Source organism: Synechocystis salina LEGE 00031 (assembly GCF_015207985.1).
In the GTDB taxonomy this organism is placed as follows: domain Bacteria; phylum Cyanobacteriota; class Cyanobacteriia; order Cyanobacteriales; family Microcystaceae; genus Synechocystis; species Synechocystis salina.
Genome location: NZ_JADEVV010000023.1, coordinates 1 through 57671, shown reverse-complemented (window position 1 = coordinate 57671; position 57671 = coordinate 1). Strand labels below are relative to the sequence as shown.

The following is a 57671-nucleotide window of genomic DNA, read 5'->3' as shown; positions in this document are numbered from 1 at the left end:
TTTCACTGTGCCCAAGGAAGGGGGCATTGTTCGTTTTCCCGTTAGCTTGCCGGATAATGCCATGGAGGACGATTTTTATAACGTTACTTTGACCCTAATTTGTGATGCTAATAACACCCAAGACAATCTCACAGTGGAGTTGACGGTGAACTACACTCCCCTGGACCAGCCCCCTACCAATGCCGATTCCTCCCTAGCAGAGGCAGCCTTTTATGCCGAACAGGGTCTATGGTTAGATGCCCTCAATGCCCTAGCGGCGATCGCCAAGGAGGAACCCCAGGAATGGCAGGAATTTCTAGAATCGGGGGGATTTGCGGCCTGGGCGGAAGCTCCGGTGGTGGAATGTTGCCAAATGGTCAATACGTCCGCCTTGGCTAACTGACCCCAGGGGAAAATCAAAGGAAATACCAGAGAATATTAATGGGTTGGACCATACCGTCAGCTTGGAAAAAGTTTCTTTGGCAGTCTCGGGGGATTTGGATTGCGACCCCCACGGTGACGGCCCTGGTAATTTTGTTCCGCTTCACCGGCATTTTACAGGTGTTGGAATGGCAGAGCTACGATGCGGGGGTAAGGCTTTTACCAAGGCACGAAGATGATCGCATTGTCATTGTGGGCATTGATGAACAGGACGTTACCTACCTCAACACTCCGATCATTGACGACCAATTGCTAGCAAAAATCCTCACCAAGCTGAAGCAACAACAACCAGCGGCGATCGGGCTGGACCTCTATCGAGACTTGCCCCTGCCACCGGGTACAGAAGAGTTGGCAGAGGTATTCACCAGCACTCCCAATTTAGTAGGCATTGAAAAAGTAGCGGGCAAACCAGGCATTGAAACCGTCAATCCCCCCCCGTTATTAAAGGAAAATAACCAGGTGGGCGCCAATGATTTAATTATCGACGCTGATAACATTGTCCGCCGGGGTTTTATTTATCTAGTAAGAGACGGGGAGCCCCACTACAGCTTTGGGCTACATTTGGCTTTACGCTTCCTTGATAACGTCGGAATTGCGCCGGAGACCATCAGTGAAGGCAGTGACGACTTCCGTTTAAATCAGGTGGTATTTTCCCCTCTCCACGCCGATAGCGGTGGTTATATCCGGGCTGATGACGGGGGCTTTCAATTACTGATTGATTACCAATCTAATTTTCCCCAAGTATCCCTCACCGATGTGTTGACCGATAAATTGCCGCCGGACTGGGGCAAAGGCAAAATCATCCTACTGGGTAAGGTGGGGGAAAGCTTCAAGGACCTATATTTCACCCCCAATAGCAATACGTTTGGGCTATCTCGTGCCATACCAGGGGTGGAGATCCATGGCAATATTATTAGCCAAATCATTAGTGCAGGGCTTGATGGTCAACCGTTGCTCAAAAGTTGGTCTGAGCCGCTGGAATGGCTTTGGGTCGGGCTCTGGTCTTTCCTGGGGGCGGTGATTACCTGGCAGTTGCGCTATGCCACTCGGCGTTCCGGAGGGCAGTGGCTGCCGATCGCCGCCATTGTGGGTAGTTTAGGGGCGTTACTGGCCATTACCTATGGGGCCTTGGTGATGGGATGGTGGCTGCCGTTTATTCCACCGATGTTGGGCTTATTGGGGTCAGGAGTATTTATTGTCACCTGGATGGCCCGGGCGGGGGTGCAGGTGCGCAACACCTTTGGCCGTTACCTAACCGATCAGGTGGTGGCCACCCTACTGGAAAACCCCGAAGGTCTCAAAATGGGTGGCGATCGCCGTCCAATCACCATCCTCACCTCAGATCTAAGGGGATTTACTAGCACTTCCGAAGGCCTCAACCCCGAGGAAGTGGTTAAGGTGCTCAACATCTACTTTGGCAAAATGGCTGATGTCATTACCAACCATGGCGGCACCATTGACGAATTCATGGGTGATGGTATTCTCGTTTTGTTCGGAGCTCCCACTTCCCAGGATGGTGATGCTCTGCGGGCGGTGGCCTGTGGGGTGGAAATGCAACTGGCCCTACGGGAAGTCAATCAACAGGTGACAGGGCTGGGCTTACAGCCGCTGGAAATGGGCATTGGCATCAATACCGGCGAAGTGGTGGTGGGAAACATCGGCTCTGAAAAGCGCACCAAGTATGGCGTGGTGGGGGCCCAGGTCAACCTCACCTATCGCATTGAGTCCTACACCACCGGGGGACAAATTTTTATTTCCGCCACTACCCTAGAGGCCGCTGGCGATCAAGTCCAAGTCAACGGCCACAGAACGGTGCAACCCAAAGGAGTTAAAGACCCAGTGGTCATTTGGGACGTGGCGGGCGTGGGAGACCCCTATAATCTTTCCCTTGCTGTAGAAGAACAAAAATATCTACCCATTCCAGAACCATTATCATTAGAATACGTCTGCTTGGAAGGAAAACACATTACCGACGCAGTAATTCCCGGTACATTGCGGGAAATCTCCGCTAAAGGTGGGTTTATCCAGATTTCTCCAGATCAAAACTGTCCAGACAGTCTAACCAATATTAAAATTAACCTGAGGGAGCCAGGGGTGCCATCGACGGCACTCTACGCCAAAGTATTAGACTCAGTTCCGGGGGAGAGCCACGGTTTTTACGTCCACTTTTCTGCAATGCCCACCGACATCGCCCAGCGTTTTCGTCAACTTTATCAAAGAGCACTGGCCCAGCCCACCGCCATTGCGGCCGCTCAGGGGGGCTAGATCGTGGCTGCTAACCTAACCTTTCTTGGCTCCGGTTCTGCCTTCACGGTGGGGGCGGATAATTTTCAATCCAATGCCATTCTCACCCTCGATAACGGCAGAAAATTCCTGATTGACTGTGGCACCGACATTCGTTTTTCCCTCCATGCCCTTGGTCTTAACCACCGGGATATCACAGACATTTACGTTAGCCATCTCCACTCAGACCACGTGGGGGGGTTGGAGTACGTCGGCTTTACCACTATGTTTGATCCCACCTGTGGTAAACCAAATTTATATTTGAGCCAGGACATTGCGGCGGATTTATGGGAAAGATCCCTCGCTGGAGGTATGGAAGCCATTGAAGGGGGTATGACCAAAGTTGATAATTATTTTCAAATCCATGCTTTAGGGCCAGGGGAAACGTTTACCTGGGAGAAGATCACTTTTCAGTTGATCAAGCTCAACCATGTGGATACGGGGGCAATGTTAATGCCTGCCTATGGTCTTTTTTTCACGGTCAATCACTCCCAAGTTTTCTTCAGCAACGACACTAAATTTAGCTACGATCGCCTGCAGGACTATTTCCATCGGGCCGATGTTATTTTCCATGATTGCGAAATTTCTCCCTATCCCAGCCCTGTCCACGCCCATTACAACGAGCTGCGGAAACTACCCGCCGCCATCAAAGCAAAAATGTGGCTCTATGGCTACCAGCCGGGCCCCTTACCTCCAGCAGTGGAAGATGGTTTTCTCGGCTTTGTGAAGCGGGGTCAAAGGTTTGATCTAGTTTGACACCTCCAGCACCGGAGGAAAATTCTAGAGTCCGTTTTGGGGAGCTTTAGCTTAAGTGAAGGGAAAAACCCACGCTATCATCTTTGATGCAGCACGGGTACGTCACGGTTAATTGCCCAAGGAAAGGTGAAGAAAACAAGGTGAAAGCAAGGTGGTTGCCATAGGGGAACCTCACAGTCTTCCCCCCGCCCCTTACCAAGGGATTCGTAAACCGATTCTGCACACTAAGTCAGCTTGAAATAGTTCGCCGTGACCTTAGACCATCGGGTTTTGGCCTGCGGCCTCCACTGCCTGGGTAACAGTGACTAAGCACCCTACAAATATGGGGTAAACTTTACCATGAACCCTTCCCAATCCCATCTTTGCCCATGCTCGGCGGTCAATATTATCTCATTGCATTTATTTTGGCGGTGATTGTGGTTTGGTTCACGACACCGTTAATCAATCATTGGGGGCGACGGGCCGGCTATGTAGACCAGCCCAGTGCTCGAAAAATGCATCATCGACCCATGGTCCGCCTGGGGGGAGTATCCATTTTCCTCGGTAGCTTGGTGGCTCTGTTGGTGGTGTGGAACCTTGGGGCCTTCGGTGCCATGAGTACGAAGGGAGAATGGGAAGTCTGGGGCGTAGTGCTGGGGGGTTTAGCTTTTTTTGGGATTGGTTTATTTGATGACCTGTTCGATCTGAGTCCTTTTTCCCGTCTATTAGCCCAGGTGGCGATCGCCTCGGTGGTGTGGAATATGGGGGTGAGAATTGATTTTTTTACCCTACCTTTCCTGGGAAACTTGGTGTACCTAGACATTTTAAGTTTGCCCATCACGGTGATTTGGTTAGTGGGTTTGGCCAACGCCATTAACTGGATTGATGGTTTGGATGGTTTAGCGGCGGGGGTCTGTGGCATTGCAGCGGTGGTGCTGTTTGTGCTCTGCTTATTTATGGAACAGTCGGAGGCGGCCTTAATTGCGGCGGCCATGGCCGGGGGAGCATTGGGATTTTTGCGCTACAACTTCAATCCGGCCCAGATTTTTATGGGGGATGGGGGAGCTTACTTTATGGGCTTTACCCTGGGGGCCGTAGCGGTGATTGGCCTGGTTAAAGTAGCAGCCATGGCGACGGTGGCGGTGACAGCGGTTTTATTGCCCTATCTAGTCCTGGCGGTGCCCATTTTGGATATGTCGGTGGTTATTCTCTCCCGGGTCATTAAGGGGAAATCTCCCTTTAAGGCTGATAAGGGTCATCTGCACCACCGCTTGATCAATGCTGGCATTTCCCACCGTCTAACGGTGCTGTTTATCTATGCCCTGACCCTCTGGGCCGGTAGCTTAGCTTTGGGATTTTCCAATATTCCCAGTGGTTGGGGCTTTGCCATTGGTGCCACTCTGCTGTTGATTTATTTGGGTTGGCAGGTGTGGCGCAATAGTCGCAGTGTGGAGGAACAGGATTGATTCATTGCCATGCCCAATATTTTGATTGTGGAAGATGATCAGGAAATAGCCCAGTTAATTAGGGAAACCCTAGAGCGTGAACAGTTTACCTGCGCTGTCGCCAATGACGGGGAAACGGGTCTAAGAATTTTTCAGGAACAGGCCCCGGACCTCATTGTGTTGGATTTGATGTTACCCAAATTGGATGGGCTAGAAGTATGCACCCGCATTCGTCAACAACAGGGGAGTAAAGACCCTTATATTCTGATGTTGACCGCCAAGGGGGAGGAAATAGACCGCATTATTGGCCTCTCCACCGGGGCCGATGATTACTTGGTCAAGCCCTTCAGCCCGAGGGAATTGGTGGCCAGGGTGCGGGCCCTATTGCGGCGGCAATTGCGCCAGGGGCAACCAGTAGGACAAATTTATCGTACAAGCCATTTTCAGGTGGATTTAGACCAACATCAGGCTAGTCGCTATCAAGGCGATCGCCAGGAAGAGTTGGAGTTGACCGGGTTGGAATTTAATTTATTGGCCACGTTTATGAGTTATCCGGGGCGGGTATGGAATCGGGCCCAATTAATTGAAAAGTTGTGGGGCGATGATTTTTTTGGCGATGAACGGGTGGTAGATACCCATATCCGCAGATTGCGTAAGAAAATTGAACCGGACCCCGCTAATCCTAGTTTTATTAAAACGGTGATCGGTTTGGGCTATAAGTTTGAAGATCCTGGCTAATCAAGCAGTATGGTTCCTATGGTTAAACTTGGGCAAGTAGGTTTCCTTTCCCAAAAACTGCCAAGCAGGGCAAGGTTTGCAGTCTTTACTACTCCGTCTTGGCGCAGGGCAATAGATGGAATTTATGGTTCCAGAACTGAAAAAGTCTAGGTAAAATTTGCTTCGCCTAATCCTCATTGAGTCGATCCAGTTGCCCCAAACGTTCTTCGATCGCCGTTAGACCCTGCCAATTAACCAAATCCTTTAACCACGGGGGTGGCAGAGTATTGCCGTAGTCTAGTAGTTGACTGGAGCGCAGAAAACAATGGAAGGCCAGTTCACTAGCTGAGGCCACGCCCCCATCTTGAGTTTGCAGACGGGCAGCCCCACTTAGGTAATGACCCAAAATGCTCGGACTGTGGTGGCCGATGTAAATTTCCCTGGCTCGCTGGACTTTTTCCACCATGGTCCAGGGGTCCACCATGGCCAACAGTAAAATATGGGGGCTGAACTCATTGACCCAATTTCCACAGGCTTCCAGGTCTTCCACGATCGCCACTAGGCCATAATGGGCCAGGGCCTTTTCCGTATGCACAGAATGTTCCTGCTCCCGACAATAGCGATTCACAGATTGGATGACTTCTTCCCCCAACTCCAGGCGATCGGTTAGTAGCACTGCGCTGGCATTGGGATATTGTTCGGCATGGGCCAACAAATCTAGGGCTAGCCATTGCCCGTTGGCTTCACCGTCCGCTAGCACCATCAAATTTGTCCTGACTAAGGTTTGGTCAATGGTCACCACACCACTCACCAATTGTTTGGCCGCCATTACCTCTGGAGATCCTGCCCCCGTAATGGACTCCACCGGAGCAATATTTTTTGCCCCCCAGGTCAACATGGCGATCGCCGGCACCCCGGCAGCTAGATAAATTTCTTCAATGCCCATTTCCTGGGCCGCCACCAAAATAGTCGGGCTAATGGTTTCCGTCACCAAAACCCGTTCCCCTACCCCCACAGTCTTGGCCAAAATTCCTTGGCGGAGTAAATTGCCCAGGGCATCACCCCTTTTGGTCTCCAGATAAAAACCAGCCCTTCTCACCGGGTAAAACCTCTGCCCCCGCACTGTGCCATCTTCCGGAAAGCTCACTTGGGCCTTGGGCAATTGCGGACGGTAAACCTGCTCTAGGGCATTGCAGGCCTGGCGAATCACCAACAATTTTTCCTGGCTAATACGTTGATAAGCCGCATCTAACTCAGCCCCACTAACCCTGGGGGGAGAATCCTGGCTCACGGTAGCCCAATGTTCCATCGCCGCCACCACCTTTGCCATCACCGGCCAGGGGGAAAGGACGGGACGATGATGTAAACGTCGCAACTCCTGAACAATGTCACCGGACTGGGTGATGAGACGTAACATGGCAAACAATTTGCTCCCAAACAGCCAACCCCAGGCAGAGCGCCCAGTTCTGTTTTAGCTTAACGTTTTTACCCATGAAGTTCCCTGTGTTGAACATTCCCCCTAATCTATTTGCTTAAAGGGATGGGAGCATCTCGCCCAAGGCAAATTATTTTCCCTGGCAAGCCAATTTTGTCTATGGGGTAATTTTTGCCCCCACTAGTATGATTGCTAGCCAGCAATGTAGTGTTTTTTCTTAATTTGTCTGATACTCAACAAACTTCAGTCGCTATCTGATTTCGGTGCCGTTTTGGTGCCCTTGAACAGATTAGGAATAATGGACAGCCCCAAGGCGATCGCCGTTGCTGGAATGACAATAAACAGGATGATATCGGTGAAGAGGGAGAGATTTTCGTTGCTAGTGGCACTTAACACTAAATAGGTGGCATAGGAGAAGTAATAGCCCAAAAAGAGGATTCCCTCCCAACGGGAAATTAGTCTTCCGGTCAGAAAAACCGGCAAACAGATCACCGCCACTGCAAACATCACAGGTAAATCAAATTTAATCACCGCCGGGGCAATGGCCAGCCCCGTGGGGGAAAGGCTAGCTGCAAAACCCAGCACCGCCAGAATGTTAAAAATATTACTGCCGACCACATTACCCACGGCAATGTCCCGCTCCCCCCGATAACTGGCCACCACGGAAGTAGCTAACTCCGGCAGAGATGTGCCCAAGGAAACTAAAGTCAGCCCAATGACCAACTCACTAATGCCCAGAGCCCGGGCAATGTCCACGGAGCTTTCCACTAACCAACGGGAACCAAGGATCAATAGCCCCATGCCTGCCCCAATGTAAGCAGCCTGCCTGATAATTTGCTGGCCAGTTTTGGGCACAGGTTCGCCAAACTCCTGGGCATATTCTTCGGCAATTTCCGGATTTTTTTCCCGCCGACTCTGGAAAATCAAAAAAGTGGTGTAGAGAATTGCCCCCAGGACAAAAATTGATCCATCCAAACGGTTAACTCGACCATCCTGGGCAAAGAACATTAAGAGGGCGGAGACGGCAATTAAAATAGGTACGTCTAAGCGAATCAGTTGTTGGGCCACCACCAGGGGAGTAATGGTGGCACAGACACCCAAAATCAGCAAAATGTTGAAGATATTACTACCCACCACATTACCGATAGAAATATCGGCCTGGCCGGCAAAGACCGCCTGCAAACTCACCACTAACTCCGGAGCACTGGTGCCATAGGCCACAATGGTGAGGCCAATGATCAAAGGGGAAATGCCGAACATTAGGGCAATGCGGGAAGCCCCTTTAACTAATATTTCTGCCCCCACCACCAAAACTCCCAACCCCAGAACCAAGCTTGGGATCGTCATCCAAGTCATCATGTTTTCTCCCGAAAATCCCAGAGTTGCAAAAATTTAGCTAGCTTTTTGGAGGGCACGACGGTAAAGCCGCTGAACCTTGCCGAGAAATTTATCCAGGGATGATTTGGGGGGACCATGGCCAGGATCGGATTCCTGCAGGGAAGCTAGTAACTGGGCTTCTTGGGTTTGAATATCGCCGTCGCTGTAGAGCAGGCCACTCAATGCTTCTAGCAATTCGGAATATTCCTCTTCACTGGGATAATCCCCCAAATATTCATTCACCCAGGCATAGCATTGGGGCGCTTCCACGGATTTTAGTTCTGATAAAAGGGCCTGTAATTCCGGATCATTTTCTACTTCATATTCCGCTGCTAAGCGTCGTAGATATTGCCTTTCTTCCACTTGGATTACCCCATCTAGCCAGGCGGCCCCAATCAGAATTTTGAGTAGTTGTTTAGTTTTAGCGGTTTTCGTCATGGCGCATTACCCCCCAGGGATGGAATGGTACAGTTAACTCAGCTAAAGTTTCCGGTCAAGCAATAAGTCCCATGTATTGTTTTTAGGACATTAACCCCCTAACCAGAATTTTGATTCACTATTCCTATTGTGGGGGGAAGGGCCGATCGCCGTTAGGATTGTTAAGCTTTCTTTAAATTTGCGATGAAAAATCCGTCTTGCTGATGTTGGTGGGGAAGAATAGTCAGCATACCGTCAGTAATAGCTTGGGAATCTCCCGATGGGCTAATCCAGGTAAAGTTTTCCGGCCGCCAATCTTCATGGTCTTGCAAAAATTGTTGAATCTGAGCTTCATTTTCCGCTGGGTTCAAGGTGCAGGTGGAATAAACCAGAGTGCCGCCGGATTTCACCAAAGGGACGATCGCCGTTAACAGAGATTGTTGCAGGGGTAAAAGGGTGGCAATGGTATCTGGATTTTGTCGCCAACGTAGATCCGGATTGCGATGCAGAGTTCCTAGCCCGGAGCAGGGTACATCCAGTAACGCCCGGTCTACCAACTCCATGGGAGGTTTTGTCCCCGGTTGAATCAAATCCCCCTCCCAGGTTTTGATGCTGGTTAGTCCTAATCTTTGTTGGGTAACGGCCAACTTTTGTAAGCGCCAACCATGGCGATCGCCGGCATAAATTTGTCCCCGGTCTCCCATCAACTCAGCTATGTGGGTAGTTTTACCGCCGGGGGCTGCACAAACATCAAAAATAGTTTCCCCCGGTTGGGGATTGAGGATTTGGGCCACCCATTGGGCACTGGCATCCTGCACAGTCCAGAGACCTTCTGCAAAACCTGGCAGTTGGGTGATGGCCCCGGTTTTTCCTGTCAACCTTAATCCCTGGGGTAAACCGGCCATGGCGGTGGCGGTAATATTCATGGACTCCAACATCTGGGCTACTGCTTCCCGACTGGTTTGCAAGGGATTTATACGGATATCCAAAGAGGGGTTGCGATTGAAATAAGCACATAAAGCTTCTGTTTCTTCCTGGCCCCAGGTTTGTACAAATAAATCCATCAACCAATCGGGGAAACTATATTTTTCTCCTAAACTGATTTTTTCCTGGCCTAAAACTCCTTCTCCCCCTTCCTGCCCCCGTTGGTAACGGCGCAACATACCGTTAACAACTTTGCTCAACCCCTTCAAACCATTGGCCTTAGCCAAATCTACACTGGTATTGACCGCCGCCGAAGCTGGAATCTGATCCAGATAACCCAATTGATATAGCCCCAGATGCACAATCCGCCTTAAATCCGGGGGTTGTTTACTAATCGGGCGATCGCCAAGGGATTCTATCAAGCAATCCAAAGTTCTCTGCCGGCGCATCACTCCATAGACCAATTCCGTACATAAACGGCGATCGGGAGGAGACAATGAATGTTTTTGCAAAGCCCGGTCAATGGCCACATCAGTGTAACTATCCCGGCGATCGATTTCCCGCAGAACTAAAAAGGCCAATTGTCGAGCCGAAATCATGGGCAATGCAGTTTCAACCAATTACTGTTGGGGGGCATTGGGGGTAGTGTTACCCATCCCAGGTAAATTGGGGGACTGGGAGTTGGGGGCGGGGTTCATGGTGCCTCCACCGGGAAAACCGGGATTCATGCCGGGGTTGGGGGAAATATTGCCATTGGCATCGGGCATACCGGGCAGGGGAGTATTACTAAAATTAGGGGTGCCTGCACCGGAACCACCAGGATTTAGATTATTGAAATTGGGCATTCCAGGGGTGGGACTATTGGGGAAAGCATTGCCCGGAGTCATGCCCGGCATTCCCAAGTTGGGATCATTAAAACCATTGGGACTCATGCCTGGGGGAGTTTGGCCATCGCCGGGTAAGGTAGCCAGGGCCACCCGATCGCCACCTACGGTGCGGAGAATATCTAGTAACTGCACCACATCGTTATAACTAGCATTGCGGGAAGCATGCAGCACAATCAAACCGCTGGGATTGTATTGGTGGTAATTTTGCAGGGCACTGACCATCTGCTCCTGGCTCACTGGCTGTTTTTCCACATACAGTTGCCCCAGATCATCCAGGCTCACCATAAACATTTCCCGCATCTGCGGGGCCCCGGTGCTGGCCCTGGGCAGGTCCAAACTAATCGCCTGTTGCCGGGATAGCCCCACCGCCCCCAGGATGAAGAAAGTGAGAATACAGAAAATTACATCAATTAAAGGAATAATCTCAATGCGCACTTCCCCCTGGTCATGTTGACTATCTTGCCAGAGGGAAAGGGGCCTGGTGGGATGGTGCAAGGCCTGGAGCCGACGGGTAGACCGGGGAACTTTAGGGGAAGATGCCATGGGGATTTTAGAGAAAGGGGAGAGGGGCAGAACAGGCTTTTATTACAGATTCACAACGGTGGGGGAACTCCGTAACCATACTAACGACTGCAAAATGGGAACCGAAACTAAGTTGTGCAACCTCCATGGGGAAAGGATACAACTCCAGCAAAGAAAACTAGTAGGATTCCTGGGGCATGCTTTCCGCTTCCGAGGTGGGGGTTATGCCTTCGTCGTAGGCCATTTCTTCCTCAAACCAACGTTGACGATAGAGCACCTCCAGTTCACTGCCGGCCTTGCGAAACACCCGCATTTGGTTGAACCATAAACCCTGAAAGAGTCGATAAAAAGCCAAGCTGACGATCGCCACGATTAACCCCGTCGCCGTGGAAATCAAGGACTCCCCAATCCCCAGGGTAACCCCAGCGGTGGAAGCAGTACCCAAATCACTAATTTGGATGGAACTGAGGGACTGGATTAGGCCCAACACCGTTCCTAACAAACCTAACAGGGGCGCAAGGGCAATGATCGCTTCCAGGATTTTGTCCCCCCGCCGCATGAGGGCCAGTTGGTCATCGGCCGCCGACTCCAGGGCCAGGTGAAAAACCTCCGGGTCTGGGTGGGGCAAGCGCAACGGTGCCAACAGATATTTAGCAATGGGGAAACGCCGATTATCCTGGGCTACCCGAATGGCCGTGTCCCAATCCCGGGCCGCCGTGTCCAAAATGCGGGAAGCAGTCTGGGAACTTTTGAGGAGAATTTGCCCCCAAAACCACAACCTTTCGATGATCGTACTGACGGACAACACCGATAAGAGAATCAGGGGCCACATGGCCACGCCGCCCTTTTGAATCAACTCAATGGGATTCACTGCTATTCATTGCCTCCATTGCAAGATTTGCGACTAGGAAATTATTCAACTTTATGGGGGACTAGTCTGGTTAATCAGACCTAATCCCCTGGCGATCGATATTAACCAAAGTTAATCCTAGCGCAAGGAATCCCCCACCTAGAAAGATTGCCTTGCCACCGGAACCCATCAACACATTTCCCCTAGGGCTGTGGGAGCTTGGCCAGCACAATTAGGGAGTCCATCTTGGCAACGGGCCCCTGCTTCAGGAAAAAATTGATTATTGCCAACCGATTCCCAGTCCCCTGTTCCCCAAGTAATGGCCAATTGGTTCAACCTTCGATGTATTGTAAATCGACCAACTTTTGCCAGATCTTGTTGACGCTTTCATCCAGTTCTTCTAGATCGGTGCGGCATTCCACATCGGGATTGCTGGGGGGTTCATAGGGGTCATCAATGCCGGTGAAGCCTTTAATTTCCCCACTGCGGGCTTTGGCATATAAACCCTTAACGTCCCGTTGTTCACAAACGGCCAAGGGCGCATTAACAAACACTTCTAAAAAGTCACCAATGGTCTGTTTCACTTCCTGGCGGATGGCTTCGTAGGGGGAAATGGCAGAAACTAGCACAATAACGCCGTTGCGGGTAAGCAAATGGGAAACAAAACCGATGCGGCGAATGTTGGTATCCCGGTCTTCCTTACTAAAACCCAGACCCTTGGTCAAATTGGTGCGCACCACGTCTCCATCTAGGACTTCTAGACGGTAACCACTATCCCGTAATTTTTTCTCTAACGCCTGGGTGATGGTGGTTTTGCCTGCTCCACTCAGTCCCGTTAACCAGATTGTCACGCCACGTTGTTGCATAGATAGTTTAAGGATTTTTCAGAATTATCGATATTGCCGAGGAATTGGCTCCAAATTGGCAGGGCAATGCGCCGCCCTTGAGCTTAGCTTTTTCGTTCCCCGTTGACAATGGCGGATTTTCCTCAACCTTTACTCAGAACTAATTGTTTTGCTTAACCTTTTCATAGCCTAATCATAAGTTTTTCTTAATTTGTCTGTGAAAAACTGTAGCGGGGACTAGTGGAAGCTCGCCGCTGATGGGGAATTTTGCTGTCCGTCGGCGATCGCCAACCCAAGTCCAAAATTTTCCTCCATTTTTCCTGATTGAGAAATTCCCGAAGCAATTATGACCATTAACAACGGCGTTAGTTTGATAAGCAAAATTGGTGGCTTTGCCAGCAGTAATGGGGCAGAAATTCCGGCCTTTGACCCCAGCACTAAGCGCCTATTTGTGGTGGCGGGCTCCGTGATCGAAATTTTAGATTTAACCAATCCCATCAACCCCACTAAACTGGGGGATTTGGCGCTGGATTTCGATGGCCTACCCCCCGGTTTTAGCCCTGCACCCAACAGTGTGGCGGTGGGTAAAGCCGGTACTCCCAGCGCAGGGATTGTGGCCGTATCCTTGGCCATTCGGGATGATTTGAACAATCAGGAAGCGGGTCAAATACAGTTTTTCGATACAGCCACTGGTAATTTCCTGGGCAAAGTGCTGGTGGGCTTTTTACCCGATATGGTCACCTTTAGCCCCGATGGCACCAAGGTTTTAACTGCCAATGAAGGGGAACCAAACGAAGGCTACACGGTGGATCCTGTGGGTTCAGTGAGCATTGTGGATATCAGTAACGGGTTTGTCAATTTAGTTGCCCAGACTGCCACTTTTGATAGTTTTAATGCCCAAAAAGCCGACTTACTGGCCGCTGGGGTGAGACTTTTTGGTCAGATTTTTGATGAAAATGGTAATTTTGTCCGGAATAGCACCGTAGCGGAAGATCTGGAGCCAGAATATATTGCCTTCAACGGAGACAAAGCCTGGGTCACCCTGCAAGAAAATAACGCCATTGCGGTGGTTGACATTGCCAGTGCCACAGTGGAAGCAATTTTGCCCCTGGGGTTCAAGGACCACAGCTTGCCTGGTAATGGCTTGGATGCGAGCGATCGGGATGGGGGGATCAATATTCAGAATTGGCCCATTTTCGGCATGTATATGCCCGACAGCATTGCTTCCTTTACCGTCGGTGGCCAGACCTACTACATCACTGCCAACGAAGGGGATGCCCGCAACCGCCCTTCTGACGATGATATTTTTCCCTCTCCGTTTGATGGAGAAGGGGATATTTTTCTGGAAGAAGCTCGCGTTAAGGATTTAATTCTAGACCCAACTGCATTTCCCAATGCCGCAGAGTTACAGGCAGATGCCAACCTTGGTCGTCTGACAGTAACCACCAAATTTGGGGACATTGATGGGGACGGGGATTTTGATGAACTCTATGTTTTTGGTGCCCGTTCTTTCTCCATTTGGGATAGCAACGGTAATTTGGTGTACGACAGTGGCGAAGATTTTGAACGGATTGTCGCTGAATCCATACCGGATTTTTTCAATGCCAGCAACAGCAACAATAGTTTCGATAACCGCAGTGATAATAAGGGGCCTGAGCCGGAAGGGGTAACGGTGGGCACCATCGACGGCCGTACCTATGCCTTTGTGGGACTAGAACGCATTGGCGGCGTCATGGTTTATGACGTAACCAACCCCCAGGTCCCCGAGTTTATTCAGTACATTAACCCCCGGGATTTCACTGTTGATCCGGAGTCTAATTTGACCGATTCCGGCCCAGAAGGGTTAATTTTCATCGATGCCGCCGACAGTCCCAACGGCAAGCCGTTGTTGGTGGTGAGCAATGAAGTGAGTCAAACCACTGCCATTTTTGAGGTTAATGTCCCTACCCCCCAGCCCTTCAAGTTGCAGTTATTCCATGCCTCTGACCAGGAAGGGGGAGTCCCTGCGTTGGATGATGCGCCCCGGTTCTCCGCTGTGCTCAATGCCCTACTACAACAGGACATTGACAACGATGGTATTGCCGGTTTTACCAATAATCTCATTCTCTCTTCTGGGGATGCCTATATTCCTGGTCTGTTCTTCAGTGCTTCCCAGGATGTATTTGGGGGTGTAGGTCGGGCGGATATTCTGATTCAAAACGAGTTGGGCTTCCAGGCGATCGCCTTTGGCAACCACGAATTTGACCTAGGCACTGCGTTGATCGCCGACTTGATTGGGGGAGACCCGGCGGATAACTTCCCCGGAGCAAACTTTCCCTACCTCAGCAGTAATCTAGACTTCAGCACCGATGGCAATCTAACCCCTTTGCTCACAGCGGATGGCCAGGAAGCCAGTACCATCCCTGGCAAAATTGCTGCCAGCACTGTCATCACTGTCAACGGGGAAAAAATTGGCATTGTGGGGGCCACCACCCCAACCCTGAGGACAATTTCTAGCCCCGGCGATGTGGGGGTTTTGCCCAGTCCCTTTGGTGGCACTCCCACGGCGGCAGAGTTGGATGCCCTCGCTGCCATTATCCAAGCGGATGTGGATGCCTTATTGTTGGCCAATCCGGGGCTGAACAAAGTTGTTTTGCTGGCCCATATGCAACAGATTGCGATTGAGCAGGAATTGGCTTCCCGTCTCAGCCATGTGGACATCATTGTGGCCGGTGGTTCCAATACCCGCTTGGTGGATGAAAACGATCGCCTGCGGGCGGGGGATACGGCCCAGGGAATTTACCCCATCATCAAAACCGGGGCCGATGGTAACCCTGTGGCAGTGGTTAATACCGACGGCAATTATAAATATGTCGGCCGCCTCGTAATTGACTTTGATGCGGAGGGGGTCATTATTCCCGAAAGCTATGACCCTCTGATTAGTGGAGTTTATGCCACCGATGCCCAAGGGGTGGCGGATCTGAATGCAGCGGGCTTGGTGGATCAAGAAATCCAAGCCATTGTGGACCAATTGCGTACAGTCATTGTCGCCAAAGAAAGTAATGTCTTTGGGTTATCCAATGTTTACCTCGAAGGTCTGCGACCCGCAGTCCGCCAACAGGAAACCAATCTGGGTAACCTCACCGCTGATGCCAACCTGGCGATCGCCAAACAACTAGATCCCACCGTGGTTATCTCCCTTAAAAATGGCGGCGGCATCCGGGATGACATTGGTCGAGTTGTGGTCCCCGCCGGGGGAACTGGGATGCCGGAGCGACTGCCCAACGAAGCGGTTATTGATGCCGATGGTAACGTGGTTAAACCCGAAGGAGGGATTTCCGAAACGGACATTGCCAATGCCCTTAGTTTCAACAATGGACTAAGTCTAATTACCGTAACCGCCGCTGAATTATTGGCCCTAGTGGAACACGGCATAGCGGCCAGCGATGGCAGTAACCAACAGGGTCGTTTTCCCCAAGTTAGTGGTTTTGCTTTCAGTTTTGACCTCAACCGGGCCCCCGGCAGTCGGGTTATTTCCCTGGCGATCGAAGATGAAACCGGCAAAGACCTAGATGTGGTGGTTAAAGATGGTCAATTGGTGGGAGATCCCAGCCGAACCTTCCGCATGGTTACCCTGGGCTTCCTCGCTGGCGGTGGCGATGGTTATCCCTTCCCCAGTGGCGAATCTGCTAACTTAGTTAATTTGAACTTAGCTTCCGATGCTCCCCGTACCGGCTTAGCCACCTTTGCGCCCGATGGCTCTGAACAGGATGCCCTGGCCGAATACTTGGCGGCCAACTTCAATACCCCCGCCACTGCTTTCAACCAAGCGGACACCGCCCCGGCATTTGATACCCGCATTCAAAATCTAGCTTTCCGGGAAGATACGGTAATTGATCCCATCGCCAACGAGATTGGGACTGTGGCTAAAGATGGTTTGTTCTTTGTTGAACTGCCCAATGGCATGGAAGTGAGCCTGAAGTACGAAGATCAGCCCTTGGTAGCCGGCACCTTTGGTAATTGGCAAATCCTGGAGGCGGAAACTGTGGACGGAATGAATCAAGTCCTCTGGCAAAATTCTGACACTGACCAATTTGGGCTGTGGAATGCTGATGCCAACTGGAACTGGTTGTCTTCTCAAACCTGGCCCACTAATTCTTTCAAAACCCTTGCAGCGGAAGTTACCTTCCAAATTGACCTTAATGAAGATGGACTGTTAGGCGATCGCCTGACAAATGTGGAAACCAAGGGCAATGTTAGTCTGTTGGAAGGCATCCTGGGTAATTACTACGCCCAAACCGGGGATGGCTTAACAACCCCAATTAAATACCTAGGGGAAGTCTTTGAGAATAACCTGGGCAACTGGCAGGCCCTAGCGGGGGAAACCGTACAGGGTATCAATCAAGTGCTGTGGCAAAACCTCGACACTAACCAAATTGGTATTTGGAACTCTAGTTCCGATTGGAATTGGCTTTCCTCCAGCGTTTTTGCCGCCGGATCTCCCGAGGCGATCGCCCAAGCTAATATTTTCGGTGTAGACCTGAATGGAGCAACTGCAATTTAATCCCTCAGTTTTCCCACAAGTAATATCCCCACTTTCGTTTTGCCGAGGTGGGGATTTTTTTTCGTATTTGTGTGTAGGAAAATTTAGCTGGCTAGACTTTGTTTTTCTCTAATTACTGTTAACCTTTGGGAGAGAAAAACAGGAGGGGAAACCAACTGCGGTTCAAAATGTTATCCGTCAAACTGGGTACCGTCCAATCTAACAACGTAGTCCGGTGACTAGCCACGGCGATCGCCGTAATATCATTGACAAAGGCAGTGTCGAGAATTTCCTGCACAGGGTTACCATGGCGTACTTCTGTGACAATATCCGGCACTAGGGAGCTAAATTCCTGTTTCAGCATGGCCAATTTTTCCTCAGCTTCCTGACGACGATTTTCCATCAGTTCCGGACGACGGATACCATCTTCCAAAATAGAGAGAAAATAACAGGACTGTACTTTGCCAGGAGGGGCCTTTTCTAAGGAAGTTTTTAACCTTTCCACCAGATAGTTACCAGCGGAACTGGCATCATAGGGCACCAGTAAATTTCGCCAGAGATGTTGACAGCGCAAAGCCATTTCTTCCACCGTGTAGGTGGTGATCAATTGCGGCCGTAGGATCATCACCGGCACCTTAGTGGACTTGGCCAAGGAAAGGGTGTGGCTACCGAAAAGCTTTGATTCCAAATTGCTCCGCACCGGCATGCCATTAATAATCACATCAATGGCTTCCCTTTCCACCAACTGGTTCACCAAGTCTAGGTATCGCACGGAGGATACTTCCACCTTCACTTCCACCCCTGCCGGCACCTGACCCACTAGGGATTCCAGATAAATTTTGGCTTCCTTGAGCTTACTTTCATCCACATTGGCCAGGTGCTCATCTTCCCAGACAGAAACGGTGTGGAGAAAAATTAGCTTACTGATGCCACAGAGGGAAAGTTCTTCCACAAAGCCCGCTAGTCGTTGCAGTCCATCGGAAAAATCTGTACAAATGAGGCAATGCTTAAACATAATAAAATCTGCCCTCCGCTGGCATAGTTGCTAGTGTTTGTCGAATTGTGAATCTACTCTAAACCCACCGGCCCTTGGTCGGAGTTGACCTTGGTAATCCTGTGGCCCCCTTCTTTACTGTTATCGACCGCCGCTTCCCCCCATTGGCCATGGGGCACCCAACCGATCGGCACCGGAGGATGTTGGGGCAATGTCAGGGAAAGAATGGCTCCCTTGGGTTGATTATCTTGCACTGTGATGGCACCGCCATGGGCTTCGCTCATCATCTTACAGAATGCCAGACCCAAGCCAATTTGGGCAATGTTGGGCATGATGGTGCCCACCTCGTAGGGCTCAAAAATTTTTAGTTTAAGTTCGTCCCTAATGCCTGGCCCTTGGTCAATGAAGCAGATGGTGATTTTATTCTTGTCCTCCGTGACGATCGCCACCTCTACTTTGCCACCCGTAGGGGAAAACTTAATCGCATTGCTGAGCAAATTGCTGATAATGCGCTGGAAAATGGGGGGGTCTATTTTGGCAACCAGGGGTCTGTCTTCCCATTCCCTTACTAGGGTCAATTGCTTTTGGCTGGCGATCGCCTCGTAATCATCCAGCACAGTTGCAACCAATGCCAACAGGTCCACTTCTTGATAGTCCAGGCGAATTTTGCCATGCTCCTGTTTGGACACCACCAACATATCGTCCACTAAATGCTGAATTTGTTGCCCGGCATGAAGCAGGCGACCGAGCTTTTCCGTGGGCAAGGGAGGATCATAATGGCCCCTCTGCAAAATTTGTATCCCCAAAATCAAATTGGTGAGGGGGTTACGCAAATCATGGACAATCATGTGCACCATCGATTCCCGTTGTTGCAGTAAATTCCCTAGAGCATCGTACTGGTGCTTCAGGCGCAACATGGCCTGGATACGGGCCTGCAATTCCAAACCATTCAAAGGCTTGGAAATAAAATCATCGGCCCCCGCCGCCAAACAATTGGCCAAACTGAGTTTACTGTCTAGGGCCGTAACCATAATTATTGGCAGGGCACGCCACCGAGCCGAAGCACGGACCGCTCGGCAAACCTCAATGCCACTCAGCCCCGGCATCATAACGTCGAGCAACAAGAGGTCTGGCTGAAAGGTGTCCAGACTGTCAATGGCCTGTTGGCCACTGTCGGCGTAGTTAAGCTCATAACCCCGATCCGCTAGGAGGGCATCAATAACATCAAAATTATCGGGATCGTCATCTACCACCAGGAGGGAAGCTGGTCCCATAGAGCGTTCCTGCCAATGCAAGCTTTGCAGAAGAGGATCAATTCCTCTCCTTCCCAGTTTAGCGTGTACTTCCCCCTACTCACTAGAGTGGAACCCAAATATCATCGGCGTACTGCTTTTCCTGATTTTATAAATTGTGGGCAAACGGTGACAAAAGTTGGTGGTGAACAATTCATTCCCTCCTAAGATGCAATCTTAAGAAAAATCTCACTTTTTCCAGGGAGTTGATTTAGTACAGGCAATGAAACTCAAAATTTTTCCCCTTGCCCGTTATGCCCTGGGCGCTATGCTGGCATTTTTATTTGTCGGGGTGGCCCAGGCCCAAACAGAAACCATTTCCATTGCAGAAGTTACCTATGCAGTTAATAATCTATTCTTACTGGCCGCAGCGGTTTTAGTACTGTTCATGCAGGCTGGCTTTGCCATGTTGGAGGCGGGACTGTCTTCCCACAAAAATACAGTTAATGTGCTCTTTAAGAACACTTTTGATGTTTGTGTGGGAGTATTACTTTACTTCCTCTTTGGTTACAGTCTAATGTACGGAGAAACCCCAGTGTTGGGTGGCTTTTTTGGCTGGAGTGGCTTTGGCATTGCCAACACCCCAAACAACGTTGAAGGCCTCAGCCCCCAAGTGGATTGGTTGTTCCAAGCAGCCTTTGCGGCCACGGCGGCCACCATTGTCTCCGGGGCGGTAATGGGGAGGATGTATTTCAAAGCCTACCTAATTTACTCCGCTGTCATTACCGGGTTGGTCTATCCCATCAGTGGCCACTGGAAGTGGGGGGGAGGCTGGCTTGACCAATTGGGATTCCATGATTTTGCCGGTTCCATTCTGGTGCACGCGGTGGGGGGATTTGCTGCCCTGGCCGCCGTGGTGGTAATGGGGCCCCGCATTGGCCGTTTTGAGGGCAACAAAATTAACAGTCTAGGTTACCAGGGGATTACTTCCAGTTCCCTGGGGGTGTTTATTCTCTGGGTGGGCTGGTATGGCTTTAATCCCGGTAGTCAATTGGCCTTTGTGGGGGCTCTAAACACCAATACCACCATGTTAATTGCGGTGAACACCACCCTGTCCGCAGCGGCGGGAGGATTGGCAGCCCTCGCCTTCGACTGGATTACGGAAGCTAAACATAAAGCCAACTTACTGGTGACCCTCAATGGCATTTTGGGCGGTCTGGTGGGCATTACCGCCAGTTGTGACACCGTTAGTAACTGGTCGGCGATCGCCATTGGGGTGGTGGCAGGCGTTTTGTCAGTGCTGGGCACGAAGCTGTTGGACCGTCTACGCATTGACGACGGGGTAGGGGCTTGGCCTGTGCACGGTTTATGCGGCATTTGGGGCGGTATTGCCGTGGGCATTTTTAGCACCAACGTTGAACATAAACTCAGTGCCCAGATCGTTGGCTCCTTGGTGATCCCCTTTTGGGCCTTCATCACCATGTTTTTCCTTTTCTACCTACTAGACCTTTGGGGCATGTTAAGGGTAAAACCGTCCCAGGAAAAAGTGGGGCTCGATATTGTTGAACATGGTCAAACAGAAAAAGGGGTGGAGATCGCCTTTGAAGACTAGCCCTTGATTGACCAAGCATAAAAAGTACAGTTAACCCCCAGAATCCGGAAAGGTTGCCCAACTTTGCTAGGATTTTAGGGGGATTTTTGTGGCGTCGTTCCCCCGAGGTTAAAAGGTTAAATGGAAACGCAATGTCGACCCCAGGTTCGTTGCCTAGATCCCATACAGGGCAGAGAAACACGGGTGACGGTGATGGTACGGGGCAAGGCCATTGTGGCCGTAGAGGATGATTCTTACCCCATACCAACGGATGCGGTGGTGATCCCCGGAGAGAATTTACTCTTGGCCCCCAGTCTGGCAGATCTGTATAGCTACAGCGGTGAGCCTGGCCACGAAGACCGGGAAACCCTCAGCCAATTACTGCAAACGGCGATCGCCGGCGGCTTTAGGGACGTTGCCATTTTGCCCACCATGGATCCCCCCCTGGACCGACCCCAAACTTTGCAGTGGTTGGAGCAACGGTTAAATCAGATGGCAGGGATAAATGCCCATCCTCAGGAGCAGGGGGAAGATGGGGCCACAGTCCAATGCCACTGGTGGGGAAGCGTCACCCAAGGCAACCAAGGTAAACAGTTAACTGAGTGGGGAGAATTAAGCCAAGCCGGAGTCATTGGTTTTAGCGATGGGGGGGCCATTGCAGATTGGCGCCTATTACAGCGGGCTTTGGAATATGGAGCCATGGCCGGTAAACCTTTAGCTCTGGTTCCCCTCCATAGTTCCCTGCGGGGTAATGGGGTGATGCGGGAAGGGCCGTTGGCCATTCAATTGGGGTTGCCACCGGATCCGGTGATGTCCGAAGCGGCGGCGATCGCCAGTTTGCTGGAATTGTTGCCCCATTATCCGACCCCCGTACATCTGATGCGTATTTCCACTGCTCGGGGAGTCGCACTAATTGCCCAAGCCAAAAGTCAGGGGTTAAACTTCACTGCCAGCGTCAATTGGCACCATCTTTTGCTCAGTAACGGGGCGATCGCCCATGGTTTACCGCCCCACACACCCCACTATGATCCTAATTTGCGCTTTGACCCTCCCCTAGGCAACGAAGGCGATCGCTTAGCGCTGATTGACGGGATTAAAAACGGTGTCATTGATGCCATTGCGGTGGACCACCAAGCCTTTACCTATGAAGAAAAAACCCAGACCTTTGCGGAAACTCCCCCCGGGGCGATCGGCTACGAATTGGTTTTGCCCTGTTTGTGGCAAGGGTTAGTGGAAAAGGGTCTCGTAACCTCCACTGAACTGTGGCGGGCCTTGAGCACCAATCCCCGGCAATGCTTGGGCCTATCCTTGGTTAATCCGCCGCGAATTTTGTTTGATCCCGGTCTGCCTTGGACTTTACAGAGGGGGGCTTTGCAAACTTCTGCCTATAACAGTCCTTGGTGGGGTCACAGCCTCAAGGGTAAAGTGGTGGCTTGGGAATTGTAATTTTGGTTAGCCTTGGCACGGTTAGGATGGGCATAACCATTCAGTCCGCAAACCCCAAGTTATATGGATATTCATCGCCTACCCGTCCTGGCAGATAACTATGTTTTCCTACTCCACGATCGCCAGAAGCATCAGGCCGCAGTGGTAGATCCAGCGGTAGCTAAACCTGTATTGGAATACCTACAAAAATTGGGGGCTGATTTAGTCGCCATTTACAACACCCATCATCACTGGGACCATGTGGGGGCCAACCGGGAATTATTAGCCCAATATCCAAACCTGGAAATTTACGGCGGGGCAGGAGACGAAGGGCGCATTCCCGGCCAAACGACTTTTCTCCAAGATGGCGATCGCCTGAAGTTTGCTGGCAGGGAAGCAACAGTCTATTTTGTCCCCGGACACACCAGGGCCCATATTGCCTATTACTTTGCTCCTGGAACCGGGGCAACTACAGGGGATTTATTTTGCGGTGATACCATTTTTGCCGGAGGCTGTGGCCGTTTATTTGAAGGGACTCCGGCCCAGATGGTGCAATCCATTGGCAAATTACGACAATTACCGGATCAAACCCGGCTGTGGTGCGCCCACGAATATACCCTAGGTAATCTCAAATTTGCCCTCACCGTTGACCCCGACAATGGCGACCTCCAGGAACGATTCCAAACAGTGCAAGGCGATCGCCAACGGGGACAGGCCACCGTACCGTCTTGGTTAGGCACAGAAAAAAGCACCAATCCATTTCTGCGGTGGGACGATCCAACTATTCAAGCTCGGATGGGACTGACGGAGCCAGCGCGGGTATTTGGCAAGCTCCGGGGCATGAAGGACAATTTTTAACTAATTTTTAACTTTTGGGCGGTAAATTAAGTCGATTTAGTTTGGTGCATCAATCATGGTAGCCGTAGATATGGGTCAATTGTCCCAACCGATTACCGTAGTCCCAACCAGGCCAGAACCCCCTGGTTAGTGAAATATTCAATCACCAAAATGAGTAGAAATCCCACCATGGCGGCCCGGCCATTCAGCTTTTCTGCATAGTTGTTGAAGCCAAATTTGGGGTCTTCCTGCACGGGGGTTTGGTTCGGTTGTAGTTCTTCACTCATGGAATTTTCTCGGATAATCAACTAGGTTTACAATTCTTTACCTTTCTTTCCCTTTTAGCTTGAGTAAGTTACCCCGTCAATGGGTACGTCAGAGTTGAAAGGGTTATTCAGTTCCGCCTGGGCCTGTAATTCCAGCTCCAGTAACCTTTGGGCTTCTGCGTCCGCCGCGGCCATTTCATCGAGCCATTGCCACACCAGTTGCATCAAGTCATCCAAGCCTCTACGGGTGGCCGCCGAAATGTGCAAACAGGGGGCATCGCTGAATCGTTGTAATTCCGCTTCAATTTCCCTGATCATTTCTTCGTCCAGGGCATCAATTTTATTCAGGGCAATGATTTGGGGTTTTTCCATCAGTCCCCGGCCATAGGCGGCCAACTCCTGTTCTATGACTCGAAAATCGGCGATCGGGTCCCCAGCGGTCACATCCAACACATGGAGCAGTAAACGAGTCCGTTCAATATGGCGCAGAAATTCGTGCCCCAGGCCAATGCCCGCCGCCGCCCCTTCAATTAGCCCTGGAATATCAGCAAAAACGGTGCCATCCCCCGTCGGTTTTCGCACCACCCCCAAATTGGGCACCAGGGTCGTAAAGGGATAATCGGCAATTTTAGGGCGAGCCGCCGATAGGGCAGCAATGAGGGTGGATTTCCCCGCATTGGGCAAACCGATAATGCCCACTTCCGCCAGCAGTTTGAGCTCAAGCCGCAGTTGTCGCTGTTCCCCTTCCAATCCCGGCAGAGCATACTCTGGGGCCCGGTTACGGTTACTAAGGAAATGCTGATTGCCCAAACCACCTTTGCCCCCCGCCGCCACACAAAGCCGTTGCCCAGGGCTGACCAAATCCCCCAGCAGGCAGTCCTGCTCCAAGTCGTAAACCATGGTGCCACAGGGAACTTGCACCACCACATCTTTACCGTTAGCCCCGGTGCAATTGCTGGAGCCGCCCCGTTTGCCGTCATCGGCCTTAAAAATTCTCGCATAGCGAAAATCTAACAAGGTTTGTAGATTGGCATCCGCTTCAAAAATCACCGAGCCGCCCCGTCCCCCATTGCCGCCGGAAGGTCCCCCCGCTGGCACATACTTTTCCCGCCGAAAGGACACCATGCCATCGCCGCCTTTGCCGCCCTGTACTTCTATCTCTGCCTGATCAATAAATTGCATTATTCGGTCCAGTTTCCTCTAGTAAGCAAAATTTAGCACAATCTGCAAAAATCCCATGACTTTAATTGTCCATTAAGTTGTAAATAAATGGCAGTGGAGAGTTGCACAAAAAATCCTCTTAGCTCCACCCCAAACATTATTGATTAGCCTTAATCTTGTTGAAATCGCTCTAGTAACCAATGTCCCACCTCCGCCTGATTGGTCTGACGGCTGCGTTGTAAAACCTCCTCTAAAATTCCCATTTCTAACCCAGGCAAAACTTGAGAAGTTGTAATTTTTTGACTGCCCTGATTGGCTACTGAATAAGCAAATAATTGGGGCTTTTGAACATCTACTATCCAATATTCTCTCACCCCCAAATCCTCATATAAAGACCTCTTTATTCCCAAATCATCCAATAAAGAGGAACGGGAAATTTCCACGACTAAGTTCGGGGCAGGATATTGATCCAGATTAACAATGCCTGTTCCCGACGGAATTGCCCTAGAATTTTCCCCTAAATAATAGGCCACATCCGGTTGACATTCACGCACCCCGCTTTTACGAAAAGTAGTGGTATCTAAACCTGTTGCAGGAATTTGCCTGAGGGCAATGAATAAATTCACTGCAAAAATGATCATTACGTGATCCTGACCATGATCAAAGCTGACAGGGGACATTTCAACCCTCATATGTCCTTGATAATAGTAACTCTTTAGGCACTGATCCTTTAAATCGTCTAATTGCTGAATATATTGATCCCATGTTGCTATAATCCAGTCATTTATCATGGGTCTTGTCAATAAATCATTCATTATTCTTTGTCCTATTGATGATTTTTCTGCACCATGCTAGTTAAATGGCGATAATTGTCCGGCGGAAGTTTCTGAACATCTGAACAAGAGTTAATGGAGTATTATCTCTCCTCCCAAAATGATATAACTCTAAAGGCAATCTCATTTGTCTCTCAACATTTAGCCTTTTTCTTTTCCCTGTTCCCATGAAGCTTTCGGTCATCATCCCAATTTACAACGAAATTCAAACCATTGAAAAGATCCTGAAAAAAATCACCATGGTGTTGCCGGAAGTACCGAAGGAAATTGTCATGGTGGACGATGGTTCTAAGGATGGTACGAGAGCATGGTTGGTGGATACCTTTGGCGATCCGGAACAGCATCCTGTTCTGGCTAACCTCAATTTAGCCGGTCAGTTCCAATGTTTTCCCCTGGCCCCATCGGCGGAAACCAATGGCGATCGCCAGGGGTATAGCTTTGTGATGGCAACGGAGTGGGAAGTGAAAGTGATTTTCCATCGCCAGAACCAGGGTAAGGGAGGCGCTTTGAGAACAGCCTTTGCGGCGGCCACTGGGGATGTGTTGATTATCCAAGATGCGGATTTGGAATACGACCCCGAGGATTGGGAACCCATGTGGAAGTTAGTCGATGGCGGTTGGGCCGATGTGGTGTACGGTTCCCGCTTCTATGGCAATCCCCATCGGGTGCTCTATTTCCATCATTATTTAGGCAATAAATTGATCACCAGTTTGATTGATTTGGTCTGTAATATTAACCTCAGTGACATTGAAGTTTGTTACAAAATGTTTCGGCGGGAAATTTTGGAAGACCTGCGCTTAACCTGTAGTGATTTTGGTTTTGAAGTTGAATTTACAATGAAGGTAACCCGATCGCCAAGGCGATGGCGAATTTATGAAGTGGGGGTGGCCTATTATGGCCGTACCTTTGCCGAAGGAAAGAAAATCAATTGGCGAGATGGGGTTAAGGCTTTGGGTTACATTGCCAAATTTTGGTTAACCAATGCTTAACGTTGCACAACTGCTATTTTTGCCCCCCGGAGGCATATCATGCACAGTAAATTTTGGTTTGAATTTCTCCAGACTTTGCCCACCCTACCAGCCAACGGCGCAACCCTAATTGCCACGGTGGAAACTCGCCCAACTTCTGGAGAATTAATCATTGCCCAGGATCCCAACCAAACGTTCAACAACAATGATTCTGCCCTCGGTGGTTTATCACCTCTGTTGGTCTTTCCGGTGGTGATTATCTCCGTCATCTTTTTGATTTTAGTAACCATCTTTCTCTACACCCGTTTTTACGTCATTGCCCCCAATAACGAAGCTTTGGTCAGAACCGGTGGCGTTTTCAAAAAAGAGCAAATGGTGATTCTCCACGGGGGCTGTATTGTCATTCCCGGTTTCCACGAAATTACCAGGGTGTCCCTGCGGGAAATTTCCATTGACGTGGTGCGGGCGGGGAATTTGGCCGTGCGGACCCAGGACTACATGCGGGCCAATATGCGGGTGACTTTTTACGTCTGCATTACCCCCAACCGCAACGAAATTTTAACGGCGGCGGCCAGGCTCTCGAAAAAGGGACAAATTTCTGAAGCAGATATCAAAGATGCCCTGGAAAAACGGGCTGATGACGCCATCCGGGCGGCGGCGAAAAAGAAAAAACTCGCTGAATTAGATTCGGATAAATTGGGCTTTGCCGATGAGGTGTTGAACTTAATTCAAGGGGATTTACGCAAAGTTGGTTTAACCCTCAATAACATTGCCATTTCCGAAATTGAAGAAAGTGATACCTACGATGAAAATAACTTTTTCGATGCCCAGGGGGTGCGGCTGAGGACGGAAACCATCCAGCGGTCGATTCAACAAAAACGGGAGGTGGAATTGACCACCAGGGTAGCCATTGAACAAGGGGAATTGGAAGCGGAGAAAAAAAGTTTAGCCATCAAGCGGGAGCAGGAAGATGCCAATATTACCCAACAAAAAGAAATTGAACTATTAAAGTTAGCCCAAAGGAAGGAATTAGAATCCCAAGAAGCACAACAGCAAAGGGAAATCCAAGAGGCCAAGGACCGGGAAGAGGCGAAAAAGGAACGGAATAAAATTCTCCAGGAACAGGCAGTGGAGGAAGAACGGATTCAAAAAGAATTGGCCATTCAAAATAGTCAAATTGCTTCGGCGATCGCCCTGGAGGAACGGAATAAGGAATTAAAGGTGGCCCAGGCGTTGCAAAAACAGGAAGCGGAAGTGGCGGAAATCCAACGGCAGAAAACCATTGAAGCTTCCCAACTACAGGCCAAGGCAGAAATTGCCCTAGCGGAACAAAAAACCCAAATTACTGAACAAACAGCGGCGATCGCCATTGCCAATAAACAAAAGGAACGGTTGGAGGCGGAAGCTCTGCGGGCCGAGGCGGAATCCGGCGTCATTACGGCCCAGGAAGTGGAAGCGGCGGAACGCTCCCAAAAATTGGCGGTGATTGTGGCCCAACAGGATGCCCAGCAACATCGCATTGCGGAACAAAACGTGGTGGAAATTGACGTGTTTCGGCGGCGGCGTCAGGCAGAAAGTGCTAGGCAAGCGGCGGAATTGGAAGCGGAATCTATCCGTACCCTGGCCGATGCCAACCGTCACAAAGCCATGGCCGAAGCGGAGGGACAGAGGGCCATCATCGCAGCCCAAAACAGCCTGAGTAATGCCAACCGCAGCGCTGAGTTATTGAAAACCATCTGGCCGGAACTGGTCACCCAACTGCCGGATCTGATCAAGGCATTGGCGCCCCAACCTGGGGTCTTGGGGGAATCCCGCATTTATTCCTTCCCTGGATTGAATGGGGCCAATGGCAATGGCAGTAACACCGGGGACATTAACAAATTACTGCTTTCCACCAGTGGCCTCACCCTGCTCAATGGCCTATTAAACGAGGGCAAACTCAGCACTGTGGTGGACCAAGTGAAATCCCTCCTCCAGGATCCGCCGTCGGTTTCCTCCCCTCCCCCTGCAGACCATGGGGGCAGCGCTGAGACTTCCCCTGGGACGGATTTTTACCCTGAAGGAATTTAATGGGGATCAACGGCGATCGCCAATGACAAGGGGTAGCGGCCCATCACCAAAGCCCCTAATAATAAAGGAAGATGGAATGGCTGGAACTGAACCTTGCTTGCCTTGGTTTTTTCCGGTCTGTCTCTGCAGGCCTCCCCCTCCCCCTGTGCCCATGTTTGACCTAGATTTACTGTTCAACTCGTCCTTTGCCGTTGCCGTCAAAACCCCATTGATGTTGCTAGTGTTAATTGCCCTGGAGGCAGTGCTATCGGCGGATAATGCCATTGCCCTAGCCACCATCGCCCAGGGTTTACCCAATCCGGCCCAGCAACGGCGGGCTTTGAATGCGGGGTTAGTGATTGCCTATGTGCTCAGGATTCTGCTCATTGTCACCGCTTCCTTTGTGTTGCAATATTGGCAGTTTGAGTTGGCTGGGGCCTTATATTTACTCTGGTTGGTGGGCAGTTACTTCCTCTCCCCCGATGAAGGGGACAATCACCACAAGACTTTTGAGTTTAGTTCCTTTTGGCAAGCCATCCCCCTCATTGCCTTCACTGATTTAGCCTTTTCCCTCGATAGCGTCACTACGGCGATCGCCGTGGCGGATCAATTGTGGCTGATCATTGCGGGGGGCACCATTGGGGTCATTGCCCTCCGGTTTTTAGCGGGTTTATTTATCCGTTGGTTAGACATTTTTACCCACCTCAAGGATGCTGGTTTTATCACGGTGGGTTTGGTGGGTCTGCGGCTGCTGCTCAGAGTCATTAACCCCGAGCTAGTGCCACCGGAATTGTTGATGATTACCATGATTGGGCTACTGTTTGCCTGGGGCTTTTCCGAGCGGCGATCCCCGGAGCTAGTGGAAGAAATTAGCCATAGTGGGGAGCCGTAGGCGGCCCAGGAGTAAATTTTAGGGATAATTTATGGATTTGTTAGAATACCAAGCCAAGGAACTATTCCAACAGGTGGGCATTCCCATTTTGCCCTCCCAAACCATTCAAAATACCACTGCCCTCAAACGTCTGCAAATTCCCTATCCCATGGTGCTCAAATCCCAGGTACGGGCGGGGGGTAGGGGTAAGGCCGGCGGGGTCAGGTTTGTGGAAAATACCATTGATGCCATTGCCGCCGCTTCCGCCATTTTCCATTTACCCATTGCGGACGAGTACCCAGAGGTGATTTTGGCCGAGGCCCGCTACGATGCCCAGTCGGAATTATTTTTGGCGATCGTGCTGGACTACCAAAGGCAATGCCCGGTGTTGATGGGTTCCAGTGAAGGGGGCATTGATGTGGACAGCCTGTTGGAGCAAATGCAGAGTGTTTCCCTGCGGACGAATTTTTCCCCCTACTTGGCCCGGCGACTGGCGGTGAAAATGGGCTTAACGGGGCCCCTGGTGACCACGGTGAGCGCCATCATCGAAAAAATGTATGAGTTATTCGTCACCTACGACTTGGATGTAATTGAAATTAATCCCCTGGGCATTAGCGCTGACGGGGAGGTGATGGCCCTGGATGGCAAAATTACCGTTAACGATACGGCGATCAACCGGCATCCGGATTTACTTAATTGGGGCTCGGAGCAATGGACGGGGCATAGTTGGCTACCAGGGGACTTGGCCCAGGGACAAATTGGCCTAATTTGCAACAGTGAAGGGCTGGCCCTGAGTACGTGGGACTTGCTCCAGTCCTTGGGCATTACCGGCGCCTATTTGTTGGATGAAAGTCGCAGTGGCATGGCCCTAGGGAAACAACTGGAACTGGCCTTTGATCACCTCAGCCAGGCCCCCAACCTCAAAGGTATTTTTGTTAATCTGGCCACCAGGGAAGCGGCCACCCCGGCCTTGGCAGAGGATTTGCGGGCTTTTTTGCCCCTGCCCCCCAACCCCTCCAGCGAAGACCGCAGTTTGCGGGGGACGGGTCCTAGTTTGCCCCAGCGCCAACGGGCTCCCCAACGGCAAACCTACACAGGGGAAGTGCTACCGGTGGTGATCCGGTTTAGCCAGGGGGATTTGGGCCATCTCCAGCAGATGTACGACAACAGCCTCGTCTATTGGCATAACGATTTGGAAACGGCGATCGCCAAGATGTTAAGTTTAATTCCCCAGGAAATGGAATTGGTCCAGGGATAACCGGGGGCATCATTCCCCAGGGTTGGTAATGTGTATCTGAGATGGGGAAGCAGTAAAATTTGAGCAAATTCCTGGGCGTTTTCCGCCACCATCCATCCCGTCCGCCCCGCATCTGGACAGATATGCTCCTGCGTTGGCAGGGTTCCGTCATTCCGGCGATCGCCCCCCGGGTGCTGGTGTGTATGGCCTTTTCCCTGGGGGTGACCCTGGTGGATGGTTGGGGATATGAATTTTCCATTCCCCTGCAGGAAAGCATTGTGCCCAGCATTGTTTTGGGACTGCTCTTGGTTTTTCGCACCAACACCGCCTACGAACGCTTTTGGGAAGGCAGGAAAGCCTGGGGCACTTTAGTTAATACCATCCGTAACCTTTCCCGCACCATCTGGGTTTCAGTGGCGGAACCCACTCCCCAAGCCCACCAAGACAAAATTAAAATTCTCCACCTACTGGTGGCCTTTGCTGTAGCCACCAAGTTGCACCTGCGATCTGAACCCCTCAATGAAGAAATCTGGGCCCTGTTGCCCGAATCCGGTTACCGCAAGCTGGAGGATTTGCATAATCCGCCCCTGGAAATTGCCTTTTGGATCAGTAATTATCTGCAACAGGAATACGACCAGAACAATATCAATCCCTATCAGCTCACCGCCATGCTGCGTTTGGTGGATACCATGGTGGATGTGTTGGGTAGTTGCGAGCGCATTTTAAAAACCCCCATTCCCCTGGCCTACGCCATCCATTTGCGCCAGCTAATTTTTCTCTATTGCTTCATCACCCCTTTCCAGATGGTGAACACCCTCCATTGGGCCACCGCTTTTGTGGTGGGCATTATCGCCTTCACTGTCTTCGGCATTGAAGAAATTGGGGTGGAAATTGAAAACCCCTTTGGTCACGATGCCAACGATCTACCTTTGGACCAGATTTGCCAGACCATGCAAGCCAACCTAGAAGATTTAATTCAGTTGCCCCCTTGGCACCAGGTTTCCCATGGGGACTAGTAGGAACTGCTTGGTTCCCCCCCTCTTGCCCAAAAAACTATAACCTAGTTAAGAGGAGTCGCAAGACTGTTTCACCACTTCCCGTTTACGGTTTCCCCATGATTAGCGTTGATTTGACCCTTAAATATTCCCCCATGCCCGTGTCCGTACAGCGGAAGGAAAAGGATGCGGCGGAAACCCTCTATCAGACTATTGTTACTGCCATGCAAGGCGATCGCCCCCAACTGTTGGAACTGACCTGTGAAAAGCAGACCGAGAAAAAGGTGGCCATTATGAGCGATCAGATCAGTGCGGTCATTGTTTCTGAAAAAGATGGTTCTGCTTCGGCGGGGAAAGTACCTGGTTTTGCCGCCTTGGGCCAAATTGTTAATCAAGGTTAATGGAAAATTTCGATGCCATTGTAGTCGGGGCCGGCATTACCGGAGCGGCGATCGCCTATGAATTACAAAACCAAGGGCAACGGGTACTGTTACTCGAAAAGCATCGTCAGCCGGCCAACGCCACGGCCTTGAGCTATGGTGGCATCATCTATTGGGCTGGGGCCACTCCCTTGCAGCGGCAGTTGTGCCATGAAAGTCGGTACCGCTGGACCCATTTGAGCCAGGAACTGGGGGGAGAAACGGAATATCGTGAACTGGAGCTATTGCTCTATCTCCGCCCCGGAGACGATGCCCAGGTCCTAGCCAAGCAGTTTGACCATTGTTTAATTCGGCCCCAACGGGTGGACCGTTTAACGGCGATCGCCATTGAACCCCAACTCAATCCCGATGGCATTGGGGGCGGGTTTGTGGTGCCCCAGGGCCATGTCCACGGCGGCAAAACCGTTAACGCCTATCTGCAAGCCTTTATCCGCCAGGGGGGCATAGTACGCATCGCCACAGTCCAAGCATTAATCACCAAGCAAAACCGTGTGCAGGGGGTCTCCACCGGGGCGGGAAATTTTTTTGCCCCTAAAGTGATTTTGGCGGGGGGAGGCCAAAGCCGTGCTCTGCTACCGGGGCCAGGGCTTAATTTTCCCCTTTATTTCACCCACGCCGCTGTTCTGCAAACCGCCCCCAGCAAGGAAAAGCTCCGTTGTGTGATTATGCCGGCGGATTTACAGCAACGCCCAAATTTGGAAGCCCTAGCTCCAACCTTGGATTGGCATCAGCCCAACGACCATTGCGTCGCCACTGTTTTGGAACCGGGGGCAGTGCAATTTTTCGATGGCAGATTGTTCATCGGTCAAATTAGTCAACTGGTCACCTCCCCCCATTACCGCCCTGACCTCGCCTGGGCCCAACAACAGTTACAAACGGCGATCGCCCCCATTCTGCCCCGCCTGGCCTCCCTGCCGGTCACGGCCCACCATTGCCTAGTGGCCTTTAGTGCCCAAACCCTACCCCTGGTCGGGGAAATGCCCAATTTACCGGGGTTGGTGCTATTCACGGGCTTTACCCATCCCCTGGTCTATGTGCCCCCCCTGGCGCAAAAACTAGCCCACCACCTCACTGGGGGTAGGGAGCCGGTTATTGACCATTTAGCTCCGTTGTTAAACCCCCTGCAAACGGAAAAGTAGGATTTGCGTGGTTTGATCTTCACTAAAGTTATCGTCGCTGATGGCAATCAAACTGCTGCCACCGTCCGGTAACCGGGGCCCCAGGGTGAGCCCTTCCAGATTGTCCAACTCGATGCCTAAATCCTCCAGATCGAGCAATAGTTGTTTGCGCATGGGGTTAATGGTGTTGGTGCCGGGGCGGAAGCTGGCGATGCGGCTGGTGTCGGTGGCATTGGCGTTGACTGTTTGGAAAATTTTGCCCTGGAACCCGTTCAGTCCAAAGGTTCGTTCTAGGGTGAGGAAATAACCTTCCCTGGGTAGGGCTACCATGGCGCTCAGGCCGTGGAGTAGGGTACCCACCGGGGCCGGCTCCAGGGGGTAAAGGTTTTCGCTGACCAAAACGGGGGGGCCCACGGAATTAATCACGTAATGCAACCAGCGTAGGGGAATCTGCGGGGGGGGATTGTCCGGGTCAAAATCCTGGGCTAAAACGCTTTCAGTGGCGGTGAAAAGACGAAAAGGATCGTCTGCTAGGGTGCTGGTGGCCGCAATGGTCAGGGCTTCAAAACCAAAGTTATCCCGGATGCCCTGGGGGGGATCGGTTTGGGGTAAAAATCGACTGGGCAGGGGTAATTGTCCCAACTCCTGGGCCGTTTCCTGGTCAAATTCTGCAATTAAGGGGGGACTTTGGTTAGATAAAACCCCTTCACTGCTGACGAATAAGGTGTGGCGGGGGGACAGGGCAATGCCCTCTGGGTCTAACAATTGCCGGCCGTAGGTTTCGCCCTCGCTGCTCCTGAGCTTGGTCATGGCCACCACTTCTGCTTTGGTAATGCCTATGCCATCTTCCCCATCGGCCACGGTCAGGCGCATGGTGTAAAACCGGGGCGATCGCCGATCATCGGTGATGGCGTAGTAAAGATCCTGTTGGCGATCGTAGCTGAGGTCGGAGATGCCCCCAACAGGTAAGTCTTGTACTGACTGCTTTGGTAGGGCGTAGCTATCTAAAAATTCTAAGGACAGGGGCAAAAATAAGCGGGACTCCGCTTGCACCGCACTGGGGGGAACGCCACAGGCCACCAGGGTAAAGCAAAGGATAGGCAGTGTGAGCTTCAATAAAATTTTGGTCAGCACCTTGATAAACCCTAAATTCCTGCCACCACTGTAGCGAAGAACCGGATTTGTTTCGTGCTCTGGGGGTCAAAAGCAAGCAAACCGGAGGGCAATCTGGTTGCTTGGCAATCATTAACAACTTGCGCCCATGGGTTGAAATTAATCGTTTACAAATACATTTTGGTGAAAACAACCAAAAATAAGGTAGAAAAAATCCGGTAAAAGGGTTCCCGAAGGGGGGCATGCAGCTATTTGATCAAAGGGGTTGTGAGTCAGGGTAGCAATGGGATTTCTTTGTTCTAGACTGGGCAGGTTGTTGGTCACTAACTTTGGCAATAACGGATCGGTACTGATTAACAATTGTATCGAGGGTAAAATTTTCTTCAAAATACCGGCGACCTCGGTGTCCCATGGCCGTTGCTTGCTGGGGATCATTCTTCAGCTCAAGGATGAATTGGGCCAACTCTTCCCCGTCCCCGTTATCAATGGCGGCGCCACATTGGGCCTCGGCAATGATTCCCCGCAAATAGGAATGGGGTGCACAAATGGCGGCGATCGCCGTGCCGGCGGCCAAACAACCATAGAATTTACTTGGCACCACCAGGCCTTCCACCTGGGGCAAAATGGAAACCAAGCTCAGGTCACAGGCGGTGAGGGAAAAGGGCAAAACCTGTTTGGGTTGAAAGGGCAAAAATAAACAATTGGTTAACTGGTGGCATTGTACGAAGTCTCGACAGATGGGAGCCTTGGCCCCGGCACCAATGAAGACAAACCGGACTGCTTCTTGGTTCAAGAGGCGGGCTGCTGCCATCACAGTTTCCAGGTCATGGCACCGTCCCATGTTGCCGGAATACAGGACGGTAAATGTCTGGTCTAGGCCATGGCGTTGGGCAAACCAGTTGTCAGTTTTGGCCCTTGGTTGGATTAACACTCCATCTGCCCAGTTATGAACCACCTCAATTTTCCCGGCCAGGGCTGGTTCCTTGTCGGCAACCACTTTGGCCATACCCTCGCTGAGCACAATAATGGCTTCCGCCTTTTGCCAGGTTAAGTGATTTAACCAACGCCATAATTTGACAATGGCATCCTTTTCCTTGGCCACTCCCAACTTCACCGCCACATCGGGGTAAAGGTCATAAATCAAACAAATGTAAGGTTTTTTGTATAATAAGTGCAAAATGTAGGCCACCACCATTAGGTAGGGGGGCTCCGTAGTAACAAGGATCAAATCCCCTAGTCTTCTTTTTAATCTCAGTTTGATGATGGCGCGTAAACAATACAAAATTCCGGCGATCGCCCGTCCCCGTAATCTTTGCGGCCAAAGGCGAGAAGTCCTAGTTCTACGGATCAGCACCCCTTGGCAGACTTCCTGGGCTGGGGCCAGGTCTTGGTCAAAGGCGTAACCCGGTTGCCCAGCAAAAATTTGTACATCAAGCTCTTTTTTGGACAGTTCGATGGACAGCTCTTCCAACAGTTGCCCCGTGGCCGCATAGTCAGGGGGATAGAATTGGTTCAGAATTGTTAGCTTCATCAATAATTAGACCTTATCCCCAAGGATAGTAACAATTAAAGTTAGTTATTCCCTACGGTAGTTTCACGTAAGTTTCCGTTTTTTGACTGGCTGACAGGGATTGCCGGAGTAAATGGTCATAGCCGCCAAAGATTGGACAGCCACAGATCCCAAAGTTAAAACCGCTCCTTCGTTTACTCGTACTCCAGGGCCAATGGTAGCATTAGCACCGATCCAACAGCCTGTGGCAATGTGGATTGGTCTGGTGATCAGGTCAAAGCTGGGTTTACCCCAATCGTGGTTGCCAGTGCAGAGGTAAACTCCCTGGGAGATACACACATGGGACTCAATGCTAACCGCGGCCAGATTATCAATCCAACATTTTTCCCCCAACCAAACGTAATTACCGACGGTTAAACGCCAGGGAAATTTGATCTTGACGTGGGGTTTAATGTTAACTCTTGTACCGATTTTGGCCCCGAATAACCGCAGGATGGCCACCTTCAGGAGGGGAATGGGTAGTAGGGGGGTTTGCACTAAAAAATTCCCGAGGAAATACCACAGCAACTGTTTAACTAGGGAGGCGCCGGGGTGGTAGTCGCCCTGCTTGTATTGATTAAGTTCCATGGTGATAATTAGTGCCAAAACTGACCGGCTCAACGGCGATCGCCAAAAACAACGGCAGTTATTTGGAATTTAGGAAAAGGCTACGGCCGCTCAGTAGGCCATTGGGAAGAAAGGGGGAATGCAATGTGTTTTGTCAAGGCTAGCGCAAGCCATTTTAGGGGAGGGAACGTAGACGAACATTACAATGGGAAAACCAAGGGAAAACTAAATTGGGTGGAAAAGGCTGATGACTGCTTTAATCAATCGAGGTTTAACTTATTGTCAGCAGTTGATTAACCAGATCCGACCTGCCATGGGGGATTTGGAGCAGATTGTGATTATGGCGGATGTTAGTTGGCAAGACTACAACGCCCTACTAAGTCTATGGGGCGATAATGCTCCAGTTCTGTTCAAATACTTAGGAGCAACACTACAGATTATGTCCCCCAGTTATCGTCATGAATTTTATAAAGAAAATCTGGGCATTCTGTTGGAAGCTTACTTACAAGAAAAAGGTATTCGCTTTTATTCCCTTGGCTCTACCACTTTCAAGTCTGAATCGATGCAACGGGGGATCGAGCCGGATAAGTCCTATTGTTTAAATCAACGAAAAAACATTCCAGACTTGGCGATTGAAGTTGTACTCACCAGCGGCGGCATTGATTCCCTAAAAATTTATCAAGTTTTGCCAGTTCCAGAGGTTTGGTTTTGGCAAAATAACCAACTTCATGTCTATTGCCTGACCAATCAACAGTATGAAAAAGTTGCCCAAAGTGATTTATTGCCGGATTTAGATCTGGCTTTACTGGCTAATTATGTGGCTTGGGAAGAACCGTTTGATGCTGTGTTGGCTTTCCGGGAGCAGATTCGTGGCGATCGCCGCCAGACAAAATGAAACCCCAGTAGGGCGGTGACGGCAAAAATGGCAAGTGTGGTCAAAGACCGGGGCAGTGGGGCCAAGAAACCTGCCGAGGGGCTACCAGTGCAACATCTCTTGTACTGATATTTTTATGTCAGGAAAGGCCTGGCTACAAATGATGCCGTCGGAGTGGCTTTGTTGCCAGCGATAATTTCCGTTGTCCGGTGCCCAAAAAACAAATAGTTGGCGGTTAGTTAGGTCTGCCACCCAATATTCGGGGATGCCTTCCTGGGCGTAGATCTGTTTTTTGTCGTTGAGGTCGTAGGCCTGGGTGCTGTGGGCAATTTCCATTAACCAGAAAATATCGTCAGCCTGGGGATGTTTTTCTTTGTAGCGCTCTTGGGGCGGCAGAACAATGGCAATGTCGGGTTCCGGTTCAGATTGGCTCAGGGTGATGGGGTGGGCTTCTCTGACTAAAGCTAGTCCGTGCAGATTTTGGCGCAGATAGTCGGCAACGGTGTTGGTAGTGTAGCTATGGAGCGGTCCTTCAGGGGCCATGGTCACTAGGTTGCCGTCTAAAAGTTCTACTTTCTTGCCCTCTAATAAACCCTGTTCAATGAGCTGGTGATAGTCCGGGACTGTCCATTTCAGTAGGGTAACCATGGTTATGACCTCGCTTTGAACCAATCGGCAGTAATTTTCAGTCCTTCACAAATCATGGGGGTTAATCCCCAACTCTCTTAACTTGTTGGCCAGAAGCTCTGCCCGTTGCCGTTCTTGTTCAGCCCGTTGCCGTTCTTGTTCAGCCCGTTGCCGTTCCTGTTCAGCCCGTTGCCGTTCCTGTTGGGCCAATTCCTGGCCTGTAGGCAGAATTTCTCCTTCTAGGGTGGCCCAGCGTAACCAGTCCGTTTCTACATTGCGATACTTCCCCTGCCAGCGAAGCAATGCCAGTCCCAGGGATTCACTGATTAACCAGCCTTGTTCATTGAAAGATTTCGGTTCATATTGACCATGGTTAAGACTAAAACCGGCAAAATCATCAGGATTCCAAGGATCGTACCAGTAATACTCAGTCACCCGCATTTTATCTTGATAAACTATTTTTTTATCCGTTTTATCGTATTGGGCTGTACTGTCGGAAAGTAGTTCGATGACCACATCGGGCGCTTTTTCTTCTTGCCACACCACCCAAGATTTACGTTCTTTTGTGAGTACTCCAGTAACAGCAAAGAAGTCTGGCCCTTTGAAGTCTTGGGATTTAATCTGGGCTTGGCTGTAATAGATAAACATGTTCCCCCCAACATAACCATCCTGACGTTGTTCCAGCCAACTATCCAACCCTTCAATCAGTAAATCCATTTGCATTTTATGGCGTTGGGTTTCCATAGTTTGGTTGTCATCGGCGGGTAATTGATCCTGCCCAGGCAGGACGAGGTCAGTTTCCGGGGGAGAGGCAATGAGGGTGACCATGACAGAAGAAGGGGACTAAGTGGATTGGATGGACTTACCCTCCGTATTCTTGCAAAAAACTGAGGAAATCAGCTAGGGCTGTTCTAGTTTCTGAGCTAGGGATAAGTTGATGCCGTGTTTGCAGATCGTCTCAGGGATGAATTAACTGTTGCACGGGCACAGAAACATCAGGGAAAGCTAGGGGGAAAATAGTGCCAGATATTAATGCTTGCTTTGATTGATATTGCCCATTCCATAAATCTCGAAAAACGGTGAGTTGGGCGTTTTTTATATCGACAACCCAGTATTCCATGATGCCAGCTTCAGCATAAATATCTTTTTTCTCCCCTAGGTCTTTGCTTAGGGTAGCTTGGGAAAATTCAATGATCAGGAAAATGTTGGCGGGATAGGGGTGATGCCGCAAATACCCTTGCCCCAGGGGATGGACAATGGCTATGTCAGGTTGTGGCTCGGAGTCATTGGGTAGGGTAATGGGTTTGGCGTCTCTGATTTTGGCCCTACTTTGCAACAAGTTTCTGAAATAGTCTGCTACTTCGGTATTGTAATAGGCATGGGATTCCCTTTCTGGAGCCATGACAACAATATCTCCCCGCAGTAGCTCAACTGATTCATTGCTAAAAATACCGCTATCAATGGCTTGGTGATATTTTTTATTAGTCCATTTGTAGGTTGCCAAAACCATGGTTAAGGTCTTTCTTTCTTGATGAGATACCTTATTTTATCCCTTCAGCCATAAGTATGATGGGATTTTTGCGATCTGCCCTGGAAAAACCTGAACTTTCCCCCATAGCGGCGATCGCCTAACCCTGAACGACTTATGAGTTGATGTAAACTCATTTCGTAATTCGAATCTCTATTAGCTGTAATAACAAAGCTAAAATTTTCATATTTTTGAAGGTAATATCACTGTTACCTAATTACAAAAAGCCTAGGATAAATAATGAGCACATTGGGCGAATCTAAGACAACTGACATAAAAATTTTTCTGTTTCTTGATCTAACAAAGATTTTAGTTTAAGAGCTCGCTCTAAATTAGCTTCTAGTTGATGAAAATCGAGGGAAACTCCGTAGGCATGGCGAAAAAAGTGTCTAAAAGCCCTTAGTGCATTGAGTAGTTCATAACTTTCCATAGACAAGAAAGAGGGTCTAATATCTTGAACTGGTTGGGTCATTCTTTTGAGTAATAGGCTATGCCATTTTGAAGAATCTGAAATGTTGTTTTCAAAGTGGGTAGCAACTATTTTAAGCAATTCTTCCACTGACCCATAGAAATTGTGGATTTGATAGGCTACGCTTTCCAATTTTTCAATATTATCAGGATCAAGGTTTTGGGCGCGGGACTGCAAAAACGTAAATACCCGGTCGATGGACATTTTCTGAGAAGCAAGATCGGCTTTCAACAGTGCTAGTCGGGTACTGTCCATTTAATTCCTTTTTGGCGGAGGCGATCTCCGAAATGACATTTTGACAATTCTACAAGGTCTACCTCCCTTTCTACCTGTTCTGATAAATCGGCCATGGCCTGAAAAAATAGTTGGGGATCAATTTGCTCAACAGCCAAATCGACATCAGAATGGGTTGTGAAACCATAGGGACGGATTACAGAACCAAATAGATAGGCTTCAACGATGCCATAGGTCTGAGCGTTTTTTTCGAGCCAGTCGACGGTTTTCGCCAAGGTAGCTAGACGCTCCTGCTCGTTTCGTTGGCGATGCTGATTTTGTATTTGGTCTAATAAGGGAGTGGGATAGGCCATTGGTCAGTTTTAGGTGAGTAGGGGCAAAAATTCCCGGTTTTCTGGTCTTCATCGTGTAAACAGAGATCCACTGCGTAGTTCGCCGTTTATTCGCCATACTCTTGCAGAAAACTGAGGAAGTCAGCTAGGGCTGTTCTGGTGTCCGGGCTGGGGGTAAGTTGATGCCGTGTTTGTAAAATAAAGTATCGATTTTGGATTTGAGCACAGCTAGCCGCTCGTTGTCTTTCCTGATCTGCTCGGTTTCGTGTCTCAGAATATGTTTGAAAAGTTCTAGGTAAGCCTTCGGAGCATGAGATGTATCATGGCAACATGAATCATTGTCTCACTGGTGGTAGGTAAATATTCATAATCCTTGCTCAAACGACGATAGCGACCCAACCAAGCAAAGGTACGTTAAACAACCCAACGTCGAGGCAAAACCTCAAAACCCTTTTGTCCATCCTTTTTTCGGACAACTTCCAAATTCCAGCCAAAGGTCTGACTAATCCAGGCAGTGAAATCCTTTCCCCCAAAAGTGCTATCAGTCCATATCAATTGCAGACACTGCCATAGAGGAGCAAACCAAGTACCGAGTAGAGTCAGACCTTGGTGGTCTGAGCGATGAGCGCTATGAACCACAACATCTAGAAGTAACCCCATAGTATCCACGAGGATTGTACGTTTACGACCGTTCACCTTTTTCCTGCCGTCATAACCACTTTCTTGTCCAGCACCAGCCTTTTTCACTGACTGTGAGTCCAAACACCCAGCACTAGGGTTAGCATTCCTTCCGGCTTTAAGTCGAATCTTCTTTCTGAGGATGTGACTCAATTTTTTCCAGGTACCGTCTTCCTGCCACTGCCGGAAATAACCATAGACTGTTCGCCACTTGGGAAAATCATGGGGTAGAAGTCGCCAAGCGCAACCCGCTCTGAGTATGTAAAAAATGGCATTAAGCACTTCCCGTAGATTGATTTTTCGTTTTCTTCCTCCAGTTTTCGCTTGGAGGAGATTGGGTTCTACCAATTGCCACTGGCTATCACTGATGTCGCTGCTGTAAAATTCTCTCAGTATCATTATGGTGAAAATTCTATATTTTTCACCATTTTTCCCAATTATGCTGACTTTTCAAACACGCTCTCAATCTCTCGGTTTCGGCTTCGATTTCCAGCGTGCCACTCAAGGCCGAGATTAACCAGGAGAGCCGCTGTGCCCAACGCGAAGGCCAGGAAGCTCCAGCCGAGGATGGTGAGGGGGATTTGGGGGATGGGGGTGGTGTTGATGTTGCCATAAAACCTCAGTAGGGCCGCCACGGCAAAAAGGAAAGTGGTCAAGGACCGGGGTAGTAAGGCCAGAAAACTTGCCATGGGTTCATTTTAGCTAACTGGCGATCGCCGCAATTTTCCCCTTAATTTATCCCATCGGGATCGACCCCCAATTCCCTAAGCTTGGCCGCTAGGCGATCGGCTCTGGACTTTTCTTTTTGGGCTCTTTGGGCTTCCTGTTCTGCTTTCTGCCGTAATTGCACTGGGTTTAAAAATATGTTGCCCTGACGGTCATATAGATTTAAGGTGGAAGGCTTTAGTTCAAAACGAATCCCTAAACGGGGGCTAATCCAACCGTCCATAACCTCAATGGGGGTGAGTTGCGGTTCTCGCCTTTCTAGACCGGTTAACTCATTACTATCAGGATCATAAATATAGTATTCTTCAACGCCATAGTGATTGTAAAACAGTAACTTACGGCTCATTTCTTTAGTGGTGTTGCCAGGGGACAAAATCTCGAATACCACCTGGGGCGCAATCTGATCTTCCTGCCACTGTCGATACGAACCTCGATCGCCTTTTGGTCTGCCGAAAGCCACTAGTACATCCGTGGCAACACAAATATCAGGCCGACCTTCAACGGGATACCAAAGCAGATCCCCAGCGATAAAAACTGATTCGTGGTCAATGAATAGGTACTCTAGGTTTTCTTTAACCAGAACAATCCAGCGGAACTGTTTGGTATTGTCTGCCATGGGCTTGCCATCACTGTCGGGATACACTATTTCACGCTGTCGGGCAACAGTCATCCTTATCCTCCTAATTCTGATTCAGATTATAGGCGATCGCCAAAATTACTTAGGTTGCCCGATTTTTTGGTCTTCAGCCTGCAAACAGAGATCCACTGCGTAGTCCGCCATCCACTCCCCATATTCCTGCAGAAAACTGAGGAAATCAGCTAAGGCTGTTCTGGTTTCTGGGCTAGGGGCAAGGAGAGCCGCTGTGCCCAGGGTGAATGCCAGGAAACTCCATTCGAGGATGGTGAGGGGGATGAGTTGGATGGGGGTGGTGTTGAGCTTGCCATAAAACCTTAAGAGGGCCGCAACGGCATTTCGATAAAGGGCGAAAAAATATATTGTTAGCCAGGATAAAATTGATCATCTAATAATTGATTCCAGTGATAAGGACAAGTCTCTGGAAAAATCGGCTTGGGTAAATTTGTCTCCTGAATTGCTCCTTTGCGACCATATTTATAACCCTTGGCAATCATGTCATCCAGTCGATGTTTCAAGCCAGGATTATCTTCTAATAATCGCTCCAACTGAATTCGTTGTTTATCAATGGAGTGTTTCCAACTAGCAGAGCGACGATTAGGCTGAAATTGCCACTTGAGCAGATGCAAGGTTAATTGCTCGATCGCCGACACAAAAGCACGATATTCACTTCGCCCCAAATCTTCAATTTCCTCGATCACATTTTCCCAATCAACCTGATTAAATTTTTTCTCCCGTAGGAGCTGGGCTTGGTGCAATGACCAGCTATAAAAATCTTGTTCGTAGAGTGAGGATGGGACTGTTGGCATGACATATCTTCCACGAATTTTCACTTTCTATTCTAGGTCAATGGTTACGACATAGTGCAGAGGCAAATAATGCCTAGATTAATAAAACATTAACGCTTGCCAGAAACTTTAAACTTAACCTCCAAAGGCGATCGCCAATCTGGGCCAAACAACCCTGTTTAGTGGGGCAAAAATTGGTTGTTGAGTAATTCTTCTGGAGTATAGGGACAATGCTCGGGGTAATTAGACAGGCCCGTTTCCCTTTCGGCACTGATTACTGAGAGGGGATAAACGGACAGGACTGCTTCTGTTAGGCCATGTTTGAGACTGGGATTTTCCTGCAGTAATTTAGCTAGCCGTAGTCGTTGTTCTTTAATGGTCAACTGCCAACTGCGAGATCTCAGATTGGGTTGATATTGCCACTTGAGTAGATGCATGATTAGTACTTCTAGAAGGCTGGCAAGTTGACGTTTTTCTGAACGACCCATAGTTTCAATTTCTTCTGCCAGATTAGCCCAATCCAAGTTATTGGTCTGCCTCTGTCTCAGCAGTTCCGCTTGCTGGCTGGCCCAGGCATAAAAGTCGGTTTCATAATTGATTATTGGCATATTTTTTCCCCGTCAATCTTACTGAAATCTTAATTCAATCGAGCTGATGCTAACATTCCTTTCCACAGATACGGCAATCGTCCGGCAAACTTAAATTTCAGATCGGTAAAGTCTACTTCTTGTAATAGCTGGGAAAGTTTTCGGAATCCATCTCATAGCCTTGCATACTCCATTGTATTGGGGTCAACAGGGATTAGTCAGTGGTTACGCAGTTGGGTTTTGGCCCTTGGCCGAGGATCCATTGGTAAACAGTAATCATTTGAGTGGCAATTTGATCCCAGGTGTAGTGCTCAAAAATGAATTGACGGGCTTGCTGTCCCATCTGCTGCGCTTCCTCTGGGTTAGCCAAACACCAGGTCAAGGCATCGGCTAGTTTTTGTTGACCCACGGGAATGATTTTGGCCACTGCTGACGCTTCTGGGAAGTTACAAGCATCGGTGAATACACAGGGTAGACCACTGGCCATGCCTTCGAGGATAGATATGCTAAAACCTTCGGAGTAGGAAGGCGCAACGTAAACACTGGCGGCGGCGATCGCCGAGTATTTCAACTTTCCGGTGAGCATACCGGTGAAACTGACGGCCTTTTGGCAACCTGCTTCTTGAAACATTTTTTGGGCTGTGGCTAAATAACCAATGTTGTCTGGGCCCGCAATGACCAGATGACTTTCGGGAAATTGTCGATGAATTTGAGCGAAGGCAGGAGCTAGCAAATCTAGTCCTTTTTTGGGGTCTATCCGGCCCAGAAATAAGATTAATTTGCGGTTTTGAGTTGCAGGAAATGTCTGCAAAAAAAGATCGGCTTGGGGCAAAGGGTTAAAATCTGGTGCAAAAATGCCGTTAGGAGCGATGAAGGAAGGGGCATTTAGTCGCAGTTTTGCGATATTTTGTGCTTCTGAGCTATTCAGGGTTTGAATGCCACTGGCTTGGCTTAGCTTAGCCTTTTCAAGTAAATTGAGAAAGATTTTTTTCTTAATTTTTTTATGGGCTAAAGCCCAGGGTTCTAGCATGCCATGGGGAGTGGCAACATAGGGGACTTTTTTATGACCTGCGATAAAGTGAGTTATGGTAACCAAAGGTGAAAATACATAATTGGTATGAACTAAGTCATAGTTTTTTATGTTTTTAATTAACCAAAGGATAAGTGGCCAACTAAAAATCAAGTCACCTTTAAACCAGGCAGGAAAATATTGCAATCGATAGGAATGATTTTTGAGCCAAGAACCACAAGGAACATCAAGGGTTTGATCCCCGTTGGCATTGGTGGTGACTAAATCAACGTCAATTCCTTGGCTAGCGGTAGCTGCGGCTAGTTCGACTACGCTTTTAGATGGGCCCCCGTAAACGCTACCAATGCTAGGGATAACGATTAAAATTTTCATGTTATTAGGGGTTAATTAGTTGTTCCATAAGCAAGACAAGATCAGGAAATTCCGGGGGAGAAACTGAGCTAAAATTTAAGATTTTTTTCGGTTGTACATTTCCCTGCGACTAAATGCTGAAAGATATAAAGCTGGCTATTTTTGGGGTTCACAGCTCAATATTTCATGAAGCGCAATAGCTCCACCGATTCATCGGCAAAAATACCACTGTCTATGGCTTGATGATATTTTTCATTAGTCCACTTATAGGTGGTTAAAACCATTTTTGGTTGTTCCTATGGCTAAGGGCGCATTCGATGGCTTGTTGGAGGCCCTGGGCAAAATGGTCGGGGGAATATTTTTGAATATGGGTTAGGGAAGCCTGGCCCATGGCAATGAGGTCAACTTGGCCAGAACTAATTCTTAACATCAGGCTGGTAAGTTGGGCAGTGTTTTCGGGGTCAAAGCCAAAGCCGTTTATTCCCTCTTGCACTAGGTCTGGATAACAACCACAACGGTTAGAAACCAGCACTGGTAACCCGGCAGCCATGGCTTCGTTGACCACTAAGCCCCATTGTTCTTGGAGGGCGGGATGGATAAATGTTTTAGCGCCAGCATACCAATGGGGAATTTTTTGGTAGGAAATAAAGCCTGGTAAATGTACAACTGAGTCCAAGGAGTGGGCTTGAATGAATTGTCTGATGATATTTTCCTGAATCCCACTGCCACAAATCACTAACTCCCAAGCTTGGGCCTGACTTTTTTGATAGTACTTGAGATAAGCATCAAGCAAAAGAAGTAAGTTTTTGCGGGGGATAAAACGGCTAACGGCAATAAAGTAGGGAGCTAGGGGAGGAAAATTTTCTCCTGATTGAGTATGGACTGGGTGTTGCCGTGCTTTTTCGGTTTGTTGGGTGAAGTAATCGTTATCAACAACGTCATAGCCGAGAAAAATTGATTGTTTGTTCATACCTAGTCTGACTAGGTAATCTTTGTGGGCATTACCTGCCACTAGGGCTCCATGGAATTTGTTGACGTAGAGCAGAGACTTAATTTTTTCTTTCCACCATTGCCTCGGTTCGTCGTCCCACTTGCTATCGCTCATCAATATTGCAAGAATTTGGTGTCAATGGGCCCAGGTTAGGGCGGCCCTGGCGATGGGAAAGCCCCATCCAGGGATGATGATTATATCTGGTTTGATTTTGTCTAGGTATGGGGGTAAACGTTGAGCGGCGATGGGGGACTGGGGATTAATTTCTCCTAGTTGGTTAAGTTCTGGGGATGGTATGAGGGTAATGAGAGGAAAGGTAAGTTTCTGATTGATACTTCCCCAGGGATGTTCACCGGCGCTGGCTGTTTCTTGGATAGCAGTGAGGGTAAAATGTTTTTCGGCTAGGAGTTTCTGAGCTGCCCTGAGCCGAGCAATATGGTAACCGCCAAGGTTATGGAAAATGATGACAACGTGCATACGAATTATCCCTTAGCCGTTAATATCTGGGGGAATAGCTTTTTTTCCTGATGGGTTGGAAGGTCCCCACTAACAAACGCCAAATAATTAAAATTGCTCCGGTCAGGAGTAAATACCGAAATAACATGGCTTCCAGGGTCTGGCTAATGATGTAAACAGAGAGGGCAGAAAGAATAAGAAAGTGTAGATTCCAAAAATTGCCCTGGCTAACCATCTTTTTCCATGCCCAGCCGTACAGCCAACCGATAGCAAAAAGGGCAAAAAGACTGAACCAAGAGAATTCAATCCACATATCCGCTAACAGTCCTGGAGCGGCGCCCCTTGCACCGGCCCAACCTAAGGTTTCTTGCAAGGCTTGTTCACCTACCCCCAGATTTTCAGTTTCAATGTTGGGAATATTCAACCATTCAGCGGAGTCAGCATATTTGGTCGGCCAAAGAAAGCGGGGAATGGGGCGAATAAACGCAATGACAAAGTATCGTCTACCCCAAAAGAAGAAGTTGCGGGCATTGGCATTGAGAATAGCGCCACTGCCATAGACGTACTCATTGTTGCTGAGACTGGTGGCATTTTCAGCCAGCCCAAAGTAGTTGAACAAATTATCGGTTCTTACTTCAAAGTCAGAGCCTAGATACAGTTCATTCCGATTGGCTACTAAGAACATTAACAACAAACCTAGGGCAATGCTGCCAGCAATGACGAGGACCAAGGAAGGACGGCGACGGCGCACCACAAACCAAGTCATGGGTTTAATCTAAGGTAACGCAGTCGGGTTTTGTCTCCTTATTCAGAATCAAGTAATAAACGGCGATGGTATTTTGGACTAAATTTTTCTGGAAATAGCCATCAATAAAAAATTGGGGGGTATTTTGACTAAACTCTGCTTTAGATAACATGAGGTATTTATTCAATGACTGAGAGCGTATTCTATGGCTTGTTGGAGACCATGAGCAAAATAATCAGGAGAATATTTTTGAATATGTTCTAAAGACAATTGACCCATCGTTTTTAAATTTATCTCTCCCGAACTCATTTTTAGCATTAGCTCAGTAAGTTGTTCTTGGTTCTCTGGATTAAACCCAAAACCATTGACTCCTTCGATAATCAAGTCTTCAAAGCAACCACAGCGATTAGAAACTAACACCGGTAGACTAGAAGCCATGGCTTCATTGACCACTAACCCCCACTGTTCGGTAGTACTGGCATGGACAAAGCTTTGGGCATGGGCAAAGTAAGGCAGTAAATCATGTTGCTGCAAAAAGCCGGTAAGATGAATCACATTGGTTAAGTGCAATTTATCGATTAATGCTTCAATTTCTAAGCGCATCTCACCATCACCGCACAATACCAAATGCCAAGCATTTTCTGGAACCGTTTCATAGTATTTAGCATAAGCTTTTATTAAAGTAATTAAATTCTTTTTTGGTACAAAACGGTTAATGCTAAGAAAGTAGGAAATATTAAGTAATGGATGTGGTAACTTTGCGATGTCATCTGGATGGTAGACTTTATTGTCTACAGCATTATGTCCACAAAAAATTGCATTTTTATCAAACCCTAGCTTATGAAAGTAGCGTGCATGAGGCTTTCCTGCCACAAATGCGGCATCATAATTAGAAATTATAGTTTTTTTGACAAACTCTTTCCACTGAATACGAAGAAAATCATCATCTTTGCTTTCTGAAAGACAAATAACTTTTTTTCGATGTACTTTAGCCCAAAAGAGTGCTGCTAGCATTCCTGGGTCAAAGTATCCAGCAACTATGACGACGTCAGGATTAAGCTTGTACAAACAAGTAAAAACTTGTCTAACTAGCTTAAGAAAAGGGATTTCTTCAAGAACCCCATCTGGATTGAGACACACAAACTCACAGGGTAATTTGTCAAAATTAGCTCTCCAATCATAGGTTCTTTCTACACGTGCAAACTCAACGCCAATAGCTTGCCAGCCTTTTTGGCAACAAAGTTCATGAAAAGCTTCAAGACGAGCAAAATGGTATGGTCCATAGTTAGTATAAAGAAGACTTAATTTCAAATTATTCATAGCGTTTTTGCTTTTTAGAAAGTAGTCACTTTTTGAAAAATTTTTGAATACTGAGATCGATTTAAGAACCATCCATTCTTAATATATTTTAGACGACGCAGTAAGCGAAGAAAATGGGTGGTTGAGCGGTATGACCAACTTTCTGTATTTAGGTTTTCTAACTCTAATAAAATATTTTTAAATTCACTCAGACCAATGTGTGAAATAGTGGCTGATTTTTGTCTTGGTTGTTGTCTAAAACAAGCTAGAAATTCGGGAATATGAACTGTTTGGAACTGTTTAGCAATGTTAAAAAATAGTTTATATTCCATAGCATATTCAAGAGTTGAATCAATACCACATACAGATTCATAAGCGAATCTGGAGAAAAAAACAGAACCTTGAAATACACTTGACGTACCGTATAACCATTGCTTATAATTCATGGGACTTGCTATCAGAGCACGTGTTAGTTCTGCCTGTTCGTTTACCAAAAAACTATCGCCATAAATTAATCCTAATGAAGGATATTTAATAAAAGTTTTTGCAACCTTTTGAAAAGAATTTTGACAATAAAAATCATCGGAGTTGATCCAAGCAAAAATATCCCCTGTAGCCAACTTAAAACCCTGGGAAATTGCATCTGCTTGACCTTTATCTGATTGAGATTGCCAGTATTTTAGCCTAGATTCATATTTTTTAATGATATCGACGCTACCATCCGAAGATCCGCCATCCATGATTATATATTCAATGTTTTGGTACTCTTGCAATAGAACTGATTGGATAGTTTTTTCGATATATTTACTTTGGTTAAAAGAAGGTGTGACAACGCTAATTTTAGGGCAGTTTTGCAGCTGTTTTTGAAATATCATTATTCTGAGTTTAAAACTATCCCAAGGTAAAAATAGGTAAATAAAAATATGGTTCTAATTCTACTTAAAAAACCAAATGTTATATAAATATAATATTTAGTATTGGTAAAATATAAAAATCATCTAAGCCTGTCACTAAAGTTTATTTTCTCTACATCAAATATGTATCTTGTCAGAGATCCGAAAAAAAAGCATGATACGGCAAAATAAACATAATTTGCTTGCAAAACAGGGGTGCCCATAAAAGCAACCCCAAAGGCAATTAACGTACAAACAACGAATACTCTAACCGTTAAAGATATCTTTGATGCCAATAGATTAATTATAATAGGAAGTTGTAATAGATGAAATGTTATAAGCAAAATCATTGGTATGATTCCCGCATCATATAATTGATCGAGCCATATGTTGTGTGGAGAAGAAGCTCCATAAGGTAGGGGAATCTGCCTCCCTCCAAACGGAAATTCCCACATATAGCTAATTGCCGCCTGCCAACTAGCATAACGAAGAGAGTCCATTCCTTGCTCAATAAATCGAGAGCCAATACCAATATCAGTAAGGGAAAAAAATATTGATTCAATGTATTCTACTATCACGTCATATAAAAATAAAAAAACTGTAGTTAAAAAAACATAAATTAATATTCGTGCAACCAACTGATTTTCAGATTTGATGAAACCAAAGCTAACAATTATAAGAGAGCTAATAATGGATAAAACCAAAACTAAAATTGGCGTTCTTGCACCCAAGCTGACGGAGGAGTAGAACGAAAGTGTTGTCAAGAATAAGAGGACTATAAAAAGAAAAATATTAATGCTTTGATTAATAAAATTTTGTTTTACTTTGGCGTTCTTTTGTAAATTTAAAAAAATGAACAAGAAAAAGATTACAGTTCCTGACATAGACAGCCCTAAATAAGAATAAATATCTAGAGAAGGGCCATTAATTGGCTCTGCTAAGCTACTCCAAAAACTTGGAACACTTCTTTCTTCGATTTGTACTAGCCCAAAATAAAATGAACTACTTAAATATTTAACTATACTTAGAAATACAAAGGTAACTCCACCGGCAAAGATAGCTGTATTTACCAGGATGATATTCAGAGGGAAAAAAGGTATTTTTTTGAAATTAAGAGATAATCCTAGTAAATATAAAATATTTATTACAAATATAGTAATAAAAAACCTAGTATTGTCATTGCCTATATCCCCGAGTTGATATTCGTAAACTACGAAGTAATAATTAATAACAGAAAATAAAGAAAGTGAAAATATTGATAAAATAGTTATCCAAGATCGAAACATTTTTCTAGGCCAACTTAAAAAACCAAAAGCTCCCAATATAAAAGGCGTAAGAAGCGTGAACAAAGTAGATATTCTGGGTATTGTAAGAGTTATTACAAAAAGGCTTAACAGTGAAATTATAAATTTTATTTGAATTGTTATATTTTTAAGTGCTAAGCTCATGTGATTAATAATTAATAATTTTAAATGGAATTTAAAAGATGAGTTCTTGATACAAATGTAAATACTTTTGAGCCTGAAGTTGAAGCGTAAATTTTTCTTCAACAGTCTTTCTGGCATTCAGAGATAGTTTATGCCAACGCTCATTATTTTTCAATACTAAGTAATTTTTGTGCTAAATTCTGAAGATATTAAAAGTTTTTTTGAGTAAGCTTAATTGAGACCATTTAAAATGCTAATGATGCATTAAATATACTTGTTAATATTTAATTGGTGGAAGCATATTAAATTGAAAATATGTGACCACAAGCTAAAGATTGGCTAAGGAGCTATATTAATTTTAATCTTTCATTCAGCTAAATAAAACAATCTGAACTGTTTATTTCCTTTAAGATTTTTGGTTTTTTTACAGTCAGAATGTGTAGATACTTTTCAGTTTTTACACGCAATCTTCATATCATAATTCTTCATGAAAGATTAAATTTAACCAAAATTCTTTATTGTATTTGTACCACGCATGGCAACCTAATGGCAAATGATTTTTGTTATAAGCAAAGCATTTTTCGGGTGCATATTCATACGCAAAGTTAAGAGCTAAGTTAGGATCGGGAACAAAGAAAGATAAATTGAAAAAACGAGAGTAGCAGCCCCAAAATATATCTTCATTTCCCTTATACAGAAATAAAAATAGTTTAAGATAATTAATTTTTTTTAAGTATTTTTGCATTTTAAAAAAAATGATTAATATAAAGAAATATTTAAATCCATAAAAGATATGGAAGTGAAAATCATGAAAACTCATAGGTTGCAACTGTTTTGAACGCAAGACAGAAATAAAAGAATCTATTTTCCTAAGAGAAAATCCGCCATTTCCAACACCAATAAAATCAATTTCTTGTCTTTTCTCTTGCAAATTAATATCACTTATTTCTTCATAACAGTTATCATAGCAATAATTAGTCAACCAAGGTGCTCCAATATAATCTATATTTTGGCTACACCAGTCAAGCAAATTATCCTTGAAAACCAAAGCGTCCAACTGATAAATTAAAATGTACTCATAATCAAGAAACCTTGCATAAAAAGCCTCACTGAGCATTAATTTGTTGTATCCACAAATACCATCAAAAAAATGCTCAGAAAAACGATAAACAAAAAGTGAACTACTATTGTTTTTTTTTGGGTAATTGTTATAAAGTTCTTTGTATTTTACAACATCTAAATTGATAGGGCAAACAAGAATAATAGGGTGCCGATTTAATATTTTGATGCACTGAAGAAAAGAAATTTGTTCATTTTCATCAAGTTCTTTTTTGTAAATAGGTATGACGATAGCTATTTTTTGCATAATTAATATGTCAAAAATAAGGAGATTTTATCTTTCTCTAGTCGCAAATATATTTAATTGTAAATCAAAATTTAACATTAAAGGTCTATCAATAAAGGGCCTTTGAGACGTATATGCTTCTTTAATATGATATCTAAATCCCTCTTCAGTAAGGATTGCTAATATATCATGTAAATTTTGCTTTTCTTGATAATGCGAATGATATTCAATAAAGATTCGCTCCACGTTTTTTAGTAATTCTTGGCAGTCTTTAATAACCGGATACTCTGCTCCTTCTATATCAATTTTTAGAAAGTCAATTTTTTGTCCGAGTAAACTTTTTAGTCTAGTAGTTTTTACTTCTATTAGATTGTCATCTCCAACTTTAGCAATTCTTCCAGAAAATGCTCCTTCTTTAAAAAAGGATAATTTTGATTCCTGATTCCAGACTGCAGTATTGCTAATTTGTACATCCGACATTCCTAATGAATCGAGGTTGAATTTTAATATCTCGTATATTTGTGGGTCAGGTTCAAAAGCAATTATTTTAGATTGAGGATACAATTGCTTGAAATAGATACTACCTAACCCGATATTTGCACCGCAGTCAATAATAAGAGGATGTCGATTATTTGTATTAAATGCATATATTTGCCCTATAAAAATCTCTCTAATCCCTTCCAAAAAAGTACAAGAATCCACGATTTTAAAGTCTTGACTGAAAAATTTAGTGTCAACGCTAATATGCCGGGGTATTTTTCTCAGTTTCAAAAATTCTATCAATGTAACAAAAGTAAAAATGCGAGTATCAAAAATTTTGTTGATTTTGTTAATCATTTTTTTAACATATATTTACAATCATGTTTTTCATGGCCAAGGAAGGCTTCTTGGATTAGATCAAACAATTATTTATTAAAGTTTATCTACTCTAAAAATATATCTTATCTTAACTAATACCCTTTTAAATAAAGAAATATTTATATGTTTTTTTTGAGTGTATTTATCTGCTTGCAGATCGCGAATGACGTAAGGAGGATGATTCAACGGAAATGCTATTTCTTCTATAGCCATATTAGCTAAAGGAGAATTGCGGGATAATGTGTGAGTTCCATCTTGACTAAATCCAATATTACTAATCAAGTTGACATTTGGCAAGATTGTCAAGCCATTTTGTATCCAACAGGTAAAAGTCCAACGATAAGCCCAGCTATCAATTTTCTGAGAGTAAGCTACTTCAAATATTTGCTTCCAATATTTTTGGAAATTTTTATTGCCTAGATTTAGTAACCAATCTCCATCCTGTAAATCCTCCCAATTTTTCATGTCATGATCATATAAATTCCATGCTCTTCGCCAACTTGCCCAGCCCCAACAATGGTTATAACAAGAAAAATAGTAACTATATTTACCTCTTTTTTGCCCAAACTGAAAATTATCTCCAGAAATTACCATAATTCTTTCATCATTCCTGTAATAATTAAGCAAATCTTGACAATACTGAAAGAAAGTTGGATGTGGCAAACAATCATCTTCCAAGATAATTCCCTGTTCTTCATTGTCAAAAAACCAGTCAATAGCACCACTGACAGCAATTCGACAACCTAAGTTTTTGTCTCGAAAAAGAGTTTTTATTTCACAATCCCAGTCAATATTACTGATAACATAATCTCGAACAGCTTGGACTTTTTCCGCTTCTCCTTCACGATTTTCCCTTGGGCCATCGGCGGCAACATAAATCCTTGGAGGTTGTGCTTGGCGGATAGCTTCAAATACTTGTTTTGTGGTGCCTAAACGATTAAAGACAAGAAACAAAACAGGAGTTTGCATTTCAAAGTTTTTATTATTCATACATACTTTAAGAGTAGTTTAATTAGAATCTAACAATAAACTTAAGTTGTAGCAACTATTTGTTGAGGCAAATTTCTATGATTTATAGCTGTCAATACTCTTTGATAAAAGCTGACTTTAGTTATGCAAAATCTTCCTGTTGTCTTTCATTATTCTGCTATTTGTTTTAATTAAATGGTTTTTGAGCCTCCATATATAATGTTTCCCACAAACGGTTTTCACCATCATTTAAAAGAATTGGGTTGTTTCCCTGTTGAAAATCAACTTCTTGGACATTTACAAAACCTACTTCTTGCAAGCAAATTTTTAGAAGATTACTATCCCACAAAGATAGATGAAAATAATCCTGGGTTAGAGTTCGTATCGCTTCACATCCAGTTTCCCATTGGTTGAACTTTTCATTAACTTCCTTTCCAAGGTAATAATCAACATATTTTTGCAAATCCGGAACTGTTATTCTGATCCATGCCCCTGGCTTCATCGTTCTATAAAGCTCTTGTAGCAATTCTGACGCTTGATCAGGATATAGATGTTCAAGAGTATGTTCTGTAAATACACCATCCCAAGTATTGTCCGGACAATTCAAAGGAAATCTCAGATCTAACATCCAATCAGGTTTACTTCTAGAAAATAAATTAAAACTAAAAAAATCGGTATTTGTCCAACCTTCCAGAATAGTGTTTCCACAGCCCAAGTGTAATAAATTTTGTTCCGTTTTTTTTAAACTCGGCTTCTGGTTGAACAATAACCTTCCTAAAAAATTTTTAGATTCAAATTTAAGAATCCCGAACAAACTTACCTTGAATCTGGATTTGCAGATGCTTCTTGTTTGAAAATTGCCCATAACAGTTAGTTTTAGTTAAGTTAATTAAAAATTCACTAATTAATAAACATGGAGGACTTGCGAAAAACAATCCTGTTAAATAAAAACCTACAGAATATTCTATTATTTTTTATACACAAAAAACTAGAAGAGATTTACTTTGTATTTACAAACAAACTAGTTGGATCATCATGACATTGGAAAGATTGATTTTACCTGCAAGAAAAAAAAATCTCTTGTTTTTACACTTAGTCCATTAGCAAAAACTGAGCCCACTCCATAGGATATAACTGTTGCAACTGCGGCACCTTCCCCCGCATATCTAGGAATCAGTAAAAAATTCAACAGCATATTAGCAATTGCTCCCAAAAGAGTCCGATAAAAAGAAAAACTTGTTAAATCTTCAGCAATAAACCATGGAGAACTAGCCACTCCCATAAATACAAATAAAGCCGCCCAAATATGAATTGATAAAATAGCCGAAGAACCAGAAAACTCCGGGCCGAATAATAAATCAATTAAACTTCCAGACAAAAAAGTCATCGGAATGGCAATCATTATCGCAACTGTGTTCAAAAACTTTAGCAGTTTAGATATTTTTTGATAATAGGCTAGTTCATTACCTTCCCTTTTAGCTTGGTAAATACTAGGAGCAACAGAAGAAACAATGGCAGTGGGAATAAAATACCAAACTTCCGAAATCCTCGTCGCCGCAGAATATAAACCAACCGCATCATCCCCTATCATTTCCCCTAACATCACTTGGTCTGTTTTCATGTAAATCATAATAGTGAAACCAGACAAAATTAGAGGCCAACTTTGCTGGAGCAATTCCCTCGCCACGGAAAAATCCCAACGCCATCGCCATAGGGAATAACCCAGTACTTGGTAACTTATCACAAGCCCCATCGCCCCGGCCAGCACCTCCGCAATTGTCGCCCCAGCAAAGGCCAACAAAGGAGCCTGAAAATGAATTAGGGTCAGCTTAACAACAGCAAAAATAATAAACGCCGTATTTTTAGCAATGACCGTGTACTTCGACTTAACTTGGGATTGATACCAAATATCAATGGTGTCAAAAGCATGAAAAATACCTGCCGAAGCCAGAATTGCCACCAAACTAACCGTCAAAGGGTCATGGTTACGGAATAATAACACCGCCAGCAAGGACAAGACTAAACTACCGATTCCCCCTAGCAACTGTAAGCAAAAAGTAGTCCCCAAAATTTCATTCTGTCGCTCCGGCTCATGGGTCAAACTTTTCACCACCAAACTTGGTAGGCCCATGGTAGCCAAAGTAGAGAACAGCCCCACAAAAGCAGTGGCAAAACTGTACATACCAAACTGCTCTACGCCTAAATAGCGGGCCACCAGAGTAAAAACAAAAAGACCAACCCCCATCCTCAAAATGCGATCAGCAAACAACCAACCAGTATTAGCAAAAATCCGCTGAAATTCCTCGCTAAAACTAGCCGCCGGAAGCTTGAACTTGGTCAAAGTATTGTCCTAAAACTAAATGAAGAGTCCACAAAAATAGTTAGTGCAAGCGTTTTTATGCCACGCCACCAGGGGATCTTCCGCCATCACACCCTCAGCAGAACAGTAGAAAATGATTTCAGATTAAGAGCTAGATCCCTAGGCGATCGCCTTTAGGAGAACAGATCACCATATTCGGCCAGCAGTGCTAAGGCCTCCCTTAAGAGTCTTCGATTTCGGTCTGAGGGGTCAAGCTGGAATTGTATCTCGGCAATACGGCATCGAGTTTCGATTCTAGTTCGCGCAATCTGGCGTTCTCTCTCCTCAGTTCTTCGAGACTCATCTGCTCTTTCTTGAGCCACTCTGCGTTGCTCTTCTCGAACTCTTCGTTGCTCTTCCTCAGTTCTTCGTTGCTCTTCCTCAGCTCTTCGTTGTGCTTCTTGAGCCAAGCGGTTTGTTTCTCGATTTCGACGGTTCCACTCAACGCCGAAATTAGCCAATGTAGCCAGGAGGGCTGCCACAGTGAATCCATTGCTCCACTGTCGGGGATTGGCAACGAGTCCGAGGAATTCAAAGTCGGTTTGGTCATAGAACCTCAAAAAGGCGATCGCAATCAATAACACCGTCAAAACAGTGGCGGGCAATAGTGCCAGGAAGTTTAACCACATCGAGGGCAAGGCAAAGATAATTCTATTTTAAGTGCTAGGTCTCCTGGCGATCGCCCTTAGGAGAAGAGGTCCCCATATTCCGCCAGGAGAGCCAGAGCCTCCCTTAATGCCCGTCGGTTTCCGTCGGAGGGGTCAAGCTGGAACTGTATTTCGGCAATACGGCATCGAGTTTCAATTCTAGTTCGGCGAGTTTCGCGTTCTCTTCTCTCAGCGTTTT

53 protein-coding genes and 2 pseudogenes (1 of these 55 running past the window's edge) are annotated in these 57671 nt (G+C 47.0%); 17 read left to right on the top strand and 38 right to left on the bottom strand.

The window, feature by feature from the left end:
* The 5 genes from IQ217_RS09725 to IQ217_RS09705 form a co-directional block, all read left to right on the top strand.
* Nucleotides 1-382 carry the end of a DUF928 domain-containing protein gene (locus tag IQ217_RS09725; protein WP_194019790.1) on the top strand. It extends 386 nt beyond the left edge of the window, so the window shows 382 of its 768 coding nt (coding positions 387-768); its start codon lies off the left edge, out of view; it ends in the stop codon at nt 380-382.
* 38 nt (nt 383-420) lie between these two features.
* Nucleotides 421-2685, top strand: coding sequence for a CHASE2 domain-containing protein (locus IQ217_RS09720; protein ID WP_194019783.1), 2265 nt, complete (start codon nt 421-423; stop codon nt 2683-2685).
* Nucleotides 2686-2688: 3 nt separating this feature from the next.
* Nucleotides 2689-3459 (top strand): MBL fold metallo-hydrolase, encoded by a 771-nt coding sequence (locus IQ217_RS09715; RefSeq protein WP_194019782.1) that lies wholly within the window; start codon nt 2689-2691, stop codon nt 3457-3459.
* A 368-nt stretch (nt 3460-3827) separates the two neighbouring features.
* Complete coding sequence (locus tag IQ217_RS09710; protein WP_194019781.1) at nt 3828-4904, top strand: glycosyltransferase family 4 protein; 1077 nt, start codon at nt 3828-3830, stop codon at nt 4902-4904.
* 9 nt (nt 4905-4913) lie between these two features.
* Complete coding sequence (locus IQ217_RS09705; protein ID WP_194019780.1) at nt 4914-5621, top strand: response regulator transcription factor; 708 nt, start codon at nt 4914-4916, stop codon at nt 5619-5621.
* 166 nt (nt 5622-5787) lie between these two features.
* Here the strand turns inward: IQ217_RS09705 and IQ217_RS09700 are convergent, their stop codons facing one another.
* From IQ217_RS09700 to cysC, 7 genes are all read right to left on the bottom strand, one after another.
* Nucleotides 5788-7017 (bottom strand): histidinol dehydrogenase, encoded by a 1230-nt coding sequence (locus IQ217_RS09700; RefSeq protein ID WP_190597118.1) that lies wholly within the window; start codon nt 7015-7017, stop codon nt 5788-5790.
* A gap of 261 nt (nt 7018-7278) precedes the next feature.
* Nucleotides 7279-8391 (bottom strand): calcium/sodium antiporter, encoded by a 1113-nt coding sequence (locus IQ217_RS09695; RefSeq protein WP_194019779.1) that lies wholly within the window; start codon nt 8389-8391, stop codon nt 7279-7281.
* Nucleotides 8392-8427: 36 nt separating this feature from the next.
* Entirely contained in the window at nt 8428-8850 is a 423-nt protein-coding gene (locus tag IQ217_RS09690; RefSeq protein ID WP_194019778.1) for a tellurite resistance TerB family protein, read from the bottom strand.
* A gap of 161 nt (nt 8851-9011) precedes the next feature.
* Nucleotides 9012-10352, bottom strand: a complete 1341-nt coding sequence (locus tag IQ217_RS09685) for a 16S rRNA (cytosine(967)-C(5))-methyltransferase (RefSeq protein ID WP_194019777.1) — start codon at nt 10350-10352, stop codon at nt 9012-9014.
* Nucleotides 10353-10373: 21 nt separating this feature from the next.
* Complete coding sequence (locus IQ217_RS09680) at nt 10374-11183, bottom strand: biopolymer transporter ExbD (protein ID WP_194019776.1); 810 nt, start codon at nt 11181-11183, stop codon at nt 10374-10376.
* A gap of 157 nt (nt 11184-11340) precedes the next feature.
* Nucleotides 11341-12033 carry a MotA/TolQ/ExbB proton channel family protein gene (locus IQ217_RS09675; RefSeq protein WP_194019775.1) on the bottom strand — a complete coding sequence of 231 codons (693 nt, stop codon included), beginning with the start codon at nt 12031-12033 and terminating at the stop codon, nt 11341-11343.
* A gap of 311 nt (nt 12034-12344) precedes the next feature.
* A complete protein-coding gene (cysC, locus tag IQ217_RS09670; protein WP_194019774.1) occupies nt 12345-12878 on the bottom strand; it encodes an adenylyl-sulfate kinase in 534 nt (177 codons plus the stop codon).
* A 325-nt stretch (nt 12879-13203) separates the two neighbouring features.
* Between cysC and IQ217_RS09665 the strand changes: the two genes are divergently transcribed.
* Nucleotides 13204-17400, top strand: a complete 4197-nt coding sequence (locus IQ217_RS09665) for a choice-of-anchor I family protein (RefSeq protein WP_194019773.1) — start codon at nt 13204-13206, stop codon at nt 17398-17400.
* Nucleotides 17401-17518: 118 nt separating this feature from the next.
* Here IQ217_RS09665 and IQ217_RS09660 read toward each other — a convergent pair whose 3' ends face one another.
* The gene (locus IQ217_RS09660) at nt 17519-18394 is read right to left on the bottom strand and encodes a universal stress protein (RefSeq protein WP_190597135.1); all 876 of its coding nucleotides are present in this window, start codon (nt 18392-18394) and stop codon (nt 17519-17521) included.
* Between the two features lie 53 nt (nt 18395-18447).
* The gene (locus IQ217_RS09655; protein WP_194019772.1) at nt 18448-19647 is read right to left on the bottom strand and encodes a hybrid sensor histidine kinase/response regulator; all 1200 of its coding nucleotides are present in this window, start codon (nt 19645-19647) and stop codon (nt 18448-18450) included.
* A gap of 241 nt (nt 19648-19888) precedes the next feature.
* Here IQ217_RS09655 and IQ217_RS09650 point away from each other — a divergent pair, with 241 nt between their 5' ends.
* The 3 genes from IQ217_RS09650 to gloB all read left to right on the top strand — a co-directional run bounded on the left by IQ217_RS09650 (nt 19889) and on the right by gloB (nt 23479).
* Nucleotides 19889-21217 carry an ammonium transporter gene (locus tag IQ217_RS09650; protein ID WP_190597138.1) on the top strand — a complete coding sequence of 443 codons (1329 nt, stop codon included), beginning with the start codon at nt 19889-19891 and terminating at the stop codon, nt 21215-21217.
* Nucleotides 21218-21337: 120 nt separating this feature from the next.
* Nucleotides 21338-22642 carry a dihydroorotase gene (locus tag IQ217_RS09645; RefSeq protein WP_194019771.1) on the top strand — a complete coding sequence of 435 codons (1305 nt, stop codon included), beginning with the start codon at nt 21338-21340 and terminating at the stop codon, nt 22640-22642.
* 63 nt (nt 22643-22705) lie between these two features.
* Nucleotides 22706-23479: a hydroxyacylglutathione hydrolase gene (gene gloB / locus IQ217_RS09640; RefSeq protein WP_194019770.1), complete on the top strand. Its 774-nt coding sequence runs from the start codon at nt 22706-22708 to the stop codon at nt 23477-23479.
* A 92-nt stretch (nt 23480-23571) separates the two neighbouring features.
* Here gloB and IQ217_RS09635 read toward each other — a convergent pair whose 3' ends face one another.
* From IQ217_RS09635 to IQ217_RS09625, 3 genes are all read right to left on the bottom strand, one after another.
* Complete coding sequence (locus tag IQ217_RS09635; protein WP_010871578.1) at nt 23572-23745, bottom strand: chlorophyll a/b-binding protein; 174 nt, start codon at nt 23743-23745, stop codon at nt 23572-23574.
* 54 nt (nt 23746-23799) lie between these two features.
* Nucleotides 23800-24906 carry a GTPase ObgE gene (obgE, locus tag IQ217_RS09630; protein WP_194019769.1) on the bottom strand — a complete coding sequence of 369 codons (1107 nt, stop codon included), beginning with the start codon at nt 24904-24906 and terminating at the stop codon, nt 23800-23802.
* A 149-nt stretch (nt 24907-25055) separates the two neighbouring features.
* The gene (locus tag IQ217_RS09625) at nt 25056-25700 is read right to left on the bottom strand and encodes a Uma2 family endonuclease (RefSeq protein WP_194019768.1); all 645 of its coding nucleotides are present in this window, start codon (nt 25698-25700) and stop codon (nt 25056-25058) included.
* A gap of 185 nt (nt 25701-25885) precedes the next feature.
* On the opposite strand from IQ217_RS09625, the gene IQ217_RS09620 reads away from it, so the two are divergent.
* The 7 genes from IQ217_RS09620 to IQ217_RS09590 all read left to right on the top strand — a co-directional run bounded on the left by IQ217_RS09620 (nt 25886) and on the right by IQ217_RS09590 (nt 33417).
* Entirely contained in the window at nt 25886-26707 is an 822-nt protein-coding gene (locus tag IQ217_RS09620) for a glycosyltransferase family 2 protein (RefSeq protein WP_228024045.1), read from the top strand.
* 39 nt (nt 26708-26746) lie between these two features.
* Nucleotides 26747-28756, top strand: a complete 2010-nt coding sequence (locus IQ217_RS09615) for a flotillin family protein (protein WP_338116543.1) — start codon at nt 26747-26749, stop codon at nt 28754-28756.
* Nucleotides 28757-28901: 145 nt separating this feature from the next.
* On the top strand, nt 28902-29627 hold the full coding sequence (locus tag IQ217_RS09610) for a TerC family protein (protein ID WP_338116544.1): 726 nt from the start codon (nt 28902-28904) through the stop codon (nt 29625-29627).
* A 31-nt stretch (nt 29628-29658) separates the two neighbouring features.
* Nucleotides 29659-30864 carry a succinate--CoA ligase subunit beta gene (locus IQ217_RS09605; RefSeq protein WP_194019767.1) on the top strand — a complete coding sequence of 402 codons (1206 nt, stop codon included), beginning with the start codon at nt 29659-29661 and terminating at the stop codon, nt 30862-30864.
* Between the two features lie 59 nt (nt 30865-30923).
* Nucleotides 30924-31859: a bestrophin family protein gene (locus IQ217_RS09600; RefSeq protein ID WP_228017198.1), complete on the top strand. Its 936-nt coding sequence runs from the start codon at nt 30924-30926 to the stop codon at nt 31857-31859.
* Between the two features lie 98 nt (nt 31860-31957).
* The gene (locus tag IQ217_RS09595) at nt 31958-32239 is read left to right on the top strand and encodes a UPF0367 protein family (RefSeq protein ID WP_194019766.1); all 282 of its coding nucleotides are present in this window, start codon (nt 31958-31960) and stop codon (nt 32237-32239) included.
* A complete protein-coding gene (locus IQ217_RS09590) occupies nt 32239-33417 on the top strand; it encodes an NAD(P)/FAD-dependent oxidoreductase (protein ID WP_194019765.1) in 1179 nt (392 codons plus the stop codon). Before IQ217_RS09595 ends, IQ217_RS09590 begins: the two co-directional genes overlap by 1 nt.
* Here the strand turns inward: IQ217_RS09590 and IQ217_RS09585 are convergent.
* The 3 genes from IQ217_RS09585 to IQ217_RS09575 form a co-directional block, all read right to left on the bottom strand.
* A complete protein-coding gene (locus IQ217_RS09585) occupies nt 33391-34530 on the bottom strand; it encodes an esterase-like activity of phytase family protein (protein WP_338116545.1) in 1140 nt (379 codons plus the stop codon). The genes IQ217_RS09590 and IQ217_RS09585 overlap by 27 nt on opposite strands.
* 235 nt (nt 34531-34765) lie before the next feature.
* Nucleotides 34766-36040, bottom strand: coding sequence for a glycosyltransferase family 4 protein (locus tag IQ217_RS09580; RefSeq protein WP_194019764.1), 1275 nt, complete (start codon nt 36038-36040; stop codon nt 34766-34768).
* Between the two features lie 63 nt (nt 36041-36103).
* Complete coding sequence (locus tag IQ217_RS09575) at nt 36104-36646, bottom strand: WcaF family extracellular polysaccharide biosynthesis acetyltransferase (RefSeq protein WP_194019763.1); 543 nt, start codon at nt 36644-36646, stop codon at nt 36104-36106.
* Between the two features lie 226 nt (nt 36647-36872).
* Between IQ217_RS09575 and IQ217_RS09570 the strand changes: the two genes are divergently transcribed.
* On the top strand, nt 36873-37520 hold the full coding sequence (locus IQ217_RS09570; RefSeq protein WP_194019762.1) for a Uma2 family endonuclease: 648 nt from the start codon (nt 36873-36875) through the stop codon (nt 37518-37520).
* 81 nt (nt 37521-37601) lie between these two features.
* On the opposite strand, the gene IQ217_RS09565 is transcribed toward IQ217_RS09570, so the two are convergent.
* The 23 genes and pseudogenes from IQ217_RS09565 to IQ217_RS09455 form a co-directional block, all read right to left on the bottom strand.
* Nucleotides 37602-38147 carry a Uma2 family endonuclease gene (locus IQ217_RS09565; RefSeq protein ID WP_194019761.1) on the bottom strand — a complete coding sequence of 182 codons (546 nt, stop codon included), beginning with the start codon at nt 38145-38147 and terminating at the stop codon, nt 37602-37604.
* Nucleotides 38148-38192: 45 nt separating this feature from the next.
* On the bottom strand, nt 38193-38954 hold the full coding sequence (locus tag IQ217_RS09560; RefSeq protein WP_194019760.1) for a Uma2 family endonuclease: 762 nt from the start codon (nt 38952-38954) through the stop codon (nt 38193-38195).
* A 130-nt stretch (nt 38955-39084) separates the two neighbouring features.
* On the bottom strand, nt 39085-39636 hold the full coding sequence (locus IQ217_RS09555; protein ID WP_194019759.1) for a Uma2 family endonuclease: 552 nt from the start codon (nt 39634-39636) through the stop codon (nt 39085-39087).
* A 277-nt stretch (nt 39637-39913) separates the two neighbouring features.
* Nucleotides 39914-40378 carry a ribonuclease toxin HepT-like protein gene (locus IQ217_RS09550; RefSeq protein ID WP_194019758.1) on the bottom strand — a complete coding sequence of 155 codons (465 nt, stop codon included), beginning with the start codon at nt 40376-40378 and terminating at the stop codon, nt 39914-39916.
* Entirely contained in the window at nt 40360-40710 is a 351-nt protein-coding gene (locus tag IQ217_RS09545; RefSeq protein ID WP_194019757.1) for a nucleotidyltransferase family protein, read from the bottom strand. Before IQ217_RS09545 ends, IQ217_RS09550 begins: the two co-directional genes overlap by 19 nt.
* Before the next feature lie 270 nt (nt 40711-40980).
* Nucleotides 40981-41766: pseudogene (locus tag IQ217_RS09540) on the bottom strand (IS5 family transposase).
* Between the two features lie 71 nt (nt 41767-41837).
* A pseudogene (locus IQ217_RS09535) lies at nt 41838-42056 on the bottom strand (hypothetical protein); the annotation flags it as partial.
* A gap of 41 nt (nt 42057-42097) precedes the next feature.
* Entirely contained in the window at nt 42098-42763 is a 666-nt protein-coding gene (locus tag IQ217_RS09530; protein ID WP_194019756.1) for a Uma2 family endonuclease, read from the bottom strand.
* Between the two features lie 329 nt (nt 42764-43092).
* A complete protein-coding gene (locus IQ217_RS09525) occupies nt 43093-43536 on the bottom strand; it encodes a DUF29 domain-containing protein (RefSeq protein ID WP_190598903.1) in 444 nt (147 codons plus the stop codon).
* 158 nt (nt 43537-43694) lie between these two features.
* A complete protein-coding gene (locus IQ217_RS09520; protein WP_194019755.1) occupies nt 43695-44123 on the bottom strand; it encodes a DUF29 domain-containing protein in 429 nt (142 codons plus the stop codon).
* Nucleotides 44124-44316: 193 nt separating this feature from the next.
* Nucleotides 44317-45504 carry a glycosyltransferase gene (locus tag IQ217_RS09515; RefSeq protein ID WP_194019754.1) on the bottom strand — a complete coding sequence of 396 codons (1188 nt, stop codon included), beginning with the start codon at nt 45502-45504 and terminating at the stop codon, nt 44317-44319.
* A 253-nt stretch (nt 45505-45757) separates the two neighbouring features.
* Nucleotides 45758-46588 carry a glycosyltransferase family 4 protein gene (locus tag IQ217_RS09505; protein ID WP_228024047.1) on the bottom strand — a complete coding sequence of 277 codons (831 nt, stop codon included), beginning with the start codon at nt 46586-46588 and terminating at the stop codon, nt 45758-45760.
* 21 nt (nt 46589-46609) lie between these two features.
* Nucleotides 46610-46951, bottom strand: a complete 342-nt coding sequence (locus IQ217_RS18925; protein ID WP_228024048.1) for a hypothetical protein — start codon at nt 46949-46951, stop codon at nt 46610-46612.
* 19 nt (nt 46952-46970) lie between these two features.
* Nucleotides 46971-47696 carry a hypothetical protein gene (locus tag IQ217_RS09500; protein ID WP_194019753.1) on the bottom strand — a complete coding sequence of 242 codons (726 nt, stop codon included), beginning with the start codon at nt 47694-47696 and terminating at the stop codon, nt 46971-46973.
* Between the two features lie 162 nt (nt 47697-47858).
* Nucleotides 47859-48995, bottom strand: a complete 1137-nt coding sequence (locus tag IQ217_RS09495) for a glycosyltransferase family 4 protein (protein WP_194019752.1) — start codon at nt 48993-48995, stop codon at nt 47859-47861.
* A 14-nt stretch (nt 48996-49009) separates the two neighbouring features.
* Entirely contained in the window at nt 49010-49849 is an 840-nt protein-coding gene (locus IQ217_RS09490) for a glycosyltransferase family 2 protein (protein ID WP_194019751.1), read from the bottom strand.
* Nucleotides 49850-49968: 119 nt separating this feature from the next.
* Nucleotides 49969-51315 carry an O-antigen ligase family protein gene (locus tag IQ217_RS09485; protein WP_194019750.1) on the bottom strand — a complete coding sequence of 449 codons (1347 nt, stop codon included), beginning with the start codon at nt 51313-51315 and terminating at the stop codon, nt 49969-49971.
* A 454-nt stretch (nt 51316-51769) separates the two neighbouring features.
* Nucleotides 51770-52660 (bottom strand): DUF5672 family protein, encoded by an 891-nt coding sequence (locus IQ217_RS09480; protein WP_194019749.1) that lies wholly within the window; start codon nt 52658-52660, stop codon nt 51770-51772.
* A 27-nt stretch (nt 52661-52687) separates the two neighbouring features.
* Complete coding sequence (locus IQ217_RS09475; RefSeq protein WP_194019748.1) at nt 52688-53476, bottom strand: FkbM family methyltransferase; 789 nt, start codon at nt 53474-53476, stop codon at nt 52688-52690.
* A gap of 75 nt (nt 53477-53551) precedes the next feature.
* A complete protein-coding gene (locus tag IQ217_RS09470; protein WP_228024049.1) occupies nt 53552-54487 on the bottom strand; it encodes a nucleotide-diphospho-sugar transferase in 936 nt (311 codons plus the stop codon).
* A gap of 166 nt (nt 54488-54653) precedes the next feature.
* Nucleotides 54654-55331: a class I SAM-dependent methyltransferase gene (locus tag IQ217_RS09465; protein ID WP_194019747.1), complete on the bottom strand. Its 678-nt coding sequence runs from the start codon at nt 55329-55331 to the stop codon at nt 54654-54656.
* Between the two features lie 168 nt (nt 55332-55499).
* Complete coding sequence (locus IQ217_RS09460) at nt 55500-56807, bottom strand: flippase (protein WP_228024050.1); 1308 nt, start codon at nt 56805-56807, stop codon at nt 55500-55502.
* A gap of 199 nt (nt 56808-57006) precedes the next feature.
* Complete coding sequence (locus IQ217_RS09455) at nt 57007-57375, bottom strand: MreC domain-containing protein (RefSeq protein ID WP_194019746.1); 369 nt, start codon at nt 57373-57375, stop codon at nt 57007-57009.
* Between the last annotated feature and the right edge of the window lie 296 nt (nt 57376-57671).

Coding starts and splice junctions, on each gene's coding strand:
- IQ217_RS09720 (WP_194019783.1), top strand. CDS start 421: ATGGGTTGGACCATACCGTCAGCTTGGAAAAAGTTTCTTTGGCAGTCT.
- IQ217_RS09710 (WP_194019781.1), top strand. CDS start 3,828: ATGCTCGGCGGTCAATATTATCTCATTGCATTTATTTTGGCGGTGATT.
- IQ217_RS09705 (WP_194019780.1), top strand. CDS start 4,914: ATGCCCAATATTTTGATTGTGGAAGATGATCAGGAAATAGCCCAGTTA.
- IQ217_RS09700 (WP_190597118.1), bottom strand. CDS start 7,017: ATGTTACGTCTCATCACCCAGTCCGGTGACATTGTTCAGGAGTTGCGA.
- IQ217_RS09695 (WP_194019779.1), bottom strand. CDS start 8,391: ATGACTTGGATGACGATCCCAAGCTTGGTTCTGGGGTTGGGAGTTTTG.
- IQ217_RS09690 (WP_194019778.1), bottom strand. CDS start 8,850: ATGACGAAAACCGCTAAAACTAAACAACTACTCAAAATTCTGATTGGG.
- IQ217_RS09685 (WP_194019777.1), bottom strand. CDS start 10,352: ATGATTTCGGCTCGACAATTGGCCTTTTTAGTTCTGCGGGAAATCGAT.
- IQ217_RS09680 (WP_194019776.1), bottom strand. CDS start 11,183: ATGGCATCTTCCCCTAAAGTTCCCCGGTCTACCCGTCGGCTCCAGGCC.
- cysC (WP_194019774.1), bottom strand. CDS start 12,878: ATGCAACAACGTGGCGTGACAATCTGGTTAACGGGACTGAGTGGAGCA.
- IQ217_RS09665 (WP_194019773.1), top strand. CDS start 13,204: ATGACCATTAACAACGGCGTTAGTTTGATAAGCAAAATTGGTGGCTTT.
- IQ217_RS09660 (WP_190597135.1), bottom strand. CDS start 18,394: ATGTTTAAGCATTGCCTCATTTGTACAGATTTTTCCGATGGACTGCAA.
- IQ217_RS09655 (WP_194019772.1), bottom strand. CDS start 19,647: ATGGGACCAGCTTCCCTCCTGGTGGTAGATGACGATCCCGATAATTTT.
- IQ217_RS09650 (WP_190597138.1), top strand. CDS start 19,889: ATGAAACTCAAAATTTTTCCCCTTGCCCGTTATGCCCTGGGCGCTATG.
- IQ217_RS09645 (WP_194019771.1), top strand. CDS start 21,338: ATGGAAACGCAATGTCGACCCCAGGTTCGTTGCCTAGATCCCATACAG.
- gloB (WP_194019770.1), top strand. CDS start 22,706: ATGGATATTCATCGCCTACCCGTCCTGGCAGATAACTATGTTTTCCTA.
- IQ217_RS09635 (WP_010871578.1), bottom strand. CDS start 23,745: ATGAGTGAAGAACTACAACCGAACCAAACCCCCGTGCAGGAAGACCCC.
- obgE (WP_194019769.1), bottom strand. CDS start 24,906: ATGCAATTTATTGATCAGGCAGAGATAGAAGTACAGGGCGGCAAAGGC.
- IQ217_RS09625 (WP_194019768.1), bottom strand. CDS start 25,700: ATGAATGATTTATTGACAAGACCCATGATAAATGACTGGATTATAGCA.
- IQ217_RS09620 (WP_228024045.1), top strand. CDS start 25,886: ATGAAGCTTTCGGTCATCATCCCAATTTACAACGAAATTCAAACCATT.
- IQ217_RS09615 (WP_338116543.1), top strand. CDS start 26,747: ATGCACAGTAAATTTTGGTTTGAATTTCTCCAGACTTTGCCCACCCTA.
- IQ217_RS09605 (WP_194019767.1), top strand. CDS start 29,659: ATGGATTTGTTAGAATACCAAGCCAAGGAACTATTCCAACAGGTGGGC.
- IQ217_RS09595 (WP_194019766.1), top strand. CDS start 31,958: ATGATTAGCGTTGATTTGACCCTTAAATATTCCCCCATGCCCGTGTCC.
- IQ217_RS09590 (WP_194019765.1), top strand. CDS start 32,239: ATGGAAAATTTCGATGCCATTGTAGTCGGGGCCGGCATTACCGGAGCG.
- IQ217_RS09580 (WP_194019764.1), bottom strand. CDS start 36,040: ATGAAGCTAACAATTCTGAACCAATTCTATCCCCCTGACTATGCGGCC.
- IQ217_RS09575 (WP_194019763.1), bottom strand. CDS start 36,646: ATGGAACTTAATCAATACAAGCAGGGCGACTACCACCCCGGCGCCTCC.
- IQ217_RS09570 (WP_194019762.1), top strand. CDS start 36,873: ATGACTGCTTTAATCAATCGAGGTTTAACTTATTGTCAGCAGTTGATT.
- IQ217_RS09565 (WP_194019761.1), bottom strand. CDS start 38,147: ATGGTTACCCTACTGAAATGGACAGTCCCGGACTATCACCAGCTCATT.
- IQ217_RS09560 (WP_194019760.1), bottom strand. CDS start 38,954: ATGGTCACCCTCATTGCCTCTCCCCCGGAAACTGACCTCGTCCTGCCT.
- IQ217_RS09555 (WP_194019759.1), bottom strand. CDS start 39,636: ATGGTTTTGGCAACCTACAAATGGACTAATAAAAAATATCACCAAGCC.
- IQ217_RS09550 (WP_194019758.1), bottom strand. CDS start 40,378: ATGGACAGTACCCGACTAGCACTGTTGAAAGCCGATCTTGCTTCTCAG.
- IQ217_RS09545 (WP_194019757.1), bottom strand. CDS start 40,710: ATGGCCTATCCCACTCCCTTATTAGACCAAATACAAAATCAGCATCGC.
- IQ217_RS09530 (WP_194019756.1), bottom strand. CDS start 42,763: ATGACTGTTGCCCGACAGCGTGAAATAGTGTATCCCGACAGTGATGGC.
- IQ217_RS09525 (WP_190598903.1), bottom strand. CDS start 43,536: ATGCCAACAGTCCCATCCTCACTCTACGAACAAGATTTTTATAGCTGG.
- IQ217_RS09520 (WP_194019755.1), bottom strand. CDS start 44,123: ATGCCAATAATCAATTATGAAACCGACTTTTATGCCTGGGCCAGCCAG.
- IQ217_RS09515 (WP_194019754.1), bottom strand. CDS start 45,504: ATGAAAATTTTAATCGTTATCCCTAGCATTGGTAGCGTTTACGGGGGC.
- IQ217_RS09505 (WP_228024047.1), bottom strand. CDS start 46,588: ATGAGCGATAGCAAGTGGGACGACGAACCGAGGCAATGGTGGAAAGAA.
- IQ217_RS18925 (WP_228024048.1), bottom strand. CDS start 46,951: ATGCACGTTGTCATCATTTTCCATAACCTTGGCGGTTACCATATTGCT.
- IQ217_RS09500 (WP_194019753.1), bottom strand. CDS start 47,696: ATGACTTGGTTTGTGGTGCGCCGTCGCCGTCCTTCCTTGGTCCTCGTC.
- IQ217_RS09495 (WP_194019752.1), bottom strand. CDS start 48,995: ATGAATAATTTGAAATTAAGTCTTCTTTATACTAACTATGGACCATAC.
- IQ217_RS09490 (WP_194019751.1), bottom strand. CDS start 49,849: ATGATATTTCAAAAACAGCTGCAAAACTGCCCTAAAATTAGCGTTGTC.
- IQ217_RS09485 (WP_194019750.1), bottom strand. CDS start 51,315: ATGAGCTTAGCACTTAAAAATATAACAATTCAAATAAAATTTATAATT.
- IQ217_RS09480 (WP_194019749.1), bottom strand. CDS start 52,660: ATGCAAAAAATAGCTATCGTCATACCTATTTACAAAAAAGAACTTGAT.
- IQ217_RS09475 (WP_194019748.1), bottom strand. CDS start 53,476: ATGATTAACAAAATCAACAAAATTTTTGATACTCGCATTTTTACTTTT.
- IQ217_RS09470 (WP_228024049.1), bottom strand. CDS start 54,487: ATGAATAATAAAAACTTTGAAATGCAAACTCCTGTTTTGTTTCTTGTC.
- IQ217_RS09465 (WP_194019747.1), bottom strand. CDS start 55,331: ATGGGCAATTTTCAAACAAGAAGCATCTGCAAATCCAGATTCAAGGTA.
- IQ217_RS09455 (WP_194019746.1), bottom strand. CDS start 57,375: ATGACCAAACCGACTTTGAATTCCTCGGACTCGTTGCCAATCCCCGAC.